Raw genomic sequence first — 57,671 nt, 5'->3', positions numbered from 1 at the left:
TCGCCCTCGCCGAAGCGGCGCTTGGCCTCGACTTCGGCCTTGCGCTTGGCCTCTTCCTCGTGGCGGTGGCGTTCCTCTTCCGCCTTGCGGCGGGCCTCGGCGGCCTCGCGCTCGACCTTCTCGGCAGCCTCGCGGACGGCGCGGCGCTTGGCTTCCTCTTCGGCCTGACGACGCTCCTCGATGTCGCGCTGACGCGCGTCGGCAAGCGCGCTGGCACGCGCGGAACGCTCGTCTTCGGTCAGAGTCGGCAGCACCACGCCGGAGCGGGTGTTGCGCTGTTGCTGGCTCGACGACGGGCCTCCGGGGCGGCCCTGCGGCGGCCTGGGGGCGGGCGCCGCCGGCTTTGCAACCACGGGTTCCGGCGCATGCGCCTCGCCGGGGCCATCGCCACCGACGCGACGCTTGCCGCGTTTCTCGACCACGACCTGCTTGGTCCGGCCGTGGCTGAAGCTCTGGCGCACGGTGCCCGTCTCGACGCGCGGCTTCAGCGACAACGTCTTGCTCGGGACACTCAGAGTCTTGTCGCCAGGGGTCTTGGTATCAACCATTCAGCAGTCCTAATCTCGTTTCGCTGTGCGTATGCCGCACAAATCCTTCAACTGTCGTCGTTTGCTGAGCATGATCCGGTCGGAAAGACGGCGTCCGCCTTCCTGAATCAGGCTCTGGAATTTCTGGCCGCTTCGGCGGTCTTGTCGTCGTCGGCCATCCGGTATCGGACCAGCAACTGGCAGCGCGACAGGAACGTCTTGCTCGCCGGGCCCGCGAGCAGCGCAGCATGTATCACATTTGACCGCCCAAGTGCCAAATCCAATTCTTCCGACGTCAAAACATTGACGACGGCGATTACCGGCGATTCACCACGTTTTTCGCCCCTTTGCCTGACGATCGCGTCCAATTTGCGGATTCCGTCCGCTGCGCCGTCCGAAGCGTGGATCAGGGCTGCAGTTTCGTTCCGGTTGAGTGCGTCCTCGACCTTGCCGAAGCCCGCCACGACCTGCCCGGCCTTGGCGGCCATCGCCAGGGCCTCGGTGACGCTGCGGACCAGGAGGGCGTCGGTGTCGGCGGGAAGGGTCGGCGCGACGCGGACATCGCGCTTGAATCCCTTGCTAAATTGGTGACGACGGACCGCTTCCGCAACGCTGCGCCGCGAGGCGGAAACCCACATTCCGCGGCCCGGCAGCTTGCGCTTGAGATCCGGGATCACCTCGCCCGTAGGCGCGATGACGAACCGGATCAATTCGTCGATCGGACGCACCTCGCGGCTGACCGCGCACATCCGCGTGGTCGCGGACTTCTGCGTCCGCGGTCCATCGTCGAGATCGGGGTCAGCCTGAGCGAGCATCCGTGGGGCATCTCCTTACGAGGCCGTTTCTGCTTCGGCGGCCTCGGCCTCCTCAGCAGGCTTGGCAAGGTCGGCCTCGGTGATCCAGCCGGCCTTCAGACGGGCCTGCATGATCATGGCCTCGGCCTCGTCGCGCGAGACCTCGATGCCATCGAGGAACCCGGCATGCTTGGTCGGCTCGCCGCCTTCCTTGCGCTCGGTCCAGCCGACCAGATCGTCGGTGGCGCAGCCGGCCAGATCCTCGACGGTCTTCACGTCGTTCTCGCCGAGCTTCACCAGCATCTTGCCGGTGACGCCGGGCACGTCCTTCATGGCGTCCTCGACGCCGAGTTCCTTGCGCTTGGCCTCGAGTTCAGCCTCAAGCTGCTCCAGATATTCGCGGGCGCGGGTCTGCAGCTCGGTAGCGGTCTCCTCGTCGAAACCTTCGATACCGGCAAGTTCCTTGACATCGACCAGCGCGAGTTCCTCGACCGAGGTGAAGCCTTCGGAGGCGAGCAGCTGGCCGACCACCTCGTCGACATTGAGCGCTTCCATGAACACGCGGGTCGAGTTCTCGAAGTCGGCCTGGCGGCGCTCCGACTCTTCCTGCTCGGTCAGGATGTCGATGTCCCAGCCGGTCAGCTGCGAGGCGAGGCGGACGTTCTGGCCGCGGCGGCCGATCGCCAGCGACAGCTGGTTGTTGGTGTCGGGAACCACGACCTCGATGCGCTCGCGGTCTTCGTCGATCACGACCTTGGCGACTTCAGCCGGCGCCAGCGCGTTGACGACGAAGGTCGCGATGTCGGGCGACCACGGAATGATGTCGATCTTCTCGCCCTGCAGCTCGTTCACCACGGCCTGCACGCGCGAGCCGCGCATGCCGACGCAGGCGCCGACCGGGTCGACCGAGGAATCGCGCGAGATCACGCCGATCTTGGCGCGCGAGCCGGGATCGCGGGCGACCGCCTTGATCTCGACGATGCCGTCGTAGATTTCGGGCACTTCCTGCGCGAACAGCTTCGCCATGAACTGCGGATGGGTGCGCGACAGGAAGATCTGCGGACCGCGGGTCTCGCGGCGGACGTCGAAGATATAGGCGCGGACGCGGTCGCCGTTGCGGAACACTTCGCGCGGCAGCATCTCGTCGCGGCGCACGATCGCTTCGCCACGGCCGAGGTCGACGATCACGCTGCCGTATTCGACGCGCTTGACGATGCCGTTGACGATGTCGCCGATGCGGTCCTTGAATTCCTGGTACTGCCGGTCGCGCTCGGCCTCGCGCACCTTCTGCACGATCACCTGCTTGGCGGATTGCGCGGCGATACGGCCATATTCCAGCGGCGGCAGCGTGTCGGCGATGGTGTCGCCGACCTGGGCGCCCGGATTGGCGCGCTGCGCATCATGCAGCGAAATCTGGTTCGACGAGTTCTCGACGACATCGACCACCAGCATGTGGCGGGTCAATCGCAGCTCACCCTTCTTGGCGTCGATCTCGGCATGGACATCGGTCTCGCTGCCGTAGCGGGCACGCGCCGCCTTGGCGATGGCGTCTTCCATGGCCGCGATCACGATGGAGCGGTCGATCGACTTTTCGCGCGCAACTGCGTCTGCGATCTGCAGCAGTTCGAGTTTGTTGGCGCTGACTGCCATGGCTTAGTCTCCTTCGAATGGATCGATCTCGCCACGGCGCGCGCGTTCGGCGGCCAGGCGGTGCTTTTTGGTGTTGGTCGGGGCCGGCTTGGTGCCGGGCTTGAGAGCAGGCTTGGGTTTCGGCTTCTGACTCTTCGCAGGATCGTTCTTCTTGGCGTGGGCCGGCTGCGGCGGCGCGAGGCCGAGCTCGCGGCGCAGCTCGCGCTCGGCGGCCTTGCCGCGGCGCATCGATTCCTCGATCAGCTCGTCGGTCAGCACCAGCCGCGCGTCCGAAATGTCCTCCATCACCAGAAGAACTTCGGCGTCCTCAGTGGGACGTGAATCGTCGCGCTTGATGCGCACCGCATTGCCCTCGACGCCGGCGAGCAGGCCGCGGAACCGCTTGCGGCCCTGATGCGCCACCGCCATCTCGATCTTCACCAGATGCCCGGTGTAGCGCTCGAAGTCGGAGCGGCGCACCAGCGGCCGGTCAATTCCGGGCGACGAGATTTCCAGCCGGTAGGCGCGCTCGATCGGGTCGGCGACATCGAGTACCGGCGACAGCGCGCGCGATATCGCCTCGCAATCCTCGAGCTGCATCGAGCCGTCGGGACGCTCCGCCATGATCTGCACGGTGCAGCCGGCGTCGCCCGAGACCTTGATGCGCACCAGGCGATAGCCCATGCCCTGCAGCACCGGGACCGCGACCGCGGCGACGCGCGCCGCGACCCCGGGCTCGACGACGAGCCGCGGCTCGGCGAGCAGTTCGGTGTCCACGGACGTGGCGGTCGGATCGGTCATATCCAGTGTCAAAGGCTGTCTAAGGTCTAAAGGTTGTCTGATGTCTGTTGTGTTGTTCAGGTGGCCTTAAGGGGCCGCTAACGCTACCTAAACTGGACCCGGCCTCGCTGGGTCCCGTCAGGTAATAAAAAAGAGCGGGTCCCGGGGGGCCCACTCTCCTACGCGATCGTATGAGATACCATAAGTTGCGGTGGATATAGCCCTTTTGCCCGGGTCCGGCAAGGCCTCCCGGCCCGGCGGAGGGCGATTTTGCGGGCTCCGGGGTGCAGGTTTGACCTAACCCTCCGTTTACGAACGGGGCCATAGATTGCCGAAAATCGGCAGAAGTCGCCGGTTGGACAAGGCTCATGACGACAGCCCCCGCGCTGATCCCGGAACTCGACGACATCGTTCGCCGCGGCGACCCCAAGCGCCGCGCCGAAGCCGCGCGGCGGCTCGGCGAGCTGTTCCTGCAGGGTGCCGCGAGCTTTCGCCCGGACCATATCGACCTGTTCGACGGGGTGCTGACCAGTCTGGTCCCGCATGCCGACCTTGCTGCGCGGATCGATCTCGCCGAACGGCTCGCGCCGCTCGCCAACGCGCCGCGGCATCTGGTTGGGCAACTCGCCCGCGAGGACGAGGTCGCGATCGCGGGGCCGGTGCTGCGCCAATCGCCGGTGATTGACGAAAAGGTGCTGGTCGAGATCGCCAATGCCAAGGGCCAGGGTCATCTGCTGGCAATGGCCGAGCGGTCCAAGCTCTCGACCGCGCTGACCGATGTCATCGTCCGTCGCGGCGATCGCGATGTCATCCGATGCGCAGCCGGCAATGCGGGCGCGGCGTTCTCGGACGCGTCCTTCACGACGCTGGTGCGGCGCGCCGGTCAGGATGGCGTGCTGACGCTGCGGATCGGCCGCCGTGACGATCTCCCGCCCGTGCATCTGAAGAGCCTGCTGGCCGGCTCGATCGACGTGATCCGCCGCCGGTTGCAGGTCATCGCCAAGCCGGAACGGCAGGCCGAGATCAAGCTGGCGATGAACGAGATCGAAGGCGTCGTCGCGCAAGTCGAGGGCCGCGATTTCGCTGCCGCGCAGCGCGCGATCCTGGCATTGCATCGCGCCGGCGAATTGAACGAGGCCGCGGTGGCAGGCTTCGCCAAGGCCTTCAAATACGAGGAATGCGTGGCGGCGCTCGCGGCGATGACCGGCGTGAAGATCGTCACGCTCGATCGCCTGATCTCCGGCGATCGCTACGATCCGATCCTGATCGCCGGCAAGACGATCGGGTTCGAATGGCCGGCCGTGCGCGCGCTGATCCTGATGCGGCTCGGGCCGAACCGCGTGCCGTCGCCGGCCGATATCGAAGGCGCGCGGGTGAATTTCGTTCGCCTGATGCCAACCACTGCGCAGCGCGTCGTGGATTTCTGGAAGTCGCGCTAGGCACACCAACAAGCTCTCGATTCCGTCATTCCCGCGCAGAGGCTTCGCCTTTGTCGCTGGAGGACCGCCGCAGGCGCGTCTCGAAGGATGCACGGCCACGCTGTTGCAGCCGGGCCGTCGTGCTTCGAGACGGCCGCTTTGCGGCCTCCTCAGCATGACGGATCATAATGCGTGCTTCCCAAACCCAGAATCGTGCCGCTATGCTCACATGCAAGGCGCGACACAGCGCCAACGGGGAGATCGCCATGCTGACGGACGCCGACATCCAATCGCACGCCGAGCGGATCCGTGACGACGGATACACTGTGATCGAGCGCGCCGCCTCGCCTGACTTGGTCGAGGGGTTGAAGGACGCGGTGCTGAGAATCGAGAGCGAGCACAATCTCGGCCCCGCCAGGACGTCGTTCGAGGGTTTCAAGACGCTGCGCATCAACAACCTCCTGACCTATGACGATCTGTTCTGGGAGGTGCCGCTGCATGAGAACGTGCTGCCGGTGGTCGAACGCGTGCTGGACAAAGAATGCCTGCTGTCGTCGTTCTGCTCGCTGGTGCTCGGCCCGGGCCAGGAGGCGCAGCCGATCCACGAAGACACCCAGTTGATCCCGCTGCCGCGGCCGCACATTCCGATCACGATCAATGCGATCTGGGCGCTGTCCGATTTCCGCGACGACAACGGCGCGACGCGGATCATTCCGCGCAGCCACACATTCGATTCGTCGCCGGAATACGGCAAGGATTACGACGCGGTCACCGCGACCATGCCGGCGGGCAGCGTGATGCTGTTCGACAGCGCACTGTGGCATGGCGGCGGCGCCAACACCAGCGACGCCCGGCGCTTTGCCTTTTCCTGCGCCTATTGCTGGGGCTGGATGCGCCAGCAGGAGAATCTGCAGCTCGGCATTCCGCGCGAGACCGCAGCCCGCTTTCCGCGCCGCCTGCAGGAATTGTGCGGTTACAGCGTCTACAAGGGCCAGTTCGGCCATATCGACAATCACGATCCGATCGAGCTGCTCGGTCGCGAGCGTGGCAAGCGCATGGTCTGGGAAGCGACCGACGTCAGGAAGGCGCGGGTGGCGGGGCAGGGATGACTGGTCGTCATTCCGGAGCTCGCGCAGCGAGAGCCCGGAATCCATTTCTCGGTTCGTACAGGCGGCGCAAAGGATTCCGGGCTCGCGACTGCGTTGCACCCCGGAATGACGATTAGGGCAAGCGCTTGAATCGCAAATACGCCGCCTTGCGCCCTTCGCGCTCGGCCTTGGCGCCGTAGCGCGTCATGGTGTAGTCCGGCCACGGCTGCTGCCAGTCGATCGCCCGCTCGGCGAGCCAGGCGAAGTCGGGCGAGCGCATCAGATGCGCGAGCGTCCAGGCGCAATAGTCGTCGATGTCGCTGACGAAGCGGAATTCGCCGCACGGCGGCAGCAGCCGGGTCATCGCCGCAACCGTTGCATCCTGCACGAAGCGCCGCTTCCAGTGCCGCCGCTTCGGCCAGGGATCGGGATGAATCAGGTCGATGCGCGCCAGCGAGCGCGCTGGCGCCCAGGCCAGCAGCTCGGCGGCGTCGCCGGCGAACAGGCGGATGTTGCCGATATTGTGCGCCTCGATCTGGGTCAGGATCTTGGCCATCCCGTTGACATAGGGCTCGCAGCCGATGAAGCCGATCGCCGGAAATGCCTGCGCTTCCGCGATCAAATGCTCGCCGCCGCCGAAGCCGATCTCGAGCCTGACATTCGCGATGCCGTCATCGAACAGTTCGGTCAGCGCCTCGGGCGCGGGTGCCGCGATGTCGAGCGACAGATGCGGCAGCAGATTGTCGATCAGGTCGGCCTGGTGCGCGCGCAGTTTGTGGCCCTTGCGCCGCCCGAAGAACGAGCCGCGCGAATGGGCCATCTCGCCATCGTCGGACGAATCGCGATCGCCGCTGTCGTTCGGAGCCGGTGTCATCGCAGCGTCTGGTAGAGACGGTAGAGCAGGCGCGCGCGGGGCTCGATCGACGAGATGTAGAGCTGCTCGTAGTGGGTATGCGCGCCCTTGCCGTCGACGCCGAGGCCGTCGAGCGTTGCGGTATGCGGTGCGGTGAAATTGCCGTCGGAGCCGCCGCCGGTGAACACATCGATCAGCTCGAAGCCGAGTTCGCCTGCAAGCTCCCTGGCGTGTTCGTAGAGCGCGGCGCCGGCATTGCTCTTCTCATAGGGCGGACGGTTCAATTCCCCGGTCACCCTCACGCTGACGCCGACGGTGCGCGAGGTGATGCCGAGGATCTTCGGCACCAGCTCGTCGGCGTCGGCCATGGTCGGCACGCGCATGTCGACCTCGGCGTAGGCCTCTTCGGCGATCACGTTCGGCTTGGTGCCGCCGCGCACCACGCCGACATTGACGGTGACGCCGCGCTTGAGATCGTTCATCGCCTCCAGCGCCAGGATCACATGGCCGAGTTCCCGGATCGCGCTGCGGCCATCCTCGGGGCGCGTGCCGGCATGTGCCGGCGCGCCCTTGATATGCACGTCGAAGCGCGCGACGCCCTTGCGCCCGGTGACGATCTTGCCGCCGTCGCGCGCCGGCTCGGTCACCAGCACGTATTTGGCCTTGCGGCCCTCGGCCTCGATCAGCGCCCGCGAGGTCGGGCTGCCGATTTCCTCGTCCGATACGTAGAGCTGGGTGATGCCAAGCGGCGGGCGCACGTCATCGGCGCAGATCTGCCGGAACGCGTGATAGGCGAGATAGGCGCCGCCCTTCATGTCGTAGATGCCCGGGCCGAACGCACTGTCGCCTTCGATCTTGAATGGTAACCGTTCGATGAATCCCATCGGATGAACTGTGTCGAGATGGCTCAACACCAGAATGCCCGGCGCGTCCTGCCCCCAGGACGAGCGCGTCACCAGGTGATCGCCGCAGCCGTCGCGTCCCGCAACGCGGTCGACGGTGGCCGGCAGGTCGCGATATTCAGACGCGACGAGATCAGCCAGCTTGTTGACCTGATCCGGCCGCTCCGTCGGAGATTCGATCTCGACCCAGCGGCGAATGCCGTCGAGGATATCAGCGGTTTCGAACGGGTTGCTGGCCATGTTGTTGTCGTCGCCTGTGAATTCGCTTTGTCATTCAGCGCACGCGCCAAAGCATGATCCGGAAAAGTGTGACGCAGTTTTCCGAAAGATCATGCTCGATCAAGGACTAGAGCGCGACGAGATTCCATCGGAACTCGTCACGCCTTAACGTATGCCGGAATGACATATTCCAGATTTGACGATCTCTCAAACGGATATGGCCGGATCAGACCTGCTCGGCAGCCTCGCGTGCCGCGATCTGCTCGACCAGTTCGACGATGCTGCGGCGGAGCTTGGCGTCCGCGATCCGCGTGAACGCGCGGGTCAGGGCCAAGCCTTCGGCGGTTGCCAGAAAATCGGACACATAGGCCGGCGAGGAGCCCTCGCTGAAGCCGTCAGCGGTCTTGACCCCGCTCGGGCCGCCATCGAACAGGAAAGAGACCGGCACCTGCAGGATTTCGGAGATCTGCTGCAGCCGGCTGGCGCCGACACGGTTGGTGCCCTTCTCGTATTTCTGCACCTGCTGGAACGTCAGGCCTAACGCCTCGCCCAGTTTTTCCTGGCTCATGCCGAGCATGATGCGTCGCATACGGACGCGGCTGCCGACATATTTGTCAACAGGATTGGGCGCTTTGGTGGACATCTCCAACTCTCCTAAGGGATTGCGCGCCCGGGGGTGAGGCAAGTTGGGCGTGGAGTATGCCTCAGGCGCCGGTGCCGTCAAATCCTGCAAGGAGGATCGGGACGAAATGCGGACAATTTGCGCAAAGGGGCTGACTTGGCTTGTGATTTCGCGTGGACCCGTACAATGCGAAGTGCACGGTCGATCTGTCAACAGGTGGAATCACGCTGAGGTAAATTTCGACACTTTTTCGGGTTCGTGTGACAACCGGCGATAAGCGCCGTCAGGCCTTTCGCCTGACAAAACGCCTCCGCAATACGATTGCGAGGGCAACTAACACAATCACAGCGGCGGGGATATTGCCGACACGCGCATAGATCGTCGGCGCGATGGCCGTCGGCAGGCCGGCATCGAGCACGCCTTCGATGCCGAGTCCGAGTCGGGCGACAATCCGCCCGAGCGGGTCGATGATGGCCGATATGCCCGTATTCGCGGCGCGCACCATCGGCAGGCCTTCCTCGATCGAGCGCAGCCGGGCCTGCTGCAGATGCTGATAGGGGCCGGTCGAGATTCCGAACCAGCCGTCATTGGTGACGTTGATGATCCAGCCGGGGCGGTCGTCGCGACTCACGACATTGCCGGGGAAGATCGCCTCGTAGCAGATCAAGGGCAGCGCGCGCGGCGCATTCGGAATATCGAGCGTCCGGCGGATCGTGCCGGGAATGAAGCCGCCCTGCACCTTGGTGAGCTGCACGAAGCCGAGCTTCTCCATCCAGTCCTGGAACGGCAGATATTCTCCGAATGGGACAAGGTGCAGCTTGTCGTAGACCGCAAGCACGCTGCCGTCATGGTCGATGACGTAGATCGAATTATACGCGCGCGTGACGCGGACGCCGGGCGGCAGATCGGGCGCGCGCACCGAACCGGTGATCAGCACCGTTCCCTTCGGCAGCAAGTCGGCGATCTGCGCCATCGCGTCGGCTTCCTTGGTCAGGAAGAACGGAAACGCGGATTCCGGCCAGATCAGGATGGTGGAGTCGCTCACGCCGGTCGAATGCGGCCCGGACGCACGATCCGACAGGGTGAGATATTTCTGCATCACCGCCGCCTTCGCCGAGTAGTTGAACTTGGCGTCCTGCTGCAGATCGGGCTGCATGATGCGCAGCTTGACGCCGCTGACCATGCTGGTCGGCTGCTGCGAGAGGCGGACCGCACCGAACGCCAGCATCGCGGCGAGAGCCAGCACCGCGGCCACCGGCGCGCGCCACGGCTTGCGGCCGCGTGAGGCGCCGTCGATCAGCACGGCGGGACTTGCGAAGATCGCGACTGCCAGGAATGTCATGCCCCACAGCCCGATCAGCGATGCGGTCTGGGCCAGCGCCAGGGGTTCGGTCAGTGCGTAGCCGAACGCATTCCACGGAAAGCCGCTGAGGAGATGGCCGCGCAGCCATTCCGAAATCGTAAGCCCGACCGCCAGCGCCAGCACGCGCGAAGCGTCGCGCGGCCAGATCAGCCGTGCCAGCGCGAAGCCGAAGGCGGTGAACAGCGCGAGATAGGCGGGCAGGCCGAGCACCGCGAACGGCGTCAGCCAGGCGAAGGTGTCTGCATCGACGAAGAAGGCGTAGCCGATCCAGTACAGTCCCGGCACGAAATAGCCGAGGCCGAACCAGAAGCCGGACAGCGCTGCGGCGGGTACGCCGCGCCAGCGTCCCGCAGCGCTGCCATCGATCAGCCAGACCGCGATCGAGAAGGTCAGGAAAAGCACCGGCCAGGCGTTGAACGGCGCCATCGCCAGCGAGGACAAGGCGCCGGCCGCGAGCGCGAGCGCGACGCGCTTCCATCCCCAGGTCAGGATGACGGCGAGACCGATCGATCGGAGCCTGTCGGAAAGCCTCACTGCGGACCGGCTCCCTCGCCGGGCGGCGGCATGTTGTCATTCGCCTGCGGGTTGCCGGAGTCCGGTGCCTGCTCGCGGCGCCGCTCGCGTTCCTTGCGCGGCGCCGGCCGTTCCTTGCGCGTCGTGATTCGCACGCGTTTGACCCGACGCGGATCGGCGTCGAGCACCTCGACCTCGTAGTTGCCCGGACCGGATATCACCTCGCCGCGCACCGGCAGGCGGCCGACGAACGACACGAGATAGCCGCCCAGCGTCTCGACCTCCTCGCCGGCCTCGCCGGTGACGAAGTCCTCGCCGATCACCGAACGGACATCGTCGAGGCTGGCGCGCGCGTCGGCGATAAAGGAGTTGTCCGGCTGGCGGACGATGGACGGCGGCTCGTCGGAATCATGCTCGTCGTCGATCTCGCCGACGATCTGCTCGACAATGTCCTCGATCGACACCAGCCCATCGGTGCCGCCATATTCGTCGACCACCAGCGCGAGATGGATGCGCGAGGCCTGCATCTGCGCCAACAGGTCGATCGCGCGCATCGACGGCGGGATGTAGAGCAGCTTGCGGATGATGTGGGCGTCCGCCAGCGGCAGCGCGAGGTCGACGCTGCGCAGATCGAGCCCGGCCGGGAACGGCTTCTTGCGCTTGGTCTTGGTCGCGTCGGTGACGCGCGCCTTCGCGGTCATGAAGGCGAGCAGGTCGCGGATGTGCACCATGCCCTCGGGGTCGTCGAGGGTTTCGTTGTAGACGACGAGCCGCGAATGCGCCGCGCTCTCGAACAGGCTCATCAATTCGCCGAGCGGAATGTCGCGCTTGACCGCGACGATGTCGGCGCGATGGATCATGACGTCGGCGATCCGCCGCTCGTTCAGCGACAGGATGTTGCGCAGCATGGTGCGCTCGATCGCCGAGAAGCCGACATCGTCGGGCGTCGAGGCGTCGAGCACCACCTGCAAATCGTCGCGTACCGAGCCGGCCTTCCAGCCGAACAGCGTGCGGATCGCTCGCACCAGCCAGCCTTCGGCCGCCGGGCGCTGCACCTCGCCTTCATGCACGACGGCGGGCAGGTTGCTCACATTGCGCGGATTGTCATGGGTCGGGTCGGAATCCGGCATGTCAGGCGATCCGATCCGCATAGGGGTCGGGAATGCCGAGGGAGGAGAGGATCTCGCGCTCGAGCGCCTCCATGTCCTCGGCATCGTCGTCGTTCTCGTGATCGTAACCGATCAGGTGCAGGAAGCCATGCACCGCGAGATGGCTCAAATGATGGTCGAACGGTTTCTGTTCTTCATCGGCTTCCCGCCGCGTCGTCTGATAGGCGATCGCGATATCGCCGAGCATGCGCGGGGCATCGCCTTCGCCGCCGGCGCCTTCCGGCTGCAGCGCCGGAAACGACAGCACGTTGGTCGGCTTGTCGATGCTGCGCCAGTTGGCGTTCAGGGTGCGGATCCCGGCGTCGTCGGTCAGCATCACCGCAAGCTCGGCATCCGCGACATCGGCATCGGCGATTGCGGCGGCGGCCTCGATGGCACGGTGAATCACCGCGTCGGCATCGGGCTCGGCCTGCCAGCATTCGGCGGTGACGAGAACCTCGGTTGCAGGAAAAGCGGACACGTTGGTTTCAAAATCTGCGTTATGGCCGGAACCCGCATCGCGCGGGCTCGCGGCCGAAGCTATTGGTCTCAAGATCTGGCGTTTGCCGGCTTTTGCGGCAATCCCTCATAGGCGGCCACAATGCGCGCCACCAATTCATGGCGGATGACGTCCTCGGCCTTGAAATGCACCTGCGCGATGCCTTCGACGCCGTCGAGCAGCTTCACGGCTTCCGTGAGTCCCGAAGCCTGGCCATGCGGCAGGTCGACCTGCGACGGGTCGCCGGTGACGATCATCCGGCTGTTCTCGCCGAGACGCGTCAAAAACATCTTCATCTGCATCGTCGTGGTGTTCTGCGCCTCGTCGAGGATGATGGCGGCATTGGTCAGGGTGCGGCCGCGCATGAAGGCGAGCGGCGCGATCTCGATCTCGTTGCCCTGCAGCGCGCGCTCGACCACACGGGCATCCATCAGATCGTACAGCGCATCGTAGATCGGGCGCAGATACGGATCGACCTTCTCCTTGAGGTCGCCGGGCAGGAAGCCGAGCCGCTCGCCGGCCTCGACCGCGGGCCGCGTCAGGATGATGCGATCGACTTCCTTGCGCTCGAACAGCTGTGCTGCGTGGGCGACCGCGAGCCAGGTCTTGCCGGTACCGGCCGGGCCGATGCCGAACACCAGTTCGTGCCGCTTCAGCGCGCGGATGTAGGAATCCTGCGCCGCGGTGCGGGCGCGCACCGGACGCTTGCGCAGATTGATCGTTTCAAACGTCGGCTTGGCAGTCTTGTTGTCGAATTCGAACAGCGAGCCTTGCGCGATCACGGCGCGGATCGCGCCTTCGACTTCGCCCTGATCGAGGTCGTGCCCTTCGACGGCCTGCGCATACAGGGTTTCGAGCACGCGCCGCGCCGCGTCGCAGCCGTCGCGCGAGCCCGCGATGGTGAGATGATTGCCGCGGGAATCGACCACGACGCCGAGCCGCCGCTCGATCAGCGCCAGATTCTGTCCGTAGGGGCCGACCAGCGCGGATGCGGCACGGTTGTCGTCGAAATCGATGACGACCTGAGTTTCAGGGGGCCGGGTCTCAGGTGGCATTTGCATGTCGCGGTCAGGTTTGCGGCTGGGAGCGAGCGAAGGCGAATCCGATGCGCTTTTGGGCAAGGATTTCAGGCTCCAATGGTCTGCGAAATGAGGCCGGGTGCGGATTGGGACGTGAGCTCGCCGATCAGGCTGTAGCGCTCGAGGCTGTCGATCCTCACCGGGAGGACCTTGCCGATGATGTCGGGTGACGCCATCACATGGGCGGGCTGCAGATAGGCGGTCCGGCCGACGATCTGGCCCGGATTGCGCGCGGCGCGCTCGAACAGCACATCGACCGTTGTGCCAATCGCAGCCCGGTTGAAGGCCGATTGCTGGCTGTCGATCAATTCTTGAAGCCGCCCCAAGCGCTCGTCCATCTCGGCTGCTGACACCGTCTCCCGCATCTCCGCCGCCGGCGTGCCCGGCCGAGGCGAATACTTGAATGAATACGCCGCAGCGTACCCGATTTGCGTGACAAGCGCGAGAGTGGCGGAAAATTCTTCCGCAGTCTCGCCGGGGAAGCCCACGATAAAATCTGATGAAAAAGCAATGTCTTGCCGCGCGGCCCGGAACCGGTCGATGACGCGCCGGTAGTCATCGGCGGTATGTTTCCGGTTCATGGCGGCAAGGATCCGGTCCGCCCCCGATTGCACCGGCAGGTGCACGAACGGCATCAGTTCGGGCAAATCGCGATGCGCCGCGATCAGGTCGTCGTCGACGTCGCGCGGATGGCTGGTGGAATAGCGCAGCCGCGTGACGCTGGGGATTTCGGCGAGCCGCTGCAACAATTTGCCGAGCGGCCAGGCGCGGCCGTCGGGGCCTTCGCCATGATAGGCGTTGACGTTCTGTCCGATCAGCGTGAATTCGCGCACGCCGTTGTCGGCGAGCTGCTTCACATCGTCGATGATCTTCGCGACCGGCCGCGAGACTTCCGCGCCGCGCGTATAGGGCACCACGCAGAAGGTGCAGAACTTGTCGCAACCTTCCTGCACCGTGACGAAGGCGGAGATGCCGCGGGCGCGGATCGCGTCGGGCTTCGGCTGCGGCAGGAAGCTGAACTTGTCCTCGACCGGGAATTCGGTTTCGAGCGCGCGGCCGTTTTCCTGGGCGCGCTTCAGGAGCGCAGGCAGATGATGATAGCTCTGCGGCCCGACCACGATGTCGACGGTCGGCGCACGATGGATGATCTCGGCGCCTTCGGCCTGCGCGACGCAGCCGGCGACCGCGATCTTCATCTCGCGGCCCTGGCGCGCGGCCTCATCCTTGGCGACGCGGAGCCGTCCGAGTTCGGAGTAGACCTTTTCCGACGCCTTCTCGCGGATGTGGCAGGTATTGAGGATCACGAGATCGGCGTCTTCGGCGCTCGCAGTCTCGACAAAGCCCTCGCCGGCCAGCGTGTCCACCATGCGCTGCGCATCGTAGACATTCATCTGGCAGCCATAGGACTTGATGTGCAGCTTGCGCGGCGTCGTCATGGAACCCTGAATGCGAAAATGGAAACGGCGCCATCAGGGCGCCGTTGCTCAAATAAGGCTTAAACCGGGGAAAATCCAGCGATCGAGCCGTGTTTTTGGCCGGCTTGGGCGATCAAATCGGGCAATTGGCGCATATCTTCGAAGGTTATGGCCGCGCCGGCCTGGCGCAGCATGTTCTCATGTCCCGCCGTGCAGTGGCTGCCGCCGCAAAAACCGAGCACGGTCATCCCGGCGGCGCGGCCGCCGGTGACGCCGGCCACCCTGTCCTCGATCACGATACAGCGCGCAGGGCTCGCGCCCATCCGGGTGGCCGCGAACAGGAAAAGATCGGGCGCCGGCTTGCCGCGCTTGACCTGCGCGGCGGAGAAAATATGCGGCGCGAGCTGGTCGTAGAGCCGGGCACAGGTCAGGCCGTGATGGATCTTCTGTGGCGTGCCGCTCGACGCCACGCATTTCGGCAAGGTGAGCGCGGCGATCGCCTCGCCGACATACGCGATCGCATTGAGATCGTCGGCATAGAGACTGAGCGTCGCGTGCCTGATCTCGGCCTCGAAGCTCTCGGGCAGCGCGCGGCCGATCTCGCTCTCCACGATCCGCCGGGCCTCGCGGTCGGACACGCCGAGGAAACGCTTCAGCACGCCGTCGGGCGTGATCGGAAAGCCGTGACGCGTCAGCGTGTCCGCATGCGCGCGACAGGAGATCACCTCGCTGTCAACAAGCACGCCGTCGCAATCGAAGATGACGAGGTCGAAGCTCACCCGGCTTACGACTTGCTGTCGTCGTCGAGCGGAACGCAATAGAGCTCGAGACGATGATCGACCAGCTTGTAGCCGAGCTTGCGCGCGATCTCGGCCTGCAGCTTCTCGATCTCCTCGGAGGTGAACTCGATCACCTTGCCGTCGCGCAGATTGATCAGATGGTCGTGATGGCTCTCGGGCATCTGCTCGTAGCGCGCGCGGCCCTCGCGGAAGTCGTGACGCTCGATGATGCCGGCGTCCTCGAACAGTTTGACGGTGCGATAGACCGTCGAGATCGAGATCTTGTCGTCGACCGCCACGCAGCGGCGGTAGAGTTCCTCGACATCGGGATGATCCATGGCCTCCGCCAGCACCCGCGCGATCACGCGGCGCTGTTCGGTCATGCGCATGCCGGTCGCGGCGCAGCGCGCCTCGATGCCAGTATTTTTATGCGCAGGCGGGATTTTCACCGTGGTCATGGGTTTCGGGCCGTATTCTTCAAACCTTGGGGTGGCAGAGCGGAGGGTGTTCTGCCATCGCGCCGATGTTACGACAAGTCGCGCCGCATCAGAAGCGCGTTCAAATGTTCCCCGCCGGGCTGCTTGTAATAGCGTTCGCGGCGGCCGATCACGCCGAATCCGGCCCTTTCGTATAGCCGTCGCGCCGGCTGGTTGTTCTCTTCCACCTCGAGGAAGATGGTGCGGATGCCGCGGCCGGCAAGATGACCGAGATGGGTCAGCAACAGGTCGCGCGACAGGCCGCGCCCGCGCTGATTGGAATCGATCGCGATCGACAGGATTTCGGCCTCATCCGCCGCCATCCGCGACACGGCGAAGCCGATCACCCTGCGGCCCTGGCGCAGCCGGTGCACCAACGTGTTGCGCTCGGTCAGCATCGCCTCGAATTCGCCTTCGCCCCAGCCGCGATGAAACGACGCGCCGTGCAATTGCGCGAGCCGCGCCGCATCGCGCAGCGACGCGGGCTCGACCGCGGGCGTGCCGCCGCCCCACCATCGCGACAGCCAGCCGATCATGTCGATGGCGGCGCGCTGATGACCAGGCGATCCTTTGGCGGCTTCGCGTCCGGTGCGCGCAGATAGAACGGACGCGGCGGCGCAGTGTCGGGATCCACCGCCGCCCCGACCCAGGCGACCCAGGTAATGTCGGGTGCGGGCTGCCTGTCGACCTTGACCGGCGGAGCGGCATCCGCAGGCCAGCGCTCGGCGAGGATGTTGGCAGCGTTGCCGACCAGATGCAGCGCGCCGAACTGTGCGGCCTCGAGCGCTTCTGCGATCGGCGCAACCTTCGGCTTGAGCATCAAGCTGCCGTCGCCGCCCACGAGTTGGAAATAGACGTGATCATGCCGCGCATCGATCGCCGACAGGATCGCGTGCGCGCCATTCTCGGCAACTACAGGCGCTGCGTAGGCGGCGAGCGTCGATAGCCCGACGACCGGCTTTTCCGCAGAGAGTGCGAGGCCGCGCGCTGCCGAGAGCCCGACGCGGAGGCCGGTGAAACTGCCGGGGCCGGTGGTGACGGCGATGCGGTCAAGCCCTGCAAAGCCGATACCGCTCTGTTTCATCACCCGCGCGATCAACGGCATCAGCGCCTCGGCATGGCCGCGCTGCATCGCCTGCGATTCGATGGCGATGGTATTGCCGGAGTTGGTGTCGAGCACCGCCGCGGAGCAGGCGTCGAGCGCCGTATCGATCGCGAGAATCATCATGGGGCAAACGTCAGGACGAACGGAAGGTCAGAACCATTTCCGATTCGCCGGCTCACTGTTCGTCCCCCCCTCTCAGGGCGGGCAAAGCGTGCAGTGCCTTGCCCACCATCAACTGTGTCGTATCGAAGGTGGGCCGCGCCTGGCTGCCCACCCGGCGCAAATTACATCGGCCGGACTTCCTGCACGTCGGGCACGAAGTGCCGCAGCAGGTTCTGGATGCCGTGTTGCAAGGTCGCGGTCGATGACGGGCATCCAGCACAGGAGCCCTTCATGTTGAGATAGACGATGCCATCCTTGAAGCCGCGGAAGGTGATGTCGCCGCCGTCATTGGCAACCGCCGGACGCACGCGGGTCTCGATCAGGTCCTTGATCTGCTCGACCGTCTCGGCGTCTGCCTCGTCGAAGAACTCGTCTTCCTCGTCGCGTGCGTCATCGCTCCCAGCGGTGCCGTCGGCGAGCAGCGGCGCGCCGGACATGTAATGCTCCATGATGGCGCCGAGGATCGCGGGCTTGAGGTGCTGCCAGTCGCCGTCCGCTTTGGTCACGGTGACGAAGTCGGCGCCGTAGAACACGCCGGTGACGCCTGACACGGCGAACAGCCGTTCGGCGAGCGGCGAGCGTGCCGCGGATTCGGGCGAGGAGAATTCCATGGTGCCGCTGTCGAGCACCGTGCGGCCCGGGATGAACTTCAGGGTGGCGGGATTGGGCGTAGCTTCGGTCTGAATGAACATTTGCTGTCTCCGGCGTCGCCGGTTCAAGGCCGGCGCGTTGAGTTCCCCTACCAGATGGCAATTAAAAAGCCTGCGATCAAGCTGCAAAACCGCGGTTCCAGACCCCAATCCATGCTCTGGAGCGGCTTCGAGGCCGATAACCTAGGACAAGGCGTCGATCTCGGCGTCGGTCAGGCCGCCGGGCACGATGGTCACCGGGATCGGGAATGCCCCCATGGTCTTGGCCATGGTGGTGATGATCGGCCCCGGCCCCTCGGCGCCCGGATTGGCGGCCAGCACCAGCATCGCGATATCGACGTCCTTGTCGATCACGTCGAGGATCTGCTCAGTCGGGTCGCCCTCGCGAATCACCCGCTCCGGGGTGATCGCGGCGATCCCGTTGGCGCGGCCGGCGGCGCGATCGAGCGCCTCATTGGCGGCTTCCTCGGCCTCCGCGCGCATGATGTCGGCGACCCCCAGCCATTGCTGGTTCTGGTCCTCGGTCTCGATCACCCGCAGCATCAGGACGCCGCCGCCGACCCGGATAGCCCACCGGCTGGCGTAATAGACCGCACGGTCCCATTCCGCGGTGTCGTCAACGATGACGAGGCATTTCGGCTTGTGACCTGTCTCGTAGCTTCGTCGCTGGGCGGTCATGCATGTCCCGGTGCTGAACCAAACCAACCCATGCTGCCACACTCCCTCCCTGTTGGGGAGAGGGCGCGCGCAGTTCTGCCGGTGATGTCAGCGCGGGCGGATGAAGCCGACGATGTCCTTGGTCATGCGCATCGTCTCGTCGGCGATGCCGCGGGCGCGGTTGGCGCCGTCGATCAGGATCGAATCGACATGGCCGGGATCGGCGACCAGCTTCTTCATCTCGGAGGCGATCGGCGCCAGTTTTGCGACGCAAACTTCGACCAGCGCATTCTTGAAGCTGGAGAACTGGCCGCCGCCGAACTGCGTCAGCACCTCCTGCTTGGAGACGCCGGCGAGCGCCGCGTAGATGCCGACCAGATTGTCGGCCTCGGGGCGGGTCTCGAGGCCCTTTTCCTCCGACGGCAACGGCTCCGGATCGGTCTTCGCCTTGCGGATCTTCTGCGCGATGGTGTCGGCGTCGTCGGTGAGGTTGATGCGCGAATTGTCCGACGCATCCGACTTCGACATCTTCTTGGTGCCGTCGCGCAGGCTCATCACCCGCGTCGCCGGCCCCGTGATCAGCGGCTCCGGCTGCGGGAAGAACAGGCCGTCGGCAAAGCCGTGGCCACGGATTGAATCGCCGAAGTCGTTGTTGAACTTCTGCGCGATGTCGCGGGACAGCTCCAGATGCTGTTTCTGGTCCTCGCCGACCGGCACATGGGTGGCGCGGTACAAGAGAATGTCGGCGGCCATCAGCACCGGATAGTCGTAGAGACCAACCGAGGCGTTCTCGCGGTCCTTGCCGGCCTTCTCCTTGAACTGCGTCATGCGGTTCAGCCAGCCGATGCGCGCGACGCAGTTGAAGATCCAGGTCAGCTCGGCATGGCCGGCGATCTGGCTCTGGTTGAACACGATGTGCTTCTTGGCATCGATACCCGAGGCGATGAAGGCCGCGGTCACCTCGCGGGTGTTGCGCGCGAGCTCGGCCGGGCCGCCCCAGACCTCGACGCCTTGCGTGATCGCGTGCATGTCGACGACGCAATAGATGCAGTTATGGGTCTGCTGCATCTTCACGAAGTTGACGATGGCGCCGAGATAGTTGCCGAGGTGCAGATTGCCCGTCGGCTGGACGCCTGAGAAAACCCGTTCAACGAACGCCATGGTCTCGATTCCCGGAAATTGCGGCTTTGGCGGCGTCGTTTGCCACTTAAGCCCCGCGTGCGCAAGTCAGGCCGGGCGTCTTTGCCTGACGGCGTTAACCGCCTCACGCCAGCCTGTGACGCCGAAAAGCTGCAAGAACAGCCCGTAACTGGCGATCCCGGCCGTGATCAGCACGAGAAGGGAGGCCGCCTGCACGAAACCGTGGCGGCCGGCGGCCGGCAGCGCGCCTTCCGTGAGCCAGAGCAGGCCGCCCATCGCGAGCGCTGCGGCCAGGATGCGTGGCAGCCGGCGGCGCGCCTCGGCATCGATCGAAAAGCCGAAGGTCGCAGCGCCCTTGCGGATCAGCGCCAGTGCATTGCTCCAGGCGCCGAGCGCAATGCCGGCGGCGATTCCACTCGCGCCGAACATATGGCCGAGCAGGAAGGCCGCCGCGATCGCGACCACGATGGCCTTCAGCGTCGCAAACAGCGGCGTCAGCGTGTCCTCGCGCGCAAAGAACGCCGGCGACAGCGCCTTCACCAGCACATGCGCGGGGAGGGCGAGCGTCAGCCAGATCAGGGCCTGCGCGGTGGCCGCAGTATCTTGCCCGGTGAACGCGCCATGCTCGAACAGCATCCGCACGATCGGCTCGCTCAGCACCATCAGGCCGAGCGTTGCGGGCAAAGCGAGCCCGACCGCGAGTTCGAGCCCGCGCGATTCCGCATGCGCGATCGCGCCAGATTCGCTGCTGCGCACCGCGCGCGTCATCTCCGGGATCAGCACTGTGCCCATGGCGACGCCGACGATGCCGAGCGGCAGCTCGAGCAGGCGGTTGGCGAAATAGAGCCAGGACACCGCCGATGGCGAGGTCGATGCGATCACCGCGCCCGCCACCATGAGCCATTGCGGCGCGCTGCTCGCGATCATGCCGGGGACCGCACGGCCGAGAAAGCCGCGCATCTCGGGATCGAAGGAGATCCGGAGCGGAGCGGCGAGCTTTGCGCCGCACAGCGCCAGCATCGACAGTTGCAGGAAGCCGGCGACGCCGATCGTCGCGGCCATCACCAGCGCGGCCTGCACCGGCTCCTGCTGCCGCGCCAGTAGCGCAACCATCACTGATATCAGCGCGATGTTGAACAGCAACGGCGAGAACGCGGTCACCGCGAAGCGTCCCTGCGCGTTGAGCAGCGCCATCATCACGGTGACGGGGCCGGCGAAGGCGAGGTAAGGCAGCATCAGCCTTGCGTCGTCGACGGCGAATTGCAGCGTGTCGCGGCCGACAAACCCCGGCGCGATCGCCGCGATCACCAGCGGCATCAGCACGCCGATCAGGAGCGCGGCCGCAATGACCGCGGCGCTGACGGTGCTGAGCACGCGGCCGGCAAAGGCGGTCGCCGCGGCCATGCCGTCGGCGTCGCGCGTCTTCAGCCACGCCGGCACCAGAGCGGCATTCAATCCACCCTCGGCCAGCAGCCGTCGCACCACGTTCACAAGCTGGAATGCCGCCAGAAAGGCATCCGCCACCGGCCCCGCGCCGAGCAGCGCCGCGATCACGGAATCGCGCACGAAGCCGAGCAGTCGCGAGGCCAGCGTTCCCGTGGAGACCGTGAGGAAGGAGTGGAACATGGCCTCTCTATATCAGTAGCGCGGCTCGCTGCCAGCGGGACCCAACTAGACCCGTCATCCTGAGGCGCGAGCGGAGCGAGCCTCGAAGGATGAATCGGCCACAGTCGGGCCGTGCATCCTTCGAGACGCGCTTCGCGCTTCTCCAGCGACAAAGGCTTCGCCTTTGCACGGGGATGACGGAACTGACAGCGGCTTGCTGCCCCGAGGCCTAACGTGATAGGTCGCGGCTCTTGTTGGGTGGCGTTAACACAGGGCAGGTCTATGGCTGACGCAAAATACGACGTTCTCGGGATCGGCAACGCGATCTTCGACGTGCTGGTGCAGACCGACGAGGCATTCCTTGCCCGTCATGGCATGACCAAAGGCTCGATGCAGCTGATCGACGAAGCGCGTGCCACCGCGATCTACAGCGACATGGGCGTGGCGACCGAGATGTCGGGCGGCTCGGCCGCCAACACCATCGTCGGCGTCGGCAATCTCGGCGCCCGCGCCGCCTATGTCGGCAAGGTCAAGGACGACCAGATCGGCAAGCTTTACGTTCACGACATCCGCGCGGCCGGCGTCACCTTCGACACCGCGCCGGCCAAGACCGGCCCGGCCACCGGCTGCTCCTACATCCTGGTGACGCCGGATGGCGAGCGCACCATGAACACCTATCTCGGCGCCGCGCAGGACCTGACGCCCGACGACATCGATCCGGCCCAGATCGCAGCCGCCGGCATCATCTATCTCGAGGGCTATCTCTGGGATCCGAAGAACGCCAAGGACGCCTTCGTGAAGGCGGCCGATATCGCGCATAGCGCGGGCCGCCAGGTCGCGCTGACGCTGTCGGATTCGTTCTGCGTCGATCGCTACCGCGACGAATTCCTCGGTCTGATGCGCAAGGGCACGGTGGACCTCGTGTTCGCCAACGAGTCCGAGCTGCACTCGCTGTACCAGACTTCTGATTTCGATACCGCGCTGAAGCAGTTCGGCAAGGATACAAAACTCGGCGTCGTCACCCGCAGCGAGAAGGGCTGCGTCGTGATCTCAGGTGATCACGTCGTATCGGCACCCGCCTCTCCGATCGACAAGCTCGTCGACACCACCGGCGCCGGCGACCTGTTCGCGGCCGGCTTCCTGGTCGGTCTCGTGCGCAATGTCGGTCATGAGAATGCCGGCCGCCTCGGCGCGCTCGCCGCCGCCGAAGTGATCCAGCACATCGGCGCCCGGCCGCTGGTGTCGCTGAAGGATCTGGCGAAGCAGAAGGGGCTGCTGGTTTAAGGGCGACGGCTTCTTCACCTCCCCCGCAAGCGGGAGAGGTCGGCGCGTAGCGCCGGGTGGGGGCTCTCTCCACGATGTGACTCGCGGAGAGAGCCCCCACCCCGACCCTCCCCCGCAAGCGGGAGAGGGAGAAGAAAATGCCTCACGCCGTCTTCGCTGCCTTCAATCCCAGCCGCTGCTCGACTGCGTCGCGCATCACGAATTTCTGGATCTTCCCCGTCACCGTCATCGGGAATTCCTCGACGAACTCGACATAGCGCGGGATCTTGTTGTGGGCGATCTGGCCCTGGCAGAACGCGCGGACTTCGTCTGCGGTCAGCGTCTCGCCGGCCCTGACCCTGACCCAGGCGCACAGCTCCTCGCCATAGCGCGGATCGGCGACGCCGAAGATCTGCACGTCCTGGATCTTCGGATGGCGATAGAGGAATTCCTCGATCTCCCTTGGATAGAGGTTCTCGCCGCCGCGGATCACCAGGTCCTTGATGCGGCCGACAATGTTGCAATAGCCCTCGTCGTCGATCACGGCGAGATCGCCGGTGTGCATCCATCCATTGGCGTCGAGCACCTCGCCTGTCTTTTCCTTCTCGTTCCAATAGCCGAGCATCACGCTGTAGCCGCGGGTACAGAGCTCGCCGCGTTCGCCGCGCGGCACCACCTTGCCATCGAGATCGACGACCTTGACCTCGACATGCGGATGGATGCGGCCGACGGTGGAGACGCGGCGCTCCAGCGGATCGTCGGTTGCGCTCTGAAAACTCACCGGGCTGGTCTCGGTCATGCCGTAGGCGATCGTCACCTCGCGCATGTTCATCTCGGTGTTGACGCGCTTCATCACCTCGATCGGGCAGGGCGCGCCGGCCATGATGCCGGTGCGCAGCGACGACAGATCGAAGCGCTTGAACTCGGGATGGTCGAGCTCGGCGATGAACATGGTCGGCACGCCGTACAGCGTCGTGCATTTCTCCTGCGCGATCGTGGTCAGCGTCGCCAGCGGATCAAAGCCTTCGCCGGGATACACCATGGTGGTGCCGAGCGTGACCGAGGCGAGGTTGCCCATCACCATGCCGAAGCAATGATAGAGCGGCACCGGAATGCAGATGCGGTCCTGTTCGGTCAGGCGCATGGCGCGGCCGGTGAAGTAGCCGTTGTTGAGGATGTTGTGATGGGTCAGCGTCACGCCCTTGGGCGAGCCGGTGGTGCCGCTGGTGAACTGGATATTGACGGGATCGTCGAATTGCAGGCTGTCGCCGAGCGCCGCAAGCTGTTCGCGATGGCGCTCCCCGCCCATCTGCGACACCTGCTCGAACGGAATCGTGCCTGGTGCTGCCGGTCCGCCGATCTGGATCACGGCGCGCAGTTGCGGCAGCCGCGCCGATCGCAGATGGCCGGGCTCCGAGCTCGCAAGCTCGGGCAGCAGCGTGTTCAGCATCTCCATATAGGCCGAGGTCTTGAACGCGGTCGCGGTCACGATCGCGGCGCAGCCAACCTTGCCAAGCGCGAATTCCAGCTCGCTCAGCCGGTAGGCCGGATTGATGGTGACGAGGATCAGTCCGGCCTTCGCGGCAGCGAATTGCGTCAGTGTCCATTCCGGCCGGTTCAGCGACCAGATGCCGATCCGTTCGCCGCGCTGCAGCCCGAGCGCGAGGAAGCCCGCCGCCAGGGCCTCGACGTAAGCGGCGAATTCGTTCCAGGTCCAGCGCACATCGTGGCTCGGCGAGACCAGCGCCTCGCGATCGCCCCAGCGCGCGCGTGCGCGGTCGAGGCTGCGGCCGATGGTTTCACCGAGCAGCGGCGTATCGGAAATGCCGCAGACATAGCTGTCTGCCTTGGGTGTGGGTGCCAAGCTCGTCCTCCTCGTGGTCGTGTTCGTGTCGTCACGCTTTTTTGCGCGATCTTAGTCGTTTGCCGCCGACAGGACAGGCCCGACCTATGGCGGGTATGAAAAATCCCTCCCCGTGAGGGAAGGGATTTCTTGTTGCTAGACTGGAACCTCAGGCCGCCCTCTGTCCGCTGCCGGCGTCGAGGCCGGCATAGATGCCCTTCTCGAAGCCCGCGAAGGCCTCCAGGCTGTGCTTGTCGGCGAACGGCAACAGCTGGGTCAGGATCACGCCACAGACGTCGCGCGACGGATCGATCCAGTAATAGGTGTTGGCGAGGCCCGCCCAGGCGAGGCTGCCGGCGCTGCGGCCCTCCGGCGTCTTGGCGGTGTTGATCAGGAAGCTCAGTCCCCACTTCTTGACGATGTCGGGCCAGAGATCGACGTCGTTGGTGAACGGCGGCGCCGCTGATGTCATCTTGCCGACGGTGAGATCGCCGATGTGGTTTTGCCCCATCGTTGCGACGGTCTCGGCCTTCAGCACCTGATTGCCGTTGCCTTTGCCCTTGTTGAGGATCATCTGGCAGAACTTGAGGTAGTCGGCCGCGGTCGAATAGAGGCCGCCGCCACCCATGTGGAATTCAGGGTTCTGCTCGAGCTCGAACGGGATCGCGGCGAGCGCGCCGTCCTCGCCGCGCGCATGCATGCCGACCAGCCGCTTGCGCATGTTGTCCGAGATCTTGAAGCCGGTGTCGCTCATACCGAGCGGCGCGAACATGTGGTCGCGCAGATAGGCATCGAGCTTCTTGCCGGATGCTGCTTCCACCGCCTTGCCGACGAAGTCGATATTGATACCGTACTCCCAGCGCGTGCCGGGATCGCTCGCCAGCGGCGTCTTCAGTGCGGCATTCGAGCAGGAGATGATCCCGGGCGTACCGGTCTTCTCCATATATTTCCCCATGTCGGCGTTCCACAGGTCGTAGCAGAAGCCGGCTGTATGGGTCATGAGCTTGCGCAGTGTGATCGGCCCCTTGGCAGGCCGCAGCTTCGGCTCGCCCTTGGCATCGAAGCCGTCGAGCACCTGCACGGCGGCGAGATCGGGCAGCAGCTTGCCGATCGGCTCATCGAGCGAGAGCTTGCCCTGCTCGACGAGCTGCATCGCGCCCGCGGAGGTCACCGCCTTGGTCATCGAGGCGATCCAGAACACGCTGTCCGCCGTCATGGGATCGCTCTTGGAAAGGTCGCGCTTGCCGAACGCGCCCTCGTAGATCACGTCCTTGCCGGTGGCCGCGATGGCGACCACGCCGGGAATCTCCTTTGCCTCGCTCTTCTGCCGCAATACCTGATCAATCTGAGCCTTGCTTTGCATTGGGGGCTTCCTCCGGTGGGTTATTGTTTTGAAGTGCGGGGATCATCCTCCCGCTTTTCCGCTCCCGCAAGGCGGGCGCGCCGCGATGATGTCGCGATGTCGTGAGGGCAATGCCATTAGGAACGGCCGTGCCTGGAGCCCTTTCCGTTCCGATTGCATCGGAACGGGGCTCCAGATTTTTGTTTTGACGCGTTTTCTTCACGCGAACCGGCGTCCACTTCGCTCGAAAACGCTATAGCGGATGTTCACCACGCGCGCAGATTTTGCGGTGGACTCCGTACTAGTCCCGGTGACCTCCGAGGACGGCCACGGTAACGTGATCAAGGAATGATTTTCGTACCTGATTATTTGCATTAACGCATTCAGATCGCTGCATAAACGGTGCGGCGAATTGGGATGGATTTGACGAAAAGATTCGTCATTTCGCGCCTTGCGGGGACGCAGCAATGATTTCGACATGGAGTGAATGGAAGCGCTATCCGCGGCTAGGCCGCGGCGAGAACATCGAGGCGCCGATCAGCCCAGGTCTCTACGAAGTTCGCTACGCGGGTACCGGCGCCCTGCACTCGTTTGAGGCGGTCGATAATGTCGCCCAGGCGCTGGCGCTGCTGCAGACCGGCGCCAGGCGCTGGCGCTGCTGCAGACCGGCGCCAAGTCCTGGTTCGGCCGCCGCGACGCGCGGGCGCAAGCCGACCTCGAATACCGGACCTGCGCGACCACGACCAAAGCGGACGCCAAGGCCGCGGCCGAACGCATGATCGGCCGCCGCGAAGCCTACATGTCGGGCGGCGCGATCTGACACGCTGCCGTCATTCCGGGGCGATGCGCAGCATCGAACCTCGGATGAACAAGGGCGCAGCTGAGGTCCGGTCCTTCGGACCATCCCAAATGATAGTGTTCCGCAACGGCGCCGCGTTTGCGTCCAAGCAGGGTCGCGCTGGCCGCCAGTGCATCGCCGCGGCTTTCCGCCTATATAGGCGGCGAATACCCTCCAAAGAAATTCCAGGAGTAACGCCATGACCCCGCCCGTTGCCGCACGCGCCACGCAATCCGCAGCATCCTCCCTGCAAAGCCGCCTGAAGGACCCGTCGCTGCTGCGCGACCGCTGCTACATCGACGGCGCCTGGGTCGGCACGCCGGAGTTCGCCGTCAACAATCCGGCCAATGGCACCGAGCTGATCAGGATCCCGCAGCTCGGCGCCGACGATGCGACCAGGGCCGTCGAAGCCGCCCAGCGTGCGTTTCCGGCCTGGGCCAAGCTGACCGCCAAGCAGCGCTCCAACATCCTGCGCAAATGGTTCGACCTGATCATCGCCAACCGCGAGGACCTCGCGCTGATCCTGACCTCCGAGCAGGGCAAGCCGCTGGCGGAAGCGCTCGGCGAGGTCGATATCGGCGCGGCCTATGTCGAGTTCTTCGCGGAGGAAGCGCGCCGCGTCTATGGCGAGACGATCCCGACCCAGCGTCCGGATGCCCGCCTGCTCGCGATCCGGCAGCCGATCGGCGTCTGCGGCGCCATCACGCCGTGGAATTTCCCGAACTCGATGATCACGCGAAAAGTGTCGCCGGCGCTGGCCGCCGGCTGCACGGTGGTGCTGAAGCCTGCCAACGAGACGCCGCTGTCCGCGCTCGCGCTGGCGGTGCTGGCCGAAAAGGCTGGCGTGCCGAAGGGCGTGCTCAACATCGTCACCGGTGATGCGCCGCCGATCGGCAAGGTGCTGTGCGAGCATCCGGCGGTGCGGTTCGTCGGCTTCACGGGTTCGACCAATGTCGGCAAGATCCTGTACCGGCAAGCATCGGTCGGCGTGAAGAAGCTCGGCCTTGAGCTCGGCGGCAATGCGCCCTTCGTGGTGTTCGACGATGCCGACATCGACGCCGCGGTCGAAGGCGCTATCGTCTCCAAGTACCGCAACATGGGCCAGACCTGCGTCTGCGCCAACCGTCTCTACGCGCAGGACAAGATCTACGACCAGTTCGTCGAAAAGCTGTCGAAGAAGGTCGCCGAAATGAAGATCGGCGACGGCACCGAGGCCGGCGTGACCCAGGGGCCGTTGATCAACATGAAGGCGATCGAAAAGGTCGAGCGGCACATTGCCGACGCCGTGAAGGGCGGCGCGAAGATCGTGACCGGCGGCAAGCGGTCGGCGCTGGGCCGCAGCTTCTTCGAGCCGACCGTGCTGTCGGATGTGCGGCCGGATGCGCTGGTCGCGCAGGAGGAAACCTTCGGCCCGCTCGCGCCGGTGATCCGCTTCAAGGACGAGGCCGATGTGATCGCGATGTGCAACGCCTCGCCGTTCGGCCTCGCCTCCTACTTCTATTCGCGTGACATCGGCCGCGTCTGGCGCGTCGCCGAAGCGCTGGAGTCGGGCATGGTCGGCGTCAACTCCGGCCTGATCACGACCGAGGTCGCACCGTTCGGCGGCGTCAAGGAATCGGGCCTCGGCCGCGAGGGCTCACGCCACGGCATGGATGAGTATGTCGAGATCAAATACGTGATGATGGCCGGCGTCTGATCGCGGAGTACCGTGTCCCTTCGCCCTCATGGGCGAGGGGACACATGCCGGCGATCCGTCAGTCGTCATTGTCGATCGCTCCCGGCGGCATTTATCGGGCTGCGACAATTCACCGCTACCGCCGAATGGATCGTTCCCATCGCGACGACGATCGCGCCAAGAACCTTTCTAATCTTGAGGTTCGCCGTCAGAATCAAGCTGCATACGCGCGCCGCCACTCAACGAAGGAATAATCGAAACGCGGAATCTACCGCATCGATGTCGCCTCGCGCAGCAAGCTTCATCCCCTCTCTTAGATGCGTTCTAGTTGGCGTCACAGCGCATGCTGCTTATGCCCCGGTGGTCGCGCTCGAACTCTGACGATGTTCGAGACGAAACCAAGAAGAATCCGGGGACCTTATGCTCGTCACTTCAAACGTTCCGTGCGCATTCCGACTCGTGTGCGCGTCTCTCCTCCTGACCACGGTCCCTTCACTCGCACAGTCGCCGGAGCAACCACCCGCAAGCGGTGCTGCGCCGCTTCCGCCGGTCGTCGTGGCCGCGCCACAGCATCGCGCCACGCCGGTTCGGAGGCCGTCATCGTCACGGTCGGCGCGTTCGTCGGCATCGCATCAGGCGAGCAGGCGTGAGCACGTGCAGACACCCGCGGCCACGCCGACGGCCGGTGCGCAGCAGGCGGCGTTGCCCGTGCCTTATATCGGCGGCCAGGTCGCGCGCGGCGGGCAACTCGGCCTGCTCGGCAACAAGGATTATATGGACACGCCGTACAGCCTGACGAGCTACACGGAGAAGACGATCCGCGATCAGCAGGCAACCAGCGTTGCGGAGGTGCTGACGAATTCCGATCCGTCGGTGCGCGCTGCGATCGGCAGCAGCAACCGTTACGACGCGCTGACCATCCGCGGCTTCCGGGTCGAGAACAGCGAAATCGCGTTGAATGGACTTTACGGCCTCGTTCCGGCCTATCGCGTCAACCCGGCTCCCATCGAGCGCATTGAGCTGCTCAAGGGACCGGCAGCCTTCCTCAACGGTATGGCCCCGCAAGGCAGCATCGGCGGCACCGTCAACGTCGTGACCAAGCGGGCCGCGGAAGACCTCACGCGCCTGACCGCGGGCTACATTTCGGATGGACGTTTCGGAACGGAGCTCGACCTCGCCCGCCGCTATGGCGAACAGAAGGAGTGGGGCGTTCGCTTCAACGGCGGGATCGACGGCGGCAACACCTCCATCGACCGGCAGTCCACGCGCAACGGCGTGGGCTCGCTCGGCGTCGACTATCATGGCGAACGCTTTCGCTGGTCCGCGGACATCATCTCCCAGGACGACTGGATGAAGGCCGCCCAGCGCGGCTACACGCCGCTGCCCGGCATCGCCATGCCGAAGGCCCCCGATCCGCGCATCAATCTCGCACAGCCGTTTGACCGTGCGCGCTCGCAGAGCCTGACCGGCTTGACCAGGGCCGAATACGATCTCAGCAACAGCGTCACCGTGTTTGGCGCGATCGGCGCCAACCAGTTCCGCTACGACAAGCAGGAAGATCCCGGCGCGACGATTCTCAATACCGCGGGCGATGCCTTGGGTACATCCCGATTCCAGACCGGCAAGTCGGAGGGCGTCTCCGGCGAGGCGGGCGTCCGTGCGCGTTTCGACACGGGGCCCGTCGGCCACGAGGTCGTCGTCAGCGGCAGCGCGCTCGACCGGACCGATTGGCTCGGCCAGACCAACTACGCGACCTACCTGACCAACATCTACCGACCGACCTTGCTGGCGACGGCTGGCACGCCGGTATCGACGTTCCCGGAGGGCAAGTCGGGATACCTCGGGCTGCGCAGCGTCGGCGTTGCCGATACCATCACGACCATGGGGGGCATTCTGCAAGTGATCGTGGGCGCACGCCAACAGCAGGTGATCGCCAACAGCTTCAATCCTGTCACCGGGCTGGAAACGACGCGCTACGACGACAGCGCAACGTCGCCTTCGATCGCGCTGGTGGTGCGGCCGATCAAACAGCTCTCGCTCTATGCCAACTACATTGAAGGCCTGACGCCGGGGCCGACGCCGCCTTCCGGCGCGGTGAACACCAATGCGGTGTTCGCACCCTTCAAGACCCGGCAAGTTGAAGTCGGCACGAAGCTCGATCTCGGAGGCTTCGGTGCGAGCCTCTCGGCATTCCAGATCAGCCTGCCGAGCGGTGTGATCGATCCCATCACCAAGATCTACAGCCTCGATGGCGAACAGAGAAACCGCGGCGTTGAGCTCAATACCTTTGGCGAGGTCGCGCCTGGCGTCCGCGTCCTCGGCGGCGTGACCTGGCTCGATGCCCGGCTCACCCAGACGCAAGGCCACCTCTACGACGGCAATCGGGCGATCGGCGCGCCCGACCTGCAGGGCAATCTGGGCGTCGAATGGGATACGCCCTTCGTGCCGGGCCTCACCGCGACGGCGCGCGCCATCTACACCAGCCGGGCCTATGTCAGCGCCGACAATTTCCAGAGCGTCCCCGCCTGGGCGACCTTCGATATCGGTGCGCGTTACGCCACGACCCTCGCGGGGCGCCCGACCACGTTCAGGGCGTCACTGACCAATCTGTTCGACAAGCACTACTGGATCGGCAATCCAACCGGCTATGTGATCAGCGGCATGCCGCGCACGCTGTGGCTCTCCATGACGGTCGACTTCTAGGGAAGCGTCGAAAGGCCGTCGCGCGCTACAAGCTGGTGCCGCGGCGGCCATTCGTTGTCGCGATTTCGCTGCGAAACATCCGCCGCGCGCCCGCGATTGCCGATCACACGCCCTTGTCGTTCGGATTGGCGACTGCGTCCTTCAGCGGCGCCGTCATCGGAAAATTCAGGTTCACGTTCTTCGGCGGAATCGGCCGCGTGAACCATTTCGCGTAGAGCTCCTGGAATTCGTTGCTCTTCATCATGGCAGCCAGCGTCCGATCGACCAGCGCCTTGAACTCCGGATCGCCCTTGCGGATGATCAGCCCGTAGGGCTCGGTGCGCAGGCTGTCGTCGATGATGCGCCAGTCGGACGGATTGGGGCTGCCCGCGATCAGGCTCGCGAGCAGGATGTCGTCCATCACGAAGGCGTCGCTGCGCCCCGTGGTCAGTGCGAGGAACGATGCGGCATGATCCGGGGTCAGGATGTTCTTGGTCTGAAAGTTCTTCGCCTGGGCGCGTGCGCTCAATAGACCGATCGAGGTCGAGCCCGAGGTCAGCGAGACCGGCCGGCCGCCGAGATCCTCGAAGGTCTTGATCGGCGCGTCCTTCTGCACCACCGCGCGGATGCTCGACACGAAGATCGTGGTGCTGAAGGCGACGACTTTCTGCCGCTCCAGCGTGTTGGTGGCGGGACCACAGACAATGTCGATGGTCCCGTTCTCGATCAGCGGTATCTGGGTGGAGAGCTGGATCGGCTGCAGCCTGGTCTGCAGCGCCGGCAGCTTGAGCTCGCTCTTCACCGCCTCGACGATCCGCGCGCAGAGGTCCATCGCGAAGCCGACCGGCTTCTGGTTGTCGTCGAGATAGGAGAACGGGACCGAGACGTCGCGGTGTCCGAGCCGGATCTCGCCGATGTCGCGGATCTTGGCCAGTGTCCCGCCGGGCGATTGGGCCTGCGCCGGTGTTGATGCCGTCGTCGCAAGAAAGGCTAGGTAGATCAATTGCTTGAATGCTTTGCTCATCAGGTGCTCGCGGACGCCGGCAGAATTGGATACGATAGGTCAAGATTTTATACATAGGATTGCATAATCAGCAATCTGATTTTATACAATCATGACCAAGCCGGATATCCTGACTTGGCTCACCAGCGAGAAGAGAAAGTCGGATGGAACCAGCGACCGCCGCCAGCTATCGAGGGCCCGGACCCCACGGTTCCGCGCCGGACGCCGTGCGCGAGGCGCTGCGGGCCGCGATCAGCTCCGGCGAGCTCGCGCCCGGACTGCAGCTCCGTCAGGACGAGCTTGCTGCCCGGTTCGGCACCAGCCGCATCCCGGTGCGCGAGGCGCTGCGCCAGCTCGAGGCCGAGGGTTTTGTGACCTTCCTGCCCAACCGCGGCGCTGTCGTCTCCGACCTGTCGATCGACGAGGTGATCGAGCTGCTCGAGATCCGTATTGCGCTCGAATGCCACGCCTTGCGATTGGCGATCCCCGCGATGGGTGAGATCGATCTCGAGGCGGCGACGAAAATCCTCCGCGCCTACGACGCCGAGCCTGATCCGGCGCAATGGGGTGCCTTCAACTGGAAATTCCACGCCACACTCTACGCGCCGTGCAATCGCCCGCGGCTGCTCAGCATGATCGAGGCGAATTACGGCCACGTTGGCCGCTTCACGCGGGCGCTGGTGTCGCAGGCGACCGGCAAGGAGCGTCCGCAACGCGAGCACTACCGGCTGCTCGAATTCTGCCGCGACGGCGAGGTCAAGAAGGCCGTCCGCCTGCTGCGCGATCACATCGAGGAGACGCAGAAGACGCTGCGTTCGGCGCAGCGCCAGGCGTTGCGCGATACGGGCCCCGAACGTCCGATCTGATCGCTGGGACAATTCAAATCATCGCAGGCCCGCTGCGGGCCTCTGGGAGACCACGCGTGAAGACCAATGACGTCGAAATCCTGGTGATCGGTGCGGGCATCGTCGGCATCGCCACGGCCTACTACCTCGCCGTCCAGCACAAGCGTGCGCGCCTGCTCATCGTCGACGAAGGCCAGCCGATGGCATTGACCTCGGCGCAGTCCGGCGAGAACTACCGCAACTGGTGGCCGCATCCGACGATGGCCGATTTCACCGATCATTCCACCGACCTGATGGAGGAGATCGCGCGCCGCAGCGACAACCGCATCCACATGACGCGGCGCGGTTATCTTCTGGTCACGCGCGAGGAGAAACCTGAGGAATTGCTGCAGCAGCTCTCCGCCGGCTATGGCGAGCAAGCCGCGAAGCTGATCCGCCTGCATGAAGGATCGAGCCGCGGCTACGTGCCACCGCATTCGGCGGACTGGCAGAGCGCACCTGACGGCGTCGACGTTCTGCTCGGCCGCGATCTGATTGCGGCGCATTACCCGACCTTCGACAAGGCGGTCTCGACCGCGCTGCATATCCGCCGGGCAGGCGACATCAGCGGCCAGCAGCTCGGCCAGTACATGCTGGAGACCATGCGTCCGCTGGGCGCGCAGTTTCAGCAAGCGAAGGTGGTCGGCATCGCGAGGACCGATCGCTTCACCGTCGACGTGCTGGCCGATGGCGTGCGACAGACCATCAAGGCAGATATCATCGTCAATGCCGCGGGGCCGTTCGCCGCGCATGTCGCGGCGATGCATGGCGAAGCGCTTCCGATCGTCAATGTACTGCAGCAGAAGATCGCGTTCGCCGACCGCCACCGTGCGGTCGATCGCAAGATGCCGTTTGCGATCGATCTCGACGGCCAGACGCTGGCGTGGTCCGATGACGAGCGCGAGGCGTTGTCCGCGGCGCCGGAATTCGCGCGCCTGCTGGCGCCGATGCCGGGCAGCATCCATTGCCGGCCTGACGGCGGCGATCACGGCGAGTGGATCAAGCTCGGCTGGGCCTTCAATGCCGAGCAGACCACGGCGCCGGTGCGCGAGCCGGAGCTGAACCCTTATTTTCCCGAAGTCGTGCTGCGCGCGGCGAGCCGGCTGCAGCCACGGCTCGCGCAATATCTCGGCGTGCTGCCGCGCGACCGCGTGCATTACGGCGGCTACTATCCGATGACGAAGGAAAATTGGCCGTTGATCGGCGCGGCGAAGACATCGGGCGTCTTCCTCGCCACCGCGCTGTCGGGCTACGGCACGATGGGCGCCTGTGCCGCCGGCGATCTCTGCGCCCGCGCCGTCGTCGGCGCGCCCGTGCCGGGATTCGCCCGCAGCCTCTCGCTCGCGCGCTATGATGACAGGGCGCTGATGGAGCAGCTCGCTGCGAGCGAAAGCCGGGGGTTGCTGTAGTTCGTCGCTGTCGCCTGGATGAAGCGAAGCGAAATCCGGGATCTATGTCGTCGCTCGCGAGATCCCCGGATTGCGCTTCGCTCCATCCGGGCTATGCGCTGTCAGCGCCGCAGCACCGCAATGGTACGATTCGCAAACGTCAGCCGCTCCGCCATCACGGACACGAAATACGTCAGCAGCTTGTGGCTGAGCTCGGGGTCCTCGTCGCGGATCGCCGTGAACTGGTGGGTGTTCAGCACATAGAGCACGCTCGCCGTCTCGGCCTGGATGGTCGCGCTGCGCGGGGTGTGCGCGACGAGGCCCATCTCGCCGATCGTGGTGTAGCGGCCGAGGCTGCGCACCCGCGTAGAGCGGCCGTCGTCGGCGGCCACCATGATGCCGACGCGGCCGTCCAGGATGAAGTGCATGGAATCGGCGGCGTCGCCGGCGTGCACGATGACCTCGCCGGCGTCGACCTCGATGCGCTGGCAGCGCCGGATCAGGGCGTCGGCGTCGCCCTCGCTGTCGAGCAGTCCAGTGAACCAGCCGCGCAGGTCGGCCTCTTCCTGCGCAAGTTCTTGGTGCTGCGCGATGATCTGGTTCTCGCACCATTCCTGTGCATGGTCGAGCTCGTCGATCACGGTGACGCCTTCGGTGATGAAGTCGCTGGCGCGCAGCACCTGCTCGGCCTTGGCGGACAGGTGCACCAGCACCAGCTCGACGCCGACCTCGTGCGCGCTGCGCTTGATCTGCGCAAAGCTGTAGACCGCCGATGAATCGACGCCGGTGACGAGCTTGAAGTCGAACAGCAGATAGCGGCACTCCGGGTGCTCGCGCAGCAGCGCCTTGACGTGCTGGTAGAGCCGGTTGGCGGAGCCGAAGAACAGGTAGCTTTGCAGGGTCAATCCCTGGATCTTGCCGCCATGGGCCGACAACACCTCGCGGTCGTCGCGCGAGCGATCCAGCGAGCTCCGATACTCCGAGCCGTCAAAGCCGTATTTGATCGCCTCGACCCGCGCCGCGCTGAGCGCAAAGGTCGCGCAGCCGATGATGATGCCGATCAGGATGCCGGGCACGAAGCCCCAGGCCACGATGATGACGATGATCGCGAGCAGCGACAGATACTCGGTTTGCGACAGCCGCTTGCGCGATTCGATGATCCATTTGTGCAGCTGGTCGGCGCCGAGATAGATCAGGAGTCCGCCGAGCACGAATTTCGGCATGTAGCCGAGCAGCTGCGGCGCCACGGCCAGCATCAGCAGCGAGATCGCCGCAACCGTCAGGCCCGACAGCCGGCCGCGCCCGCCGCTGGAGAAATTCAGGATCGAGCGGCTAACCGAAATGCAGCCGGCATAGCCGGCCAGTGCGCCGGTCACGATGTTGGCGAAGCCGGTGATGTTGAGCTCGCGCTCGAGATTGGCCTCGCGATGCACCGCGACCTCGATGCCGGTGGTGTTGAACAATGTGCTCGCCGCCGTGACGAACACAACCGCGATCATGTTGCCGAGCAGGTCCGGCACCGCCGACCATGGATACTGCGCGAGCTCGGCCGCGTGCCAGGGCAGCCTGAAGGTCGATGCCGGCGGCGGCGCAAAGGTCCAGCCGGTCAGGTGGGCTTCCTCCGGCGTGATGCCGATGATCCAGAATGCGAGATGCGCCACGATCACGCCGGAGACCAGGATGATCGGCAGGCCAAACGGGGTGCGCGAGCGATGCCAGGTCAGATACAGCACCAGCGCCATCGCGCATGCGGCGCTCAGCTCGGAGATCGTGATGATATTCGTGAAGTGGAACAGCGTGCCGAGCTGCACGGGGTAGCCGGTGATCACCCTGATCGCGCCGAGCACGATCAGCAGGCCGGTTGCCCCCAGGAACCCGCCGACCACGGGGTAAGGCACGTAGCGGATGGCGCGGCCGAACCGTGTCAGCCCGAGACAGCACAGCAGGATGCCGGTGACGATGGTCGAGAGCCCAAGCGTGATCAGCACCGGTGCGAGCAGCGGCGCCGTCGGGTTGGTGGCATTGATGCGCTCGACCAGCGAGGCCATCAGGATCCCCGTTACCGCCGCGGTCGAGCTGTCAGGGCCGGCGACCACGAAGGGCAGCGAGCTGCCGAGGGCAATCAAGGCCGCAAGCACCGCTGAGGAGATGAATGTCGCCGCGACGCCGTATGACAGATAGGGCGACAATGGCCCGGCGAAGATCAGCAGTGCGTAGGACAGGCCGAACGTGATCCCGAGCACACTGGCGGCGCTGCCGCCGATAACGTCGTGCATGGCCCGCCGCGCGCGCGAGCCGAAATAAAGCGATCGACTAATCACGTTGAAAAATGTCCTGAAACTTTCGCCGTCAGTCGTAGACGAGCCCGGCGCAGGACGACAACAGGATTTTTGTGACAGCCTATTCTCAACGCGCGCAGTTTCGTCCCTCCCGGTTGCGGGGAGGGGCGGGTGCGGGTTCCCGGATCGGATGGATCGATGCGGTCCGATTGTCTAGCCGAGGCTGTCCATGAACGCGCGCAAGCGCGGCGCCCATTTGTGCGCGTCGCGGCCCGATGCGGAGTGGCCGTAGTCGCTGTCGAGCAGGAAATAATCGGCGTCGACGCCGGCGGCCTTCAGTGCCGGCATCACCTGCGGCGCAAGCTCCGGCGGAAACAGCTTGTCGGTCCGCGACAGGACATAGAGCAGCTTGGCCTTGATCCGTCCGAACTGCGCCGTGACGTCGAAGCCGCGCAGCGCCTTGGCCAGAGTCAGCAGCGAATTGGCGTCGAACCCCCTGGCCCATTCCGCCGCCTCGGCGCGGATCGCGGCCTCGATCGCTGCGGGATCGGTCAGCGTATCGCGCAGCCGCGTTTCGATGCCGTAGCTCTTCAGCGTCGCGGCGCGAATCTGGATCATGCTTTCGAGCACGCCGCCGTGATCGTAATAGTCGCCGCCGTTCCAGTTCGGATCCTGCGACAGCGCCGCCATCAGGCGCGCAACATTGCCCTCGGCGCGCTCGCGCGGCACCAGCGGCGCGGTGACGACAGCAGCGATGCCGCGCATGGCGTCGGGATAGTTCACCGCCCACTGCAGTGCCTGGAAACCGCCATAGGACGGACCGACGATCGCAACGAGCTTGTCGATGCCGAGTTCATCGAGCATCGCGCGCTGGGTGGCGACGATGTCGCTGACGGTGATGTCCGGGAAGCGCGGCCCGTAACGCCGGCCGGTCCGCGGGTCGATGCTCGCCGCATTGGTCGAGCCGTAGGACGAGCCCAGCATGTTCGGACAGATCGCGAAGTGGCTGTCGGTGTCGACAGCCTTGCCGGGGCCGACGATCTCGTTCCAGCTGCCTTCGCCGGTCGATCCGCCGGGATCGATCATCTGCGGCCCGCTGGTGTTGCCGTGGGTGACCAGCACGACATTGTCGCGGTTGGGCGACAGCGTGCCGACGGTGCGGTACGCGACGGTGACTTCGCCCAGCACGCTGCCGTTCTCCAGGCGGAAATCGGATGTCGTGAATGTCTTCAGCTCGGTTGCGGGCATCGTTTTGCTTTCGGAATGGCGCGACAGCTCAGCACGTCGGCAGCAGGAACGCAAAGGCTGGCGCTGTGGGACTACCCATTCCCGCCCTCGTTGCCGAATGCGCCGTGGCGGCCGATACCCGAGGCGAAGCGCGCCGCGCCGGATAGCGTCTCGCCTGACGCGATCACCTCGAGCCCGCCGCGCATCTCGTTCCGGATCGCCTCTTCCTCGTCGAGGTCCCATTGCCGCAGCGCCGACAGCCGGTCGGCGCGCATGCAGTTCTGCGGGAATTTCGCGATGTCCTTGGCGAGCGCGATGGCGAGCGTGCGTGTTTCGCCCTTCGGCACCAAGCGGTTTGCGAGCCCCATGCGGAGCGCCTCGGGCCCTGCGACCGGGCGGCCAGTGAGGATCAGATCGATCGCCTGCGAATGACCGATCAGCCGCGGCAGGCGAATGGTGCCGAGGTCGATCAGCGGCACGCCGAAGCGGCGGCAGAACACGCCGAAGGTCGCGTCCTCGGCGACGACGCGCATGTCGGCCCACAGCGCAAGCTCCATGCCGCCGGCGACCGCAAAGCCCTCGATCGCGGCGATCACCGGCTTCGAGAGCCGCAGCCGGCTCGGTCCCATCGGTGCGATCGTGTTGTGGCCGCCGACCTCGCGCTTCTTCTCGGGATCGCCGGCCGCCACCGCCTTCAGGTCGGCGCCGGCGCAAAAATATCCGCCGGTGCCGGTGAACACCGCAACCGATGCGCTTGCGTCGGCGTCGAAGGCCAGGAACGCGTCATACAGCTTGCGTGCGGTGGCGCCGTCGACGGCGTTGCGGTTGTGCGGACGGTTGATGGAGATGATGGTGACAGGACCATCGCGCTCGACGAGCACGGTATCGGCATCGGACATGGGGCGCTCCCTGGGTTTGTTAGTTGGAGCCAACCTAATGGTCCCGGTCAGGCAATGCCATCACGAACGAAGGCGACGCGGATGGTCGGGTCCCCGATCGCCTCATGCGCATCCTCGAAACGGACGCGGCGGGTGATCACATGCTCCGGGTGGTAATGTCCTGCCGTCACATGCGCGACGCAGTCGGGCAGTTCGGCGCGAACATTGACGCGGCTGACCTTCAACGTGATCCCGACCCCATACATATGCCGCAGCGGCACCGGCGTGGTCTCGGCGAAGTCGCCATACATGCGCTGGCAGATGCCATTCGGTTCCGTCGCGCGGAATGCCAGCAGCGTGCTGGCGTCGGTCGCGGCCGCATCGATCACGATCGGGAACAGGCCTGGCGGCTCCATCGACAGGCCGCTTGGGGCTTCGATGATGTCGGCACCGAGCGACTTCGCCTTGGCGAGGCGCGGCGCGTGGTCGTCGAGATAGACGACGCGGCCTGCACCGCGCGCCACCGCCGCCTGCACCGCGAACAGCGCGAGCGATTGCGCGAAGCCGCCTATCACGAGCACATCGGCGCCGGGCCGTTGCGCAAGCCAGTGCGCCACCGCGCTGAACCCGTCGGTCGCGCCATCGGCCAGTCCTGCGGTTTGCGACAGGGCGTGGCCGTTCGGCTGGCGAACCAGCATGTGATCGGCAAACGGCACGCGGATGAGGTCGGATAGGCCGCCGCCATACTCCACGCCGCAGACCGGCTTCAGCCCGTAGGAGGAGCGAAACGGCACCGCCGTGCAGGCATTGGTGTGGCCACGCCGGCAGCGGTCGCAAGTGCCGCAACTGATCTGGAACGGAACGATGACGAGATCGCCGGGCGCGAAATTCTTCACCGCGCCGCCGATCTCGACGATGCGGCCCGCGGTCTCATGTCCGAGCGCAAATGGGCCGGCGAGGCCCGATCGGCCGTGCACGATCGCAAGATCGAGATCGCAGCGCGTCACCGCGAGCGGCTGCACCAGCGCGTCGCGGTCATCCTGAAGCCTCGGCGGGGGAACGTCCCACCATTCAACCTTGTTGCCGCCGATATAAGTCAATTGCCGCATCGCGCACTCTCCGTTTAGGCGGAGAGTGCAGCGATGCGGATGATCGGACAAAAGGTTTGTCCTCAACAGGGATGAATGGGATTCACCTGGCCTAATGGGGTGATGCAGTCGGGTGATGCAGGCGTAGCGCGTTCTCACCCCGTCATCCTGAGGTGCGAGCGCAGCGAGCCTCGAAGGATGCACGGCCACAGCCGGGCCGTCGACCCTTCGAGGCTCGCTCCGCTCGCACCTCCAGCGACAACGGCAAAGCCGTTGCGCGGGGGTGACGGTGATAGAGCGAACGCGCCGACGATGCCGCTAGACCTTCAGCTCGGTCCCCGTCACGCGGTGATACGCTTCGAGGTACCGCTTGCTGGTCGCATCCACCACGCTCGCCGGCAGCGGCGGGGGCGGGGCGTCGCCGTTCCAGCGGCCGGCGTGGCGCTCGACGTCGAGATAGTCGCGCAGCGGCTGCTTGTCGAAGCTCGGCTGCGGCTGGCCGGGCTTGTAGGCATCGACCGCCCAGAACCGCGACGAATCCGGCGTCATCACCTCGTCGATCAGGATGATACGGCCGTCCTTGTCGCGGCCGAACTCGAACTTGGTGTCGGCGATGATGATGCCGCGGGCGCGGCTGGTCTGCTCGCCGTAAGCGTAGACGTCGCGCGCCATCTTCTCGAGCGTCGCGGCGACGTCGTCGCCCAGGATCTCGCGCACCCGCTTAACCGTGATGTTCTCGTCATGGCCGGCCTCGGCCTTGGTCGCCGGGCTGAAGATCGCGGGCTCGAGCTTCTGGCTTTCGACCAGGCCCGCCGCCAGCTTCTCGCCGGCGAGCGTGCCCTCGGCCGCGTATTCCTTCCAGGCCGAGCCGGAGATGTAACCGCGGATCACACATTCGATCGGGAACACAGTGGTGCGCTTGCACAGCATCGCGCGCCCGAGGATGTCGGCGTGATGGTCCTTGAGTTCAGGCACAGCGCGGATGATCTCGTCGGCATCGGCGCTGATCATGTGATGCGGCACGGTGCCTTCGAGCTGCCGGAACCACCAGGCGCTGATCTGGGTCAGCACCGCGCCCTTCATCGGAATGGTCTCCGCCATCACCACGTCGAATGCCGAGATCCGGTCGGTGGTGAGCAGTAGCACACGGTCGTCGCCGACGGCGTAGATATCGCGCACCTTGCCGCGGCCGATCCGGGGCAGGGGCAAATCGCTGGAGAGCATCGCGGTCATGGGCGGGGTCTTTCCGGGCTCGTTTCTCAAAGACGCGGTGTTCAAAGACGTGCGCCCGCACGAGGCGTGCGGGCGCCGAAGACTAACACAGGAAATAGCTCACTCCGGCAGCGGAATGAACTCGTGTTCGTGCGGAACCTGCACGAAACGCCCGGTTTTCCAGTCCTGTTTGGCCTGCTCGATCCGCTCCTTCGAGGACGAGACGAAATTCCACCAGATGTGGCGCGGCCCTTCCAGGGCATCGCCGCCCAAAAACATCATGCGGGTCGGCCGCAGCGTCTTCACGGTGATGCGGTCGCCGGGCCGGAAGATCAGGAGCCGTGGTCCCTCGTGGCGATCGCCCGCGATCTCGACCTCGCCGTCGACGAGATAGATCGCGCGCTCCTCGTGATCAGGGTCGAGCGGCACCGAGGTGCCGGCCTGCGCGGTCACCTCGGTGTAGAACCACGGCGACACCATGCTGACCGGCGAGCTGATGCCGAACGCCGAGCCGGCGATGACGCGCGCGGTGAAGTCGCGCTCCGAGATCATCGGCAGGTCGCCCGCGCCATAATGCTGGAACGACGGCGCGATCTCCTCCTTGCCGGCCGGCAGCGCGATCCAGCTTTGCAGACCGAGCATCTTCTGGCCGTCGCGGCGCTGCACGTCGGGGGTGCGCTCGGAATGCGCGATGCCGCGCCCCGCGGTCATCAGGTTCATCGCGCCGGGCTGGATCTCCTGGATGTTGCCCTCGCTGTCGCGGTGCATGATGCTGCCGTCGAACAGATAGGTGACGGTGGCGAGCCCGATATGCGGATGCGGCCGCACGTCCATGCCCTTGCCGGCGAGATATTGCACCGGACCGAAATGGTCGAAGAAGATGAAGGGCCCGACCATCTGGCGCTTGCCATGCGGCAGCGCACGGCGCACCGCGAAGCCGTCGCCGAGATCGCGGGTGCGCGGCACGATGATCAGATCCAGCGCGTCGCAGGTCTTGGGATCGCCGAGTTCGGGATCGGTCGAGGGCTGCCAGCTCATGGAAAGTCTCCTTCTCTTCTGTCGCGATCATACCCTCTATCCGTCGTCCCGGCCAAGCGGAGCGCGAGCCGGGACCCATAACCACAAATGCTTATGTTATGCACGCTGGGGCCCCAGCCCTGCGTACCAACCGATATCGCTGGTTATGGGTCCCTGCTTTCGTGTTTGGTCCCGTGTGATTGGCGAGGGCCTGCATTGGGGCCAGATAGCCGAGGCATTTGAGGCGAGTTCGGTTGTAGTCGTGGACGAACTTGGCGATGAAGGCGTCCCGATCGGCATGGTCGATGAAGGTGCGCCTTGCACTGCCGCGCTTTTGTTCGCGGCCAATGGCTTCGGCGATACGACGGTTGAAGCGTTCAACGAGACCGTTGGTCTGCGGGTGGTAGGGCTTGGTCAGGCGATGCTGGATGCCGCGCTGCTTGCAGAGCTGATCAAAGGGGTGGTCGCCGGACGGTTTCCCGACCGGCTTGTTCTTCTTGTCGACAGCAAAGCGGTCGGTGAACTCGGCGCCGTTGTCGGTCAGGATGGTGTGAACCTCGTGCGGGAAGTCGGCCAGGAAGCGTTTGAGGAGGCCGGTCGCGGTGGCTCCGTCCCGCCTGGACATGGATCTCGACAAAGACGTAGCGGGTGGCGCGGTCGATGGCGACGAAAGCATAGCTGGTGCGGCGTTGCAGAGCCGGCAGATACTTCACGTCGATATGGATAAAGCCGATGCTGGCGGTCTCGAAGATACCGGGCTTGGGCTTGTCAGGCTTGGCAAGCCGGCTGATGCCATTGCGCTGCAGGCAGCGGTGAATGGCGCTGCGGGACAGCTTGGCATTGATGCATCGCTGCATCACCTCGACGAGGTCGTCCAGCGGCAACTGCAGCGACGTCCGCAACTCGCAAACCGCTCGCTCTTCGACGGCCGACAGGCTGGTAGTGAGGTTGTTCGGCCGGTGCGAACGGTCTCCAACCGTGGTGCGGCCGCGCCAGCGGTAGATCGTGGTCTCGCTGACCCCCAGTTCAGCCGCCAACTGGGCAACCGACTTCTTGCTGCGCTGGATGTAGGCACGCGTCTTTGGTGTCGTGGTGGCGTTCGCGTGCAGGTTCAGTTCCATGACACGAGGTGCTCCCTGACAAAGGCCACGCCTCGTTCTACACCGATTCCATCCAACCAATCAGCAGGGACCAAACACTTTCGCAGGGACGACGAAAATGATTGTGGCTTGAGTGGCGCCTGATGGCGGCAGTAAAGTCTTGGAAACTGAGGACAGCGATGGTTTCTCTGATCAAGCCGGGCGTAAAGCTGTTGCAGGTCGATGGGCCCGTGATCGAGACGTCGCGTCTCATCCTGCGGCCGTGGCGCGCGTCCGACATCGCGGACAACACGAAGATGCTGTCCGATCCCGAGACGGCGCGCTTGATCACGCTGGATCATCAGCCGGTCACCTCGGAGCTGAAGGGCTGGCGCAATGCGGCGGTCATCTCGGGCCATTGGGCGCTGCACGGCTTCGGCATGTTCGCGGTCGAGGAGAAGTCTTCCAGCCGCTACATCGGCCGCGTCGGGCCATATTATCCGCCGGAATGGCCGGGCTTCGAAGTCGGCTGGGGCATCGCCAAGGAGTATCGCGGCAAGGGCTATGCGGTGGAGGCCGCGCGCGCCGCGATCGACTTTGTGTTCGCGAACTTCACCGTCGACCGCATCATCCATTGCATCGATCCCGCCAACGTCGCCTCGCAGGCCGTGGCGCGGCGGTTGGGTGCTGTCAATGAGGGCCCGGGCAAGCTCGAGGGCGATGTCGTCGATATCTGGGTCACGCAGCGCAGCCGCTGGCCGTGCGATGGTTCTTGAAAAATCCCGCCTGACGGACGATTCTCTGCTGACCTTGGAGATCGCATCGACCGATGACCTTTGCCGCAACCGAACTGTGCTTGCGCGCCGCCACCGTGACGCTGCTGCTGGTGCTTGCGGCCTCGATGTTCGCAGATTTCCGCAAGGTGCTGGCCGGGCGGCTCGCGATCGCCTTCGCGCTCGGCTCGGCCGCGCATGCGGTGACCGCGTCGATGGGTGCCGGGCCGCCGGTCTCGGACTGGCATGCGCCACTGATCGCGCTCTCGACCGGCGATATCGTGGTGTTCTGGCTGTTCACGCGCGCGCTGTTCGATGACGCGTTTCAGCTGCGCTGGTGGCACGGCCTGATCTGGGCTGCGGTCGTGGCCTACAGCTTCGTCAATTGCATGTGGATCGCACCCGCCGGTCACGCGCGGATCGCGATCATCATGGTCAATTCGCTCACGCTCGTCTTCGTTGCGCTCGCGGTGGCGCAAACCATCGGATCGTGGTCGGCAGATCTGGTCGAGCGCCGCCGCCGTGTCCGCGTCTTCATCGTCGCCGCATCTGCGCTGTACGGTGGCATGAACGCGCTGCTTCAGATCGCCTATGCCGGCAGCCGCGTGACCGTGGAAGGGGCCAATTTGCTGAACGCGGCCGTGCTCACCGCCATCGCGGCCGCAATCACCTGGGCGATGATGCGCGTCGACGGTGCCGACCTGTTCACGGTGCCGGCGGAGGCCGTCGTCCTGACGAAGCCGGCTGCGGTCGAGGAGGCGGCGGACCAGAGACTGGTCGATGCCCTGATGCGGCTGATGGCGGACGACCGGGTCTATCGCCACGACAACGTCACGATCGGCACGCTGGCAACCCGGCTGAAGATCCCCGAATATCGTCTCCGGCGGCTGATCAACCAGCGGCTCGGCTACCGCAATTTCAACGTCTTCCTCAACAACCACCGGATCGAGGAGGCCAAGGCCGCGCTCGCCGATCCGACCCAGGCCGCAGTTCCCGTCATCACCATCGCGATGGACGCCGGCTTCCAGTCGCTCGGCCCCTTCAACCGCGCCTTCAAGGCGACGACGGGTGTGACGCCGACGGAATACCGGAAACTGAAGGCCAGCGCGGTGTGACGCTTCCTCTCCCGCTTGCCGGGGAGGGCCGGGGTAGGGGTGTCTCCGCGAAGTACGCGCTGTCATTCTGGGGAGATAGCCCCCACCCGGATCGCGTCGTTCGATGCGATCGGACCTCCCCCGCAAGCGGGAGAGGTGACACGAGCCCGCGGTTGGACTCTTTGTAATCACTGCAATATTCCAAAATCGGCGAGTCGCGCCGAGTCCTCGGCCAGCCCGATTCCAAATCCGGCGAGCGCTTCCGCGTCCGCTCCGGCCTGATCCCGGCCACGCGCCCCATGCGCCATGCCGGAGGATCCCGTGACCCGTCGAAAGCTCGCCTTCATTCTCATTGCCACCGCCGCCTGCGGTGCGCTGGTGCTGTCTGCCGCCCGGGCCCGCGACGTGCCCAAGGTCGCGACCGGCTTTGTCGCCAACGTCGTCTGCTCGGAGACCTTCGTCAGCGGTCTCGACCCCCGGCGAAACCTGGCCGAGACCACGGACGCGATGCCGGGGGCCGGCCTGATCACGTGGGCGATGGACACCGAGGTCGACCTTGATCGCAAGGACGTCACCGTGACGCTGTTCGGGCTTGGCCGCAGCCATGCGGTCTATCGCGAGGGCATGGGCTGCACGCTCGATCATGGCGAGACGCTGGCCGATACCGCGCTTCCGCCTTCGAGGCCGCAAGCCGCATCGCTGCCCGAGATCGCAGGTCCTGCACTCGTCGCGGCGCAAAGCCCTCAGCTTGGGGCCGCGCTCGACCGCGCCTTTGCCGAGCCGGCGGAGCCGCCGTTTCGGCGTACCCGCGCTGTCGTCGTGATGAAGGACGGTCGCATCGTCGCCGAGCGCTACGCCGACGGCATCGGCATCGAGACGCCGCTACTCGGCTTCTCCATGAGCAAGTCGGCGATCTCGGCCCTGATCGGAATCCTCGTCCGCGAGGGCAGGCTGACGCGCGACCCGCCGGTCCCGATCGCTGCCTGGCGGAATCCCGACGATCCGCGCCACGCGATCACGGTCGACGAGCTGCTGCGCCACACCGCAGGGCTTGCGCTCGGCAGCTCGCTGCAGGCGTCGCTGGCGTCCGTGCTCGAGCCGGTCAACCGCATGAAGTTCATGGAATCGGATATGGCCGCCTTCGCCGAGAGCTCTTCGCTGGAGAGCGCGCCCGGCCGGGTCTGGAATTATCATGATGGCAACTACCTGATCCTCTCGCATCTGATCCGCAACGCCGCCGGCGGGCACGCGGCGGACGTCATCCGCTTCGCGCGTGAAAAGCTCTTCGGTCCGCTCGGCATGCGCAATGTCGTGATGCAGTTCGATGCTGCGGGCACGCCGGAAGGATCGGGCGCGATGATGGCGAGCGCACGCGACTGGGCGCGTCTCGGCCAGCTCTACCTCAATGACGGGATGGCCGGCGACAAGCGCATCCTGCCGGAGGGCTGGGCGGCCTATTCGGCTTCGGCCACGCCGAATGCCTGGGTCGGCTACGGCGCGGGCTTCTGGACCAATCTCGGCAACAGCTTCGGCGCCAGCTATCGCATCGCGCATGGCTGGCCGCGCGATGCGTATTTCGCCAAAGGCACGATCGGGCAGTATGCGATCATCGTGCCGTCACAGCGGCTCGTGATCGTCCGCCTCGGCCGCTCGCCGAACATGCCGCCCGAGGCGGACGGCGTGTTCGATCTGGTTCGCGATGTGGTGACGGCCACTTCCACAAGCGCGCGGCTCGCGGGCGGCAATTGATGGATACTTCACAGAACACCCGCGCGATCGTGAATTGAATCGCGGTCTCCGGAATTTTCTGATGCCGTGGCGCATCTCGCAGGAGATGCGCCACAGTTCTTTAAGATTACCTCAGCCGGAGAGACCATCATGCCGAAAGCCTACTGGATCGTGCACGTCACGGTGCACGATGAAGCCCGTTATCCCGAGTACCTCACCGCCGCGATGCCGGTATTCGCCAGATACGGCGCCCATTTCATCGTGCGCAACGGCCCGTATGAGGTGATGGAAGGCGCGACGCGCCAGCGCAATTTCGTCATCGAGTTCAAGGATCGCGCCACCGCGATGGAATGCTACACCTGTCCCGACTATCAAGCCGCGAAAGCAATCCGGCAGAAATACTCGGACGGGGATTTCGTGATCATTGATGGAGCCGAGTAGGTTCTCCGTCATTCCGGGGCGCGCCTCTTGGCGTGAGCGCGGAATCCATTTCGCCACACGTGACTCTCACAACGCAACCCTGTGGTTATGGGTCCCTGCTTTCGCAGGGACGACAGCTATGGGCGTGGCGCGCAGCTTACGCAGTCACGATGGATACGCTTACTGCCGTCCCAGCTGCGTCGCCTTCTCCACGCGGTCGAACCGCTCCAGCGTCAGGATCGCGTCCGCGAGCTGGTCGGCGCGCTTGTCGAGCACCGGGCGGGCCAGCGTCAAGAACTTCTGCTGCATCGCCTGTGCATCGGGGAACGAGGTCGGCTCGCCGGAGGGATCGGCATAGAGGCGCTCATGGGTGCCGTCATCGGTGGTGATCGAGACGCGGGCGCCGAACGGATGGGTGCGGCCGACCTCGAGGCGGTCGTCCTGCACCACGTCGAACTTGTCGGCGAGCGCGTCGATCGCCGCATCGCCGAGCCGGTCGTAATCGTCCCAGCCGAAATGGCCCTGGTCGAGCGCGATCGCGCCGGTGAAGAACATCGAGAACTGGCCGCCGACCACCGAGGTCGGGTGACGCTTGGTGGCGGCGTCGCCGGTCAGCGTGATGCCGTTGCGGTGCAGGCCGATCTCGACCTTCCTGATCTGGTCCGGCGTCAGATTGTGCTCGCGCCGCATCGCGATCAGCGCGTCGATCGCGGCATGGGTGTAGCGGCAGCTCGGATACGGCTTCACGCCGATCTTCAAGGTCTCATAGGTGCTGCCGAGGCCGGCCACCGCCTTGTCCGGATGCGCGTCATCGGTATAGCCGACCAGCAGGCCATGCTTGCCCTCGACCGATTCGCTCGAACCGATGAAGTCGTTGCGCGCCAAGGTCGCTGCGATCACGCCGTTCATCGCGGCGGCGCCGACCTGGTAGCGCTTGTTCCAGGCGCCGTTGACCAGGAATTGCAGCGAGCCCGCGGCCTGGCTGCCGGAGACGCCGAACGCGGAGACGATCTGTTGCTTCGACAGCCCGAACAGTTTTGCCGCCGCCGCGGCGGCGCCATAGGTGCCGGCGGTCGCGGTCGGGTGGAAGCCCTTGGCATAATGCGAGGTCGGGTCGAGCGCGTTGCCGAGCCGGCAGCACACCTCATAGCCGGCGACGATCGCGGTCAGCACGTCGCGGCCGGACGCGCCGACCATCTCGCCGATCGCGAACGCGGCAGGCACCACGGGTGCGCTCGGATGCAGCGAGGAATCGGCGTGGGTGTCGTCGAAGTCGAGCGAATGGCCGAGCGCGCCGTTGAGCAGCGCCGCCACCGCCGGCGTCCAGGTCTTGGTGTCGCCGAACACCGTGGCCTCGCCCTTGCCGTCCAGCGCCAGTGCCTCCAGCATCTTCATCAGCGACGGGGTCGATTCCGCATCGCGGCGGGCGCGGATGGTGCTGCCCAGGAAATCCAGCGTCAAAACCTTCGCGCGCTCCAGCACTTCCGGCGGGATATCGGAGTATTTCAGGTCGGCGACATAGGCGGCGAGCGTTGCGGTTTCGTGGGCCATCGTGTTTCCTCAACTTTGCGGCGCAGGGTAGGCGGGCAGGTTTGGCCTTTCAAGCCACCTTGCTGCCGCGGGCAGCAGCCATGCTTCAGGTCGCTGGACTTCAAGTCATGTAACACGGGCCTTTCCATTGATTGCGGATCAGGGTGCATGAGGACCTTCGCAAAACGCATGTTCGACCAGCTCTGGACCCGCAGGACGCAGTTGGCGCTGGCGGTCCGGATCGCGTCCGCCGGCGTGGCCGCCTATACCATCGCGCTGGCGTTGCACCTCATGCTGCCGCTATGGGCGGTGCTGACCTCGCTGATCGTGACCCAGATGAGCGTCGGCCGCTCGCTGAAGGCGACCCGCGACTACATGCTCGGCACCATCGGCGGCGCCATCTATGGCGGCGCGATCGCGGTGCTGATCCCGCATTCCGGCGAGGGCAGCCTGCTGGCGCTGCTGGTCTTGGCGATCGTGCCGCTGGCGTTCATCGCCGCGCTCAATCCCAGCCTGAACTCGGCGACGGTGACGGCCGTGATCGTGCTGCTGCTGCCGACGATGCATCACTCCAATCCGCTGGACTCCGCGATCGACCGCGTGCTCGAGGTCACGGTCGGTGCGCTGACTGGCCTTGTGATCTCGTTCCTGGTGCTGCCGTCGCGCGCGGTCAGCCAGATCAGGGTCAATGCGTCGAAACTGCTGGAACTGCTCTCGGCGGCGTTCGCCGAATTGCTCGCCGGTCTGACGCGCGGGCTCGACAACGACGCACTGCACCGGATCCAGGATGGCATCGGCACCGCGGTGACCAATTTGCACGCGACCGGCCTCGAGGCGGAGCGTGAACGCACCATGCATCTGTCGTCCGGGCCGGACACCGGTCCGCTGTTGCGGACGATCCAGCGGCTGCGGCACGACGTCGTGATGATCGGGCGCGCCTGCGTGGTGCCGCTGCCGGCCGATATTCAGGCCAGGCTGGCGCGGCCGTTGGCCGACGTCAGCAATGCCATCGTGACTTACATGGTGGCGGTCGCGACCGCCCTGCGCGCCGGCAGCGGCCCGGCCGACATGGCGCCGGTCGATGCCGCGCTGCATGCCTACAGCGAGGAGGTGGCCGCGGTGCGCAGCGAGGGCCTGACCCGCGGCCTTCCGGTCGATGCCATGGAGCGGTTCTTCGCGCTTGGATTTTCGCTCGACCAGATGCGGCAGAATCTGAGCGACCTCAAGCGCTGCCACGGCAATTGGTGCACGAACGAGGATGCTTCCGAGAAGATCGTTGCCGAAACATCGGAGAAGAGCGCGGCATGACCTTTGGCTATGCCATGCGGCGCGTCAGGCCCTTGCCCTCCATGCGCCAGATCAGGAGGTCGATGCGGTCCTGACCGAAGAACGGTTCGTTGGCGAATACGAAGGTCGGCACGCCCCAATGGCCGGAGGCCGCGTGCGCATCCTCGTTGCCCTTGATGACTGCTTCATAGCGATCGGGATCGGCGGCGATCGCCGCATCCATCACAGCGAGGTCGAAGCCGGCGGCATCTGCCGCTCGTGCCAGATGATCGCCCTCGTTCCAGCCCTTCACTGAGCCGTCCCACAGCACGCGGCTGATCGCGGAGGTAAAGGCAAGCGACCGCCCCTCGAGCTGCGCGGCAGCGCCGAGCCGGGTCAGCCGGTGGATGTAGGGCTGATGCGTGGCGACGTCGAGCGTCGTCATGTCCTGCACGATCGGGTCCGGACGCGGAAAGCGGAACGGGATGTTCTCGTGCTTGGCGACACGGCTGGAATCGAGCACGACATAGCGGGCGAATTGCGGATTGGTCTTCTTGAAGAAGCCGGGCACCCGCACCGCGAGCGGATAGACCGGCCGCAAATTCACCGCGACATCGTAGTCTGCGACCATCTTCAGCGTCTTCGGCAGCGCCAGATAGCTGTACGGACTGCGGAACGAGAAGAACAGATCGACCGACAAGGTCATGCGCCAGCCTCCGTTCGGTGTGACCTCGTCGACCTTCGTGCGGCAACCTTCATCCTACCAGTCTGCGTGCCAGCAGGCGGAAACGCAAGATCAGGAGGGTGGCATAGACCGCAGTGCCGAGCGACAGCCCGATCCAGACGCCGGGGGCGTTGAGCCCGACCCAGAAGGCGAGCGCGGAGGCCGACGCGAAGCCGATCAGCCAATAGCTGATGACGGCGAACAGCAGCGGCACCTGGGTGTCGTTCATGCCGCGCAGCGCGCCCGCGGTGGTGGTCTGCACGCCATCGGCGATGAAGAAGGTCGCGCCGATCAAGAGCAGCATCGCGGTGAGCTGCGCGGTGGCGTCGGAGGCCTCGCCGAGGAACAGCGCCGCGATCTCGAAGCGCGCCAGGATCACCGCGAGCGTCATGACGCTCATGAACACGCCGGCGAGCGCGACTGCGACAAAGCCGGCACGCTGCACCGCGTCGGTGTCCCGGCGGCCGACGGCCTGGCCGACCCGCACGGTGGCGGCCATGCTGACGCCGAACGGCACCATGAACAGGATCGCCGCGATCTGCAGCGCGATCTGGTGCGCCGCCAGCGCCGTGGTGCTGATCAGCCCCATCAGCAGGCCGGCCGCGCCGAACAGGCCGTATTCCAGGAGGAAGGCGATCGCGATCGGCGCGCCGACGGCGACAAGCTTGCCCATCAACGGCCAGTCGATGCGCCAGACGCGGCTGAACACATGGTACTTGCGGAACGGGCGGCGCCGCGCCGCGAACCACGCGCCGGCGAGGAAGGTGCTGAGATTGACGATCGTGGTCGCAAGTCCGGCGCCGAACATGCCGAGTTCGGGCATGCCCCATTTGCCGTAGAGCAACAGGTAGACCATCAGCGCATTGGCCGGGATCGCCGCAAGCGTGATCCACAGCACCGGCTCTGGCCGGTTCACGGCGCTCATGAAGCCGCGGATCGCGATGAACCACAGCGCCGGCAGGATGCCCCAGGCAAGCCCGAACAGATATTGCTGCGCCAGATGCGCGGTGGCCTGGGTCTGGCCGAGCGCGAGCAGGATGCGCTCGCCATGGAACGGCAGCGCCATCAGCGGCAGCACCATGAAGAAGGCGGCCCACAGGCCGACGCGGAACGCGCGCCGCATCACGCGCGGGTTGCGGGCGCCGAACGCCTGCGCGGCCAGCGGCGAGACCGCCGACATCATGCCCATGCCGATGGTGAAGCTGACGAAATACACGGTATGCGCCAGCGCCGCCGCGGCGACGTTCTCGCTGCCGAGCCGGCCGATGAAGGCGAGATCGGTCGTCATCATCGCGATCTGCCCGAGCTGCGTCAGCGCAAGCGGCACCGCGAGCTTCAGCGTTTCGGCGAGCTCGGCCGTGAGCAGCTTGCGAGAGGGGACGACGGCCGCGCGCGACGCGGCCGGGTCGATCTTGTCGATGCAGGTCATGACGGCCCGCTTAGCACGGGAAACCGGCCGGAAGGATGGCCAAACTGCCCAAACGCGACGATCTCACGCAGAGATCATCGTGTCCCAACTTGTCGTTTGAGCATGATCCGACCGGGAGGCCGCTTCACACCTTTCCGGATCAAGCCGGGATCACGATCGCGCGGGTATCCGCTTGATCTTGGCGCCGAGCGCGTTGAGCCGCTCGTCGATCCGCTCATAGCCGCGCTCGATCTGGTCGGCATTGTTGATGGTGGAGGTGCCGTTGGCGCACACCGCGGCCAGTAGCATCGCCATACCGGCGCGGATGTCGGGCGAGTTCATCGGCGCGCCGCGCAGCCGGCTCGGACCGGCCACGATCGCACGGTGCGGATCGCACAGCACGATGCGGCCACCCATCGCGATCAGATTGTCGACGAAGAACATGCGCGATTCGAACATCTTCTCGTGCATCAGGATGACGCCGTCGCACTGCGTCGCGGTGACGATCGCGATCGACATCAGGTCCGCCGGGAAGGCGGGCCAGGGCTGGTCCTCGAGCTTCGGCACGTGGCCGCCGAAATCATCCTGAATCTTCATGGTCTGGTTCGACGGCACGACGAGGTCGTCGCCCTCGACGCCGCAGACGATGCCGAGCCGTTCAAAGCCCATCCGGATCGAGCGCAGATGCTCGACGCCGGCGCGCGCGATGCGCAGCGGCGAGCGGGTCACCGCGGCAAGCCCGATCAGCGATCCGACCTCGATATGGTCGGGCTGGATCGCGTAGCTCGTGCCGCCGAGCGGCGCCTGGCCGTGCACGGTGACGGTGTTGGTACCGATACCTTCGATCTTCGCGCCAAGCGCGACCAGGAAATTGGCGAGATCCTGCACATGCGGCTCGGAGGCCGCGTTGCGCAGATAGGTGGTGCCGCGGGCGGCGACGGCGGCGACCAGTGCGTTCTCCGTCGCGGTGACGCTGGGCTCGTCGAGGAACACATCGGCGCCCTTCAGGCGCGCGGCGCGGAATTCCAGCCGGTGCGTCGCGGTGACCGTGGCGCCGAGCTGCTCGAAGGCCAAAAAGTGCGTGTCGAGGCGGCGGCGGCCGATCACGTCGCCGCCGGGCGGCGGCAACGCGACCTCGCCGCAGCGGGCGAGCAGCGGACCTGCCAGCAGGATCGAGGCGCGGATCCGCGCGCACAGAGCCGGATCGAGATCGGCGGCGCGGATCTCCTTGGCATGGATCTGCAGCGTGTTGCGCTCGGTCCATTCGGCGCTGGCGCCGACCGAGCGGCATAGCTCGACCAGCGTTTCGGTGTCGCGAATGCGCGGCACGTTGGTCAGCGTGACCGGATGCTCGGTGAGCAGGGCAGCTGCGATGATCGGCAGCGCGGAGTTCTTGTTGCCCGACGGCTCGATGGTGCCCGAAAGGCGGCGGCCGCCTTCGACGATGTATTGGATCGGCGGCACGCGGAATGTCCCCTAACGCATCATCCAGACTTGGATTCGAATTGGGCCACGCGAAATTCCGTAACGGAATCAATGGCTGTCCGGCACCGTAACACAACTCCCGGCGCAGCTTCCACACGAAAGGTAGCCGCGCGACGGTACGGAGCGCGCGGTCACGGACACGTCATCTTGGCCGAGCCGTCGCGTCGGAAAGCGCATGTCCGCCTGGCCGCCGGGAGCAGGTCCCTAGATGTCGATGGTGGCGCTGAGCGAGTTTTCCTGGATGAAGTCGCGGCGCGGTTCGACGACGTCGCCCATCAGCTTGGTGAAGATATCGTCGGCCTCGTCGACCTCCTTGATCTTCACCTGGAGCAGCGAGCGCGCCTCGGTGTCCAGCGTGGTCTCCCACAGCTGCTCCGGATTCATCTCGCCGAGACCTTTGTAGCGCTGCAGCGAGATACCCTTGCGAGCAGCGTCGGTCACGGCCTCGAACAGGTCGATCGGGCCGTGAATGGTCTGCTCGGCATCCTTGCGCCGGAGCTTGCCCGCCCGCACGTAGATCTCCTGCAGCCTGGTCGCATACTCGTCGAGCTTGCGTGCATCGGCCGAGCCAAGAAACGCGTCGTCAATCACGGCCACTTCCTTGACGCCGCGCACGGTGCGCTCGAACTGGAAGCCCTGGCCTTCAGTGAAGGTGCCGATCCAGCCGCGCTCCACTTCGTCGGCAACCGCGTCCAGCCGCTTGGCGATGTAATCAGCCGCGGAGTTGGCGGTCGCGATATCGCTGGTGATTCTCGGGGTCAGCACGCCGGCGATCGCGGCCTGCTCGATCACCGCGCGATTGTAGCGGCTGTGAAGGTTGCGCAGCACGGAGCGGATCGTCCGGGCGTCTTCGACCAGCGACAGCAGATCACGGCCCGAGCGGTCTTCGCCGGAAGCCGGCTTGAAGACGCATTCGTCGAGCCCGGTCGAGATCAGATAATCCTCGAGCGCGCGCTCGTCCTTCAGATATTGCTCGGACTTGCCGCGCGAGACCTTATAGAGCGGCGGCTGGGCGATATAGAGAAAGCCGCCATCGATGATCGAGCGCATCTGGCGATAGAAGAAGGTCAACAGCAGCGTGCGGATATGAGCGCCGTCGACGTCGGCGTCGGTCATCACGATGATCTTGTGATAGCGCAGCTTGTCGACCGAGAAATCGTCGCTGATGCCGGTGCCGAGCGCGGTGATCAGCGTGCCGATCTGCTCCGACGACAGCATCTTGTCTGGGCGCACGCGCTCGACATTGAGGATCTTGCCGCGCAGCGGCAGCACCGCCTGGAATTCGCGGTTGCGGCCCTGCTTGGCGCTGCCGCCTGCCGAGTCGCCCTCGACGATGAACAGTTCGGACTTCGCAGGATCCTTCTCCTGGCAGTCGGCGAGCTTGCCGGGCAGCGAGGAGACGCTGAGCGGGTTCTTGCGGGTCAGCTCGCGTGCCTTGCGCGCAGCCTCGCGGGCAGCGGCGGCCTGGATCACCTTGCCGACGATTTCCTTGGCTTCCTTCGGATTCTCCTCGAACCAGGCCGCGAGCGCCTCGTTCAGGACGTTCTCGACCACCGGTCGAACCTCCGAGGACACCAGCTTGTCCTTGGTCTGCGACGAGAATTTCGGATCGGGCACCTTCACCGACAGCACCGCGGTGAGGCCTTCGCGGCAATCGTCGCCGGTCAGCGCGATCTTTTCCTTCTTCGCATTGGCCTCGGCATAGCCGTTGACCTGGCGCGTCAGCGCGCCGCGGAAGCCGGCCAGATGGGTGCCGCCGTCGCGCTGCGGGATGTTGTTGGTGAAGCACAGCACGTTCTCGTGGTAGCTGTCGTTCCACCACAGCGCGGCTTCGACGCCGATGCCGTTGGCTTCCGCACGCACCATGATCGGCGCCGGCACGATCGCCTTCTTGTTGCGGTCGAGATATTTGACGAATTCCTCGACACCGCCGGAATAGTGCATCTCTTCGCGCTTCTCGACCGCGTGGCGCATGTCGGACAGCACGATGTGGACGCCGGAATTGAGGAAGGCGAGCTCGCGCAGCCGGTGCTCGAGCGTCGCGAAATCATATTCGATGTTCTTGAAGGTCTCGGGCGAGGCGAGGAAGGTGACCTCGGTGCCGCGCTTGCCCGGGGCATCGCCGACCACCTTGAGCGGCGCCACGGCATCGCCGTGCGCGAATTCGATGTAGTGCTCCTTGTCGTCGCGCCAGATCCGCAAGCCCAGCCTGCTGGACAGCGCGTTGACGACGGAGACGCCGACGCCGTGCAGACCGCCGGAGACCTTGTAGGAGTTCTGGTCGAACTTTCCGCCGGCGTGGAGCTGGGTCATGATGACCTCGGCCGCCGAGACGCCTTCGCCCTTATGGATGCCGACCGGAATGCCGCGGCCGTCGTCGTACACGGTGACGGAATTGTCGGCGTTGAGGGTAACCAGGACGCGGCTTGCATGGCCCGCCAGCGCTTCGTCGATCGCGTTGTCGACGACCTCGTAGACCATGTGGTGCAGGCCGGAACCGTCGTCGGTGTCGCCGATATACATGCCGGGCCGCTTGCGGACGGCGTCGAGGCCCTTCAGCACCCGGATCGATTCCGCACCATATTCGGCCGGAATGGGATGCTCAGATTCGGCAGGGGTCTGCCGGGCAGGTTCAGTCATGTGAGGCCTTCGAGGATGTCCCGAATCAGCTGCACAAAATGAGGCGCTGATTCCGCTATTTGTGCCATGAAAGAGCAGTTGCGCCTAGCGCAAAGTCTCTGTCTACAAACTATTGAATAAATAGGATTTTTTCGGCCTGTTTCAAGGCTCTCAAAGGCCGATTCCGGAGGCTCTGAAAAGCCCGATTCGAAGGCAGATTCGCTCCCCTTTCGGAGGCGATTCCGCGCGCTTAGCCGCGCCGTGTGGCGCGGCCGGATTCGACGTCGAAAATCTCTCCCGTCGGGCCGATGTCGACGAAGGCGGCAGGGTCGGCGCCGGTCATCCAGACCTGTGCACCGAGCTTGGCGAGCTCGTCGAACAGCGCCTTGCGCCTATTCGGATCGAGATGGGCGACGACCTCGTCGAGCAGCAGCAGCGGCACGATGCCGGTCATCTCCGCGACCATCGTGGCATGCGCCAGCACCAGCCCGATCAAGAGCGCCTTCTGCTCGCCGGTCGAGGCGTCGCGCGCCGGCATGCTCTTCGGCGCATAGATCACCTGCAGATCGGTCAGATGTGGGCCGTCGAGCGTGCGCCCGGCGGCGGCGTCGCGCGGACGGCTGGCGCGCAGGATCTCGCGGTAGCGGTCCTCCACCGCGGTCGCAGGCTCCTGCAGCAGCGCGTTCTCCATCCAGCCGTCGAGCATGATCTCGGCGGACGGGAAGGCCGAGGCGGTGCCGCGCGCGTGCAGCATCGTGGCGAGCTTGGCGGCGGTCTGGCCGCGCGATGCGGCGACCGCGACCGCAAGCTCCGCGGTCTCGCGCTCGATCGCATCACACCAATGGTCGTCGTAGTTGCGCACCTCGAGCAGCCGGTTGCGCGAGCGCAGCGAGCGCTCCAGCGCCGAGACCCGGCTGGAGTGCTCGGAATCGATCGCCAGCACCAGGCGGTCGAAGAAGCGCCGCCGCTCGGAGGCGGCGCCCATGAACAGGCCGTCCATCGCCGGCGTCAGCCACACCATGCGCAGGTGGTCACCGAACGCGGTCGCGGACCCCACCGGTTCGCGATCGATGCGGCAGCGTCGGCTGTTGCTCGCCTCGCCGGTCGGGGGATCGATGCCGGTGCCGAGCGTGGCGAGGCCGAGCGCACCCTCGATTTCGGCCGAGACCGCCCAGGAGCCGTCGCCCTGATTGTCGGCGATGTCCTCCAAGGTCGCGCGGCGCAGCCCGCGGCCCGGCGACAGGAACGAGACCGCCTCCATGCAATTGGTCTTGCCGGCGCCGTTCGGCCCGACCAGCACCACCATGTCGCCCGCGACCTGCAGCGTCGCCGTCCGGTAATTCCGGAAATGCGTCAGCGACAGGCGATGAATGCGGGATGGGGTCATGTTACCTTGTTATTGCCGGGCTTGACCCGGCAATCCATTGTCCGCGCTAGCGGACAATTTCGTCATATAAGTCTCGCCAGTCGGGATTGCGGGCAACGATCAGATCAATCTTCCAC

General features: G+C 65.4%; 51 protein-coding genes and 1 pseudogene (2 of these 52 only partly in view). 15 read left to right on the top strand and 37 right to left on the bottom strand.

Annotated features, from left to right (window positions below; genetic code table 11):
• The 4 genes from infB to rimP all read right to left on the bottom strand — a co-directional run.
• A protein-coding gene (gene infB / locus ACVIGB_RS30790; protein ID WP_456719827.1) for a translation initiation factor IF-2 crosses the window boundary here: on the bottom strand, nt 1-548 show its beginning. Its footprint begins 2,155 nt before the window's first position; 548 of the gene's 2,703 nt are visible here — the first part of the coding sequence; it begins with the start codon at nt 546-548; its stop codon lies off the left edge, out of view.
• Nucleotides 549-655: 107 nt separating this feature from the next.
• Entirely contained in the window at nt 656-1,342 is a 687-nt protein-coding gene (locus ACVIGB_RS30785) for an RNA-binding protein (protein WP_092120687.1), read from the bottom strand.
• Between the two features lie 15 nt (nt 1,343-1,357).
• Nucleotides 1,358-2,971: a transcription termination factor NusA gene (gene nusA, locus ACVIGB_RS30780; protein WP_092120684.1), complete on the bottom strand. Its 1,614-nt coding sequence runs from the start codon at nt 2,969-2,971 to the stop codon at nt 1,358-1,360.
• Between the two features lie 3 nt (nt 2,972-2,974).
• Nucleotides 2,975-3,751, bottom strand: coding sequence for a ribosome maturation factor RimP (rimP, locus tag ACVIGB_RS30775; protein WP_456719828.1), 777 nt, complete (start codon nt 3,749-3,751; stop codon nt 2,975-2,977).
• 347 nt (nt 3,752-4,098) lie between these two features.
• Here rimP and ACVIGB_RS30770 point away from each other — a divergent pair, with 347 nt between their 5' ends.
• Together ACVIGB_RS30770 and ACVIGB_RS30765 are read left to right on the top strand one after the other, a co-directional pair.
• A complete protein-coding gene (locus ACVIGB_RS30770) occupies nt 4,099-5,169 on the top strand; it encodes a DUF2336 domain-containing protein (protein ID WP_456719829.1) in 1,071 nt (356 codons plus the stop codon).
• 245 nt (nt 5,170-5,414) lie between these two features.
• Nucleotides 5,415-6,257, top strand: a complete 843-nt coding sequence (locus ACVIGB_RS30765) for a phytanoyl-CoA dioxygenase family protein (RefSeq protein ID WP_456719830.1) — start codon at nt 5,415-5,417, stop codon at nt 6,255-6,257.
• 112 nt (nt 6,258-6,369) lie between these two features.
• On the opposite strand, the gene ACVIGB_RS30760 is transcribed toward ACVIGB_RS30765, so the two are convergent.
• The 16 genes from ACVIGB_RS30760 to murJ form a co-directional block, all read right to left on the bottom strand.
• Entirely contained in the window at nt 6,370-7,110 is a 741-nt protein-coding gene (locus tag ACVIGB_RS30760) for a tRNA (guanine(46)-N(7))-methyltransferase TrmB (protein ID WP_456719831.1), read from the bottom strand.
• Nucleotides 7,107-8,231, bottom strand: coding sequence for a M20 family metallopeptidase (locus ACVIGB_RS30755; protein WP_456719832.1), 1,125 nt, complete (start codon nt 8,229-8,231; stop codon nt 7,107-7,109). The genes ACVIGB_RS30760 and ACVIGB_RS30755 overlap by 4 nt, the downstream gene beginning before the upstream one ends.
• A 205-nt stretch (nt 8,232-8,436) precedes the next feature.
• The gene (locus tag ACVIGB_RS30750; RefSeq protein ID WP_021082652.1) at nt 8,437-8,853 is read right to left on the bottom strand and encodes a helix-turn-helix domain-containing protein; all 417 of its coding nucleotides are present in this window, start codon (nt 8,851-8,853) and stop codon (nt 8,437-8,439) included.
• A 262-nt stretch (nt 8,854-9,115) separates the two neighbouring features.
• Nucleotides 9,116-10,729: an apolipoprotein N-acyltransferase gene (lnt, locus tag ACVIGB_RS30745; protein ID WP_456719833.1), complete on the bottom strand. Its 1,614-nt coding sequence runs from the start codon at nt 10,727-10,729 to the stop codon at nt 9,116-9,118.
• Entirely contained in the window at nt 10,726-11,838 is a 1,113-nt protein-coding gene (locus ACVIGB_RS30740) for a hemolysin family protein (RefSeq protein WP_171947917.1), read from the bottom strand. Before ACVIGB_RS30740 ends, lnt begins: the two co-directional genes overlap by 4 nt.
• A gap of 1 nt (nt 11,839) precedes the next feature.
• Nucleotides 11,840-12,337, bottom strand: coding sequence for an rRNA maturation RNase YbeY (gene ybeY / locus ACVIGB_RS30735; RefSeq protein ID WP_456719834.1), 498 nt, complete (start codon nt 12,335-12,337; stop codon nt 11,840-11,842).
• 68 nt (nt 12,338-12,405) lie between these two features.
• A complete protein-coding gene (locus tag ACVIGB_RS30730; protein WP_092120660.1) occupies nt 12,406-13,476 on the bottom strand; it encodes a PhoH family protein in 1,071 nt (356 codons plus the stop codon).
• A 5-nt stretch (nt 13,477-13,481) separates the two neighbouring features.
• Nucleotides 13,482-14,870, bottom strand: coding sequence for a tRNA (N6-isopentenyl adenosine(37)-C2)-methylthiotransferase MiaB (miaB, locus tag ACVIGB_RS30725; protein ID WP_456719835.1), 1,389 nt, complete (start codon nt 14,868-14,870; stop codon nt 13,482-13,484).
• Between the two features lie 59 nt (nt 14,871-14,929).
• Complete coding sequence (locus ACVIGB_RS30720) at nt 14,930-15,628, bottom strand: HAD family hydrolase (RefSeq protein WP_456719836.1); 699 nt, start codon at nt 15,626-15,628, stop codon at nt 14,930-14,932.
• Between the two features lie 5 nt (nt 15,629-15,633).
• Nucleotides 15,634-16,086, bottom strand: a complete 453-nt coding sequence (locus ACVIGB_RS30715) for a Fur family transcriptional regulator (protein ID WP_092120651.1) — start codon at nt 16,084-16,086, stop codon at nt 15,634-15,636.
• Nucleotides 16,087-16,154: 68 nt separating this feature from the next.
• On the bottom strand, nt 16,155-16,640 hold the full coding sequence (gene rimI, locus ACVIGB_RS30710) for a ribosomal protein S18-alanine N-acetyltransferase (RefSeq protein WP_456719837.1): 486 nt from the start codon (nt 16,638-16,640) through the stop codon (nt 16,155-16,157).
• Nucleotides 16,637-17,332 (bottom strand): tRNA (adenosine(37)-N6)-threonylcarbamoyltransferase complex dimerization subunit type 1 TsaB, encoded by a 696-nt coding sequence (gene tsaB / locus ACVIGB_RS30705; RefSeq protein WP_456719838.1) that lies wholly within the window; start codon nt 17,330-17,332, stop codon nt 16,637-16,639. Before tsaB ends, rimI begins: the two co-directional genes overlap by 4 nt.
• 161 nt (nt 17,333-17,493) lie before the next feature.
• Nucleotides 17,494-18,063, bottom strand: a complete 570-nt coding sequence (locus ACVIGB_RS30700; RefSeq protein ID WP_092120642.1) for a NifU family protein — start codon at nt 18,061-18,063, stop codon at nt 17,494-17,496.
• A 141-nt stretch (nt 18,064-18,204) separates the two neighbouring features.
• Complete coding sequence (locus tag ACVIGB_RS30695) at nt 18,205-18,699, bottom strand: universal stress protein (protein ID WP_092120638.1); 495 nt, start codon at nt 18,697-18,699, stop codon at nt 18,205-18,207.
• Nucleotides 18,700-18,786: 87 nt separating this feature from the next.
• On the bottom strand, nt 18,787-19,839 hold the full coding sequence (gene trpS, locus ACVIGB_RS30690; protein ID WP_456719839.1) for a tryptophan--tRNA ligase: 1,053 nt from the start codon (nt 19,837-19,839) through the stop codon (nt 18,787-18,789).
• 66 nt (nt 19,840-19,905) lie between these two features.
• The gene (murJ, locus tag ACVIGB_RS30685) at nt 19,906-21,444 is read right to left on the bottom strand and encodes a murein biosynthesis integral membrane protein MurJ (RefSeq protein ID WP_456719840.1); all 1,539 of its coding nucleotides are present in this window, start codon (nt 21,442-21,444) and stop codon (nt 19,906-19,908) included.
• A gap of 261 nt (nt 21,445-21,705) precedes the next feature.
• Here murJ and ACVIGB_RS30680 point away from each other — a divergent pair, with 261 nt between their 5' ends.
• Nucleotides 21,706-22,707, top strand: a complete 1,002-nt coding sequence (locus ACVIGB_RS30680) for an adenosine kinase (protein ID WP_456719841.1) — start codon at nt 21,706-21,708, stop codon at nt 22,705-22,707.
• Between the two features lie 142 nt (nt 22,708-22,849).
• Here the strand turns inward: ACVIGB_RS30680 and ACVIGB_RS30675 are convergent, their stop codons facing one another.
• A complete protein-coding gene (locus ACVIGB_RS30675) occupies nt 22,850-24,550 on the bottom strand; it encodes an AMP-binding protein (RefSeq protein ID WP_456719842.1) in 1,701 nt (566 codons plus the stop codon).
• A gap of 148 nt (nt 24,551-24,698) precedes the next feature.
• Nucleotides 24,699-25,892, bottom strand: coding sequence for a serine hydrolase domain-containing protein (locus ACVIGB_RS30670; RefSeq protein WP_456719843.1), 1,194 nt, complete (start codon nt 25,890-25,892; stop codon nt 24,699-24,701).
• 446 nt (nt 25,893-26,338) lie between these two features.
• Here ACVIGB_RS30670 and ACVIGB_RS30665 point away from each other — a divergent pair.
• The 4 genes and pseudogenes from ACVIGB_RS30665 (at nt 26,339) to ACVIGB_RS30650 (ending at nt 31,087) form a co-directional block, all read left to right on the top strand.
• A pseudogene (locus ACVIGB_RS30665) lies at nt 26,339-26,691 on the top strand (hypothetical protein).
• A 217-nt stretch (nt 26,692-26,908) separates the two neighbouring features.
• On the top strand, nt 26,909-28,405 hold the full coding sequence (locus tag ACVIGB_RS30660; protein WP_456719844.1) for an NAD-dependent succinate-semialdehyde dehydrogenase: 1,497 nt from the start codon (nt 26,909-26,911) through the stop codon (nt 28,403-28,405).
• A 44-nt stretch (nt 28,406-28,449) separates the two neighbouring features.
• Entirely contained in the window at nt 28,450-28,638 is a 189-nt protein-coding gene (locus ACVIGB_RS30655; RefSeq protein ID WP_456719845.1) for a hypothetical protein, read from the top strand.
• A gap of 400 nt (nt 28,639-29,038) precedes the next feature.
• Nucleotides 29,039-31,087: a TonB-dependent receptor gene (locus ACVIGB_RS30650; protein WP_456719846.1), complete on the top strand. Its 2,049-nt coding sequence runs from the start codon at nt 29,039-29,041 to the stop codon at nt 31,085-31,087.
• 103 nt (nt 31,088-31,190) lie between these two features.
• On the opposite strand, the gene ACVIGB_RS30645 is transcribed toward ACVIGB_RS30650, so the two are convergent.
• Entirely contained in the window at nt 31,191-32,090 is a 900-nt protein-coding gene (locus ACVIGB_RS30645; protein WP_456719847.1) for an amino acid ABC transporter substrate-binding protein, read from the bottom strand.
• A 143-nt stretch (nt 32,091-32,233) separates the two neighbouring features.
• Here ACVIGB_RS30645 and ACVIGB_RS30640 point away from each other — a divergent pair, with 143 nt between their 5' ends.
• On the top strand, nt 32,234-32,935 hold the full coding sequence (locus tag ACVIGB_RS30640; protein WP_456719848.1) for a GntR family transcriptional regulator: 702 nt from the start codon (nt 32,234-32,236) through the stop codon (nt 32,933-32,935).
• Between the two features lie 56 nt (nt 32,936-32,991).
• Nucleotides 32,992-34,362 (top strand): NAD(P)/FAD-dependent oxidoreductase, encoded by a 1,371-nt coding sequence (locus tag ACVIGB_RS30635; protein WP_456719849.1) that lies wholly within the window; start codon nt 32,992-32,994, stop codon nt 34,360-34,362.
• A 101-nt stretch (nt 34,363-34,463) separates the two neighbouring features.
• On the opposite strand, the gene ACVIGB_RS30630 is transcribed toward ACVIGB_RS30635, so the two are convergent.
• The 7 genes from ACVIGB_RS30630 to ACVIGB_RS30600 form a co-directional block, all read right to left on the bottom strand.
• The gene (locus tag ACVIGB_RS30630; protein WP_456725041.1) at nt 34,464-36,617 is read right to left on the bottom strand and encodes an SLC26A/SulP transporter family protein; all 2,154 of its coding nucleotides are present in this window, start codon (nt 36,615-36,617) and stop codon (nt 34,464-34,466) included.
• A 216-nt stretch (nt 36,618-36,833) separates the two neighbouring features.
• Nucleotides 36,834-37,868, bottom strand: a complete 1,035-nt coding sequence (locus ACVIGB_RS30625) for an alpha/beta fold hydrolase (protein WP_456719850.1) — start codon at nt 37,866-37,868, stop codon at nt 36,834-36,836.
• 71 nt (nt 37,869-37,939) lie between these two features.
• Complete coding sequence (locus tag ACVIGB_RS30620) at nt 37,940-38,746, bottom strand: crotonase/enoyl-CoA hydratase family protein (RefSeq protein ID WP_207834341.1); 807 nt, start codon at nt 38,744-38,746, stop codon at nt 37,940-37,942.
• Between the two features lie 47 nt (nt 38,747-38,793).
• Nucleotides 38,794-39,834: a zinc-dependent alcohol dehydrogenase gene (locus ACVIGB_RS30615; RefSeq protein ID WP_456719851.1), complete on the bottom strand. Its 1,041-nt coding sequence runs from the start codon at nt 39,832-39,834 to the stop codon at nt 38,794-38,796.
• 297 nt (nt 39,835-40,131) lie between these two features.
• A complete protein-coding gene (locus tag ACVIGB_RS30610) occupies nt 40,132-41,046 on the bottom strand; it encodes a phosphoribosylaminoimidazolesuccinocarboxamide synthase (RefSeq protein WP_456719852.1) in 915 nt (304 codons plus the stop codon).
• A 99-nt stretch (nt 41,047-41,145) separates the two neighbouring features.
• Nucleotides 41,146-42,063 carry a pirin family protein gene (locus ACVIGB_RS30605; RefSeq protein ID WP_092120588.1) on the bottom strand — a complete coding sequence of 306 codons (918 nt, stop codon included), beginning with the start codon at nt 42,061-42,063 and terminating at the stop codon, nt 41,146-41,148.
• A 91-nt stretch (nt 42,064-42,154) separates the two neighbouring features.
• A complete protein-coding gene (locus tag ACVIGB_RS30600; protein WP_456719853.1) occupies nt 42,155-42,667 on the bottom strand; it encodes an integrase core domain-containing protein in 513 nt (170 codons plus the stop codon).
• Here ACVIGB_RS30600 and ACVIGB_RS30595 point away from each other — a divergent pair.
• From ACVIGB_RS30595 to ACVIGB_RS30575, 5 genes are all read left to right on the top strand, one after another.
• Nucleotides 42,666-43,286, top strand: a complete 621-nt coding sequence (locus ACVIGB_RS30595; protein ID WP_456749248.1) for a hypothetical protein — start codon at nt 42,666-42,668, stop codon at nt 43,284-43,286. The genes ACVIGB_RS30600 and ACVIGB_RS30595 overlap by 2 nt on opposite strands.
• Before the next feature lie 35 nt (nt 43,287-43,321).
• A complete protein-coding gene (locus ACVIGB_RS30590; protein ID WP_456719855.1) occupies nt 43,322-43,897 on the top strand; it encodes a GNAT family N-acetyltransferase in 576 nt (191 codons plus the stop codon).
• 53 nt (nt 43,898-43,950) lie between these two features.
• Nucleotides 43,951-45,009, top strand: a complete 1,059-nt coding sequence (locus ACVIGB_RS30585) for a helix-turn-helix domain-containing protein (protein WP_456719856.1) — start codon at nt 43,951-43,953, stop codon at nt 45,007-45,009.
• Between the two features lie 300 nt (nt 45,010-45,309).
• Nucleotides 45,310-46,737: a serine hydrolase domain-containing protein gene (locus ACVIGB_RS30580; RefSeq protein WP_456719857.1), complete on the top strand. Its 1,428-nt coding sequence runs from the start codon at nt 45,310-45,312 to the stop codon at nt 46,735-46,737.
• Between the two features lie 129 nt (nt 46,738-46,866).
• Entirely contained in the window at nt 46,867-47,157 is a 291-nt protein-coding gene (locus ACVIGB_RS30575; protein ID WP_456719858.1) for a DUF1330 domain-containing protein, read from the top strand.
• Between the two features lie 159 nt (nt 47,158-47,316).
• Here the strand turns inward: ACVIGB_RS30575 and ACVIGB_RS30570 are convergent, their stop codons facing one another.
• Nucleotides 47,317-48,687: an MmgE/PrpD family protein gene (locus tag ACVIGB_RS30570; protein WP_456719859.1), complete on the bottom strand. Its 1,371-nt coding sequence runs from the start codon at nt 48,685-48,687 to the stop codon at nt 47,317-47,319.
• A 147-nt stretch (nt 48,688-48,834) separates the two neighbouring features.
• On the opposite strand from ACVIGB_RS30570, the gene ACVIGB_RS30565 reads away from it, so the two are divergent.
• Complete coding sequence (locus tag ACVIGB_RS30565) at nt 48,835-49,974, top strand: FUSC family protein (protein ID WP_342725310.1); 1,140 nt, start codon at nt 48,835-48,837, stop codon at nt 49,972-49,974.
• A 7-nt stretch (nt 49,975-49,981) separates the two neighbouring features.
• Here ACVIGB_RS30565 and ACVIGB_RS30560 read toward each other — a convergent pair whose 3' ends face one another.
• From ACVIGB_RS30560 to ACVIGB_RS30535, 6 genes are all read right to left on the bottom strand, one after another.
• Nucleotides 49,982-50,638 carry a DsbA family protein gene (locus ACVIGB_RS30560; RefSeq protein ID WP_456719860.1) on the bottom strand — a complete coding sequence of 219 codons (657 nt, stop codon included), beginning with the start codon at nt 50,636-50,638 and terminating at the stop codon, nt 49,982-49,984.
• A gap of 49 nt (nt 50,639-50,687) precedes the next feature.
• A complete protein-coding gene (locus tag ACVIGB_RS30555) occupies nt 50,688-52,085 on the bottom strand; it encodes an MATE family efflux transporter (protein WP_456719861.1) in 1,398 nt (465 codons plus the stop codon).
• Between the two features lie 150 nt (nt 52,086-52,235).
• Nucleotides 52,236-53,528 carry a UDP-N-acetylglucosamine 1-carboxyvinyltransferase gene (gene murA / locus ACVIGB_RS30550; protein WP_456719862.1) on the bottom strand — a complete coding sequence of 431 codons (1,293 nt, stop codon included), beginning with the start codon at nt 53,526-53,528 and terminating at the stop codon, nt 52,236-52,238.
• Between the two features lie 225 nt (nt 53,529-53,753).
• The gene (gene gyrB, locus ACVIGB_RS30545) at nt 53,754-56,189 is read right to left on the bottom strand and encodes a DNA topoisomerase (ATP-hydrolyzing) subunit B (RefSeq protein WP_456719863.1); all 2,436 of its coding nucleotides are present in this window, start codon (nt 56,187-56,189) and stop codon (nt 53,754-53,756) included.
• Between the two features lie 229 nt (nt 56,190-56,418).
• Entirely contained in the window at nt 56,419-57,555 is a 1,137-nt protein-coding gene (gene recF / locus ACVIGB_RS30540; protein ID WP_456719864.1) for a DNA replication/repair protein RecF, read from the bottom strand.
• 46 nt (nt 57,556-57,601) lie between these two features.
• Nucleotides 57,602-57,671 carry the 3' portion of a GIY-YIG nuclease family protein gene (locus ACVIGB_RS30535; RefSeq protein WP_456719865.1) on the bottom strand. 218 nt of this gene lie beyond the right edge of the window, so 70 of the gene's 288 nt are visible here — the last part of the coding sequence; the start codon falls outside the window, past its right edge; the stop codon is at nt 57,602-57,604.

It is taken from the genome of Bradyrhizobium sp. USDA 4341, from assembly GCF_054063755.1.
Note: the sequence above shows the minus strand (reverse complement) of the source record. Positions and strands in the feature narration are given on the sequence as shown.

Bases quoted from the DNA above. Each gene is read 5' to 3' on its own strand.
- ACVIGB_RS30750 (WP_021082652.1), bottom strand. From the start codon at position 8,853: ATGTCCACCAAAGCGCCCAATCCTGTTGACAAATATGTCGGCAGCCGC.
- miaB (WP_456719835.1), bottom strand. From the start codon at position 14,870: ATGACGACGCCGCGCAAGCTGCACATCAAGTCCTATGGCTGCCAGATG.
- trpS (WP_456719839.1), bottom strand. From the start codon at position 19,839: ATGGCGTTCGTTGAACGGGTTTTCTCAGGCGTCCAGCCGACGGGCAAT.
- recF (WP_456719864.1), bottom strand. From the start codon at position 57,555: ATGACCCCATCCCGCATTCATCGCCTGTCGCTGACGCATTTCCGGAAT.
- ACVIGB_RS30565 (WP_342725310.1), top strand. From the start codon at position 48,835: ATGAGGACCTTCGCAAAACGCATGTTCGACCAGCTCTGGACCCGCAGG.
- gyrB (WP_456719863.1), bottom strand. From the start codon at position 56,189: ATGACTGAACCTGCCCGGCAGACCCCTGCCGAATCTGAGCATCCCATT.
- ACVIGB_RS30680 (WP_456719841.1), top strand. From the start codon at position 21,706: ATGGCTGACGCAAAATACGACGTTCTCGGGATCGGCAACGCGATCTTC.
- ACVIGB_RS30570 (WP_456719859.1), bottom strand. From the start codon at position 48,687: ATGGCCCACGAAACCGCAACGCTCGCCGCCTATGTCGCCGACCTGAAA.
- ACVIGB_RS30715 (WP_092120651.1), bottom strand. From the start codon at position 16,086: ATGACCACGGTGAAAATCCCGCCTGCGCATAAAAATACTGGCATCGAG.
- ACVIGB_RS30695 (WP_092120638.1), bottom strand. From the start codon at position 18,699: ATGACCGCCCAGCGACGAAGCTACGAGACAGGTCACAAGCCGAAATGC.
- ACVIGB_RS30655 (WP_456719845.1), top strand. From the start codon at position 28,450: ATGCCGGCGATCCGTCAGTCGTCATTGTCGATCGCTCCCGGCGGCATT.
- ACVIGB_RS30615 (WP_456719851.1), bottom strand. From the start codon at position 39,834: ATGCGGCAATTGACTTATATCGGCGGCAACAAGGTTGAATGGTGGGAC.
- ACVIGB_RS30560 (WP_456719860.1), bottom strand. From the start codon at position 50,638: ATGACCTTGTCGGTCGATCTGTTCTTCTCGTTCCGCAGTCCGTACAGC.
- ACVIGB_RS30630 (WP_456725041.1), bottom strand. From the start codon at position 36,617: ATGCACGACGTTATCGGCGGCAGCGCCGCCAGTGTGCTCGGGATCACG.
- ACVIGB_RS30785 (WP_092120687.1), bottom strand. From the start codon at position 1,342: ATGCTCGCTCAGGCTGACCCCGATCTCGACGATGGACCGCGGACGCAG.
- murJ (WP_456719840.1), bottom strand. From the start codon at position 21,444: ATGTTCCACTCCTTCCTCACGGTCTCCACGGGAACGCTGGCCTCGCGA.
- ACVIGB_RS30555 (WP_456719861.1), bottom strand. From the start codon at position 52,085: ATGACCTGCATCGACAAGATCGACCCGGCCGCGTCGCGCGCGGCCGTC.
- ACVIGB_RS30770 (WP_456719829.1), top strand. From the start codon at position 4,099: ATGACGACAGCCCCCGCGCTGATCCCGGAACTCGACGACATCGTTCGC.
- ACVIGB_RS30625 (WP_456719850.1), bottom strand. From the start codon at position 37,868: ATGCCCGCAACCGAGCTGAAGACATTCACGACATCCGATTTCCGCCTG.
- rimI (WP_456719837.1), bottom strand. From the start codon at position 16,640: ATGATCGGCTGGCTGTCGCGATGGTGGGGCGGCGGCACGCCCGCGGTC.
- ACVIGB_RS30640 (WP_456719848.1), top strand. From the start codon at position 32,234: ATGGAACCAGCGACCGCCGCCAGCTATCGAGGGCCCGGACCCCACGGT.
- nusA (WP_092120684.1), bottom strand. From the start codon at position 2,971: ATGGCAGTCAGCGCCAACAAACTCGAACTGCTGCAGATCGCAGACGCA.
- ACVIGB_RS30700 (WP_092120642.1), bottom strand. From the start codon at position 18,063: ATGTTCATTCAGACCGAAGCTACGCCCAATCCCGCCACCCTGAAGTTC.
- ACVIGB_RS30620 (WP_207834341.1), bottom strand. From the start codon at position 38,746: ATGTCCGATGCCGATACCGTGCTCGTCGAGCGCGATGGTCCTGTCACC.
- ACVIGB_RS30585 (WP_456719856.1), top strand. From the start codon at position 43,951: ATGACCTTTGCCGCAACCGAACTGTGCTTGCGCGCCGCCACCGTGACG.
- ACVIGB_RS30575 (WP_456719858.1), top strand. From the start codon at position 46,867: ATGCCGAAAGCCTACTGGATCGTGCACGTCACGGTGCACGATGAAGCC.
- ACVIGB_RS30605 (WP_092120588.1), bottom strand. From the start codon at position 42,063: ATGAGCTGGCAGCCCTCGACCGATCCCGAACTCGGCGATCCCAAGACC.
- ACVIGB_RS30670 (WP_456719843.1), bottom strand. From the start codon at position 25,892: ATGCAAAGCAAGGCTCAGATTGATCAGGTATTGCGGCAGAAGAGCGAG.
- ACVIGB_RS30765 (WP_456719830.1), top strand. From the start codon at position 5,415: ATGCTGACGGACGCCGACATCCAATCGCACGCCGAGCGGATCCGTGAC.
- ACVIGB_RS30740 (WP_171947917.1), bottom strand. From the start codon at position 11,838: ATGCCGGATTCCGACCCGACCCATGACAATCCGCGCAATGTGAGCAAC.
- ACVIGB_RS30755 (WP_456719832.1), bottom strand. From the start codon at position 8,231: ATGGCCAGCAACCCGTTCGAAACCGCTGATATCCTCGACGGCATTCGC.
- ACVIGB_RS30645 (WP_456719847.1), bottom strand. From the start codon at position 32,090: ATGAGCAAAGCATTCAAGCAATTGATCTACCTAGCCTTTCTTGCGACG.
- ACVIGB_RS30600 (WP_456719853.1), bottom strand. From the start codon at position 42,667: ATGTCCAGGCGGGACGGAGCCACCGCGACCGGCCTCCTCAAACGCTTC.
- tsaB (WP_456719838.1), bottom strand. From the start codon at position 17,332: ATGATGATTCTCGCGATCGATACGGCGCTCGACGCCTGCTCCGCGGCG.
- ACVIGB_RS30760 (WP_456719831.1), bottom strand. From the start codon at position 7,110: ATGACACCGGCTCCGAACGACAGCGGCGATCGCGATTCGTCCGACGAT.
- ACVIGB_RS30595 (WP_456749248.1), top strand. From the start codon at position 42,666: ATGGATCTCGACAAAGACGTAGCGGGTGGCGCGGTCGATGGCGACGAA.
- ACVIGB_RS30610 (WP_456719852.1), bottom strand. From the start codon at position 41,046: ATGACCGCGATGCTCTCCAGCGATTTGCCCCTGCCCCGGATCGGCCGC.
- ACVIGB_RS30590 (WP_456719855.1), top strand. From the start codon at position 43,322: ATGGTTTCTCTGATCAAGCCGGGCGTAAAGCTGTTGCAGGTCGATGGG.
- ACVIGB_RS30660 (WP_456719844.1), top strand. From the start codon at position 26,909: ATGACCCCGCCCGTTGCCGCACGCGCCACGCAATCCGCAGCATCCTCC.
- rimP (WP_456719828.1), bottom strand. From the start codon at position 3,751: ATGACCGATCCGACCGCCACGTCCGTGGACACCGAACTGCTCGCCGAG.